The sequence below is a fragment of the Enterococcus haemoperoxidus ATCC BAA-382 genome (genome assembly GCF_000407165.1).
In the GTDB taxonomy this organism is placed as follows: domain Bacteria; phylum Bacillota; class Bacilli; order Lactobacillales; family Enterococcaceae; genus Enterococcus_L; species Enterococcus_L haemoperoxidus.
Window position 1 is genome coordinate 255,135 of sequence record NZ_KE136479.1, and the last position, 57,539, is coordinate 312,673.

Below are 57,539 nucleotides of genomic sequence, written 5' to 3' on the forward strand. Positions count from 1 at the left end.
TTTGTTATTCAGCCAATACTCAAATAATGAGATTAGGATCCCAACAAGAAGCGTACAGACAAGTGCTACAGATCTCCATCCAGTCGCAGGACTGTAAGATAGGCGATGTGCAAAGCTGAAAGTGAATTCATTTTTTTCTGATGTTTTAGCATGGAATAAATTGAAACCCCTTACTAGTATAAAGATTATATAAAGAACCAATCCCAACTTTAACACTATCTTTATATCAAATTTGATATCCTATTTTTATCAAATGAAGGAGAGGAATTTTGATGACGATTATTTCCGGAATTATTGCAGCATTACTGCTAATTTATTTATTCTATGAACTATTTTGGGGGGATCAACAGTGAGCGCTATTTTTATTCAACAAGCTATCTTTTTTATTGTATTGATCGGTTTAGCCGTTCCGCTAGGCTTTTATATTCATAAAGTGATGACAGGTCAAAAAACACTCCTGACCAGAATCATCAATCCAATTGAAAATACAATCTATCGTTTTTTAGGAACACCAGCTCAAAAAGAAATGAATGCAAAACAATATAGTTTTAGCGTATTATTTTTTAGTTTATTTTCTCTGTTATTACTTATGGCAATGATGTTGGGACAACAGTTTTTACCGCTAAATCCAGAAAAACTTCCTGGTACCAGCTTTTCCTTGGCGTTTAACACGGCTGCAAGTTTTGTGACGAATACGAACTGGCAGGCATACGCTGGAGAGGATACATTGTCGATCTTTACGCAAGCTTTCGGGCTGACTGTTCAAAACTTTGTATCAGCGGCGGTCGGAATTGCTGTGTTGTTTGTTTTATTAAGAGGCTTTACGAATCGAACAACAAAATATATTGGGAACTTTTGGCAAGATTTAACAAGAATCACCTTATACGTTTTGTTGCCACTTTCTTTTATTGTTTCATTGATCTTGATTTCTCAAGGTGTCGTTCAAACATTTGCTGGTTCAGTTGAAACGACAAGTTTAGAGTTAGGACAAAAAATCTTCTTACCTTTAGGAACAGTTGCCAGCCAAGTTGCGATCAAACAATTAGGAACTAACGGCGGCGGTTTTTATGGTGGGAACTCTACGTACCCTTTTGAAAATCCCAATTTGATCAGTAATTTTGTGGAAAATATTTCGATTTTACTGATTCCAGCTGCTTTGATCGTCGCATTTGGCTTGTACGTTAAAGAGTGGAAACAAGGCAGAACGATCATGATCGTGTCGCTCGGTTTTTTAATTGCTGCAATGATTGGTGTGACATTAAGCGAATATTATGGTCCACAGTTTAGTCATGTGCTTGGACAAATGAACTTAGAAGGAAAAGAAATGCGTTTTGGTGTTGGTTGGTCTAGTCTTTGGGCGGTTAGTACAACAGCTGCTTCTAATGGTTCGATCAATGCCATGTTAGATAGTTTTATGCCATTAGGTGGATTGATTCCGATGTTTTTGATGCAATTAGGAGAGATTATTTTTGGTGGTACAGGAAGTGGCTTATATGGAATGATTGCTTTTATCTTATTAGCAATATTTATTGCAGGTTTACTAGTTGGACGTACGCCAGAATACCTTGGGAAAAAAATCGAGCCTTTTGATATGAAGATGGTTTGTTTAGTCATTTTAACGCCGCTTCTTTTAACACTGTTAGGTACAATGTTATTCATCTTAAATCCGCAAGCAATGAGTTGGTTGACGAATTCAGGACCGCATGCTTTTTCAGAAGTTCTCTATGGTTTTTCTTCTCTAGCCAATAACAACGGGAGTGCTTTTGCAGGATTGACGGCAGATACAACATTCTTGAATATTCTAGGTGGTATGATCATGATTTTTTCTCGGTTTATTCCAATGCTTGCAATCATTTATCTTGCGGCTAATTTAGGGAAAAAGAAAATCGTAGCAACTGGCTCAGGTACACTTTCAACAACCAATGCAACATTTGTGACAATGCTGATCATTGTGATTTTAGTTATTGGGGCATTAAGCTTCTTACCAGCAATGGCATTGGGGCCAATTGCGGAACATTTCATTACAAAATAAGTAAAAGAAGGGGATTCTTTTGAAAAATACGCAAAATAAGCGCAATGTTTATATGGATGCTTTTAAATCTTCTTTTAAAAAACTTGCGCCAAACATTCAAGTTAAAAATCCAGTGATGCTGGTGGTTTATACAGGAGCGATCTTAACAACGATTCTTTATGTTCTAACATTTTTTGGCCATACAGATGCAAACCCGTTTTTTATTTTAGCGATTGCCATTATTTTATGGCTGACGATTCTATTCGCCAACTTTGCTGAAGCAATTGCTGAAGGGCGAGGAAAGGCTCAAGCTGAAAGTTTAAAACAGGCTAAAAAAGATGTTACAGCACATAAAGTGGATTCTTTAGAGGATGCAAAAAATCAAAAATTCACCCAAATCAAATCGTCTGAACTGAAAAAAGGTGATCTTGTCTATGTGGCTGTTAATGAACAAATCCCGATGGATGGTGATGTGATCGATGGGGCAGCATCTGTAGATGAAAGTGCGATCACAGGGGAATCAGCACCAGTGATTCGTGAATCAGGTGGAGACCGCAGTGCCGTAACGGGAGGAACAACAGTAGTTTCGGATTACCTCGTGATTAAAGTTACCGCTGAAAATGGTGAATCCTTCTTAGATAAAATGATTTCAATGGTGGAAGGAACAGAACGGAAGAAAACACCAAATGAAATCGGCTTACAAATTATTTTGATTATGTTAACGATTATTTTCTTAGTCGTTTCGGCAACATTACTACCATTCACGAAATTCTCAAGCGAATTAGTAGGAACAGGCTCAGCTTTATCTTTAACGGTAATTATTGCTTTACTCGTTTGTTTAGCACCTACTACGATTGGGGCATTGGTCTCTTCTATCGGGATAGCTGGAATGAGTCGTTTGAATAAAGAAAACGTTATTGCCATGAGCGGACGTGCAATCGAAGCTGCCGGTGACGTTGATATTTTGTTATTGGATAAAACAGGAACGATAACTTTAGGAAATCGCCGCGCTAGCGAATTTATCCCAGTGACTGGTATTAAAGAATATGACTTAGCGGATGCAGCGCAACTGTCTTCTTTAGCGGATGAGACAGCTGAGGGACGAAGTATTGTAATCTTAGCGAAAGATAAATTTGATATCCGTGGTCGGGAACTCAATGACGTCGAAGTCGAGTTCATTGAATTTACAGCCAAAACAAGAATGAGCGGTATCAATTATCAAGGAGATGAAATCCGTAAAGGTGCTGCAGATACAATGAAGAATTATGTAGAAGCAAACGGTAGTATATATCCTGAAGAGTGTGACTTGATTGTTCAACGAGTAGCCAATGAAGGTGGAACACCATTAGTAGTGGTTAAAAATAACCAAGTTTTCGGTGTGATCTACTTAAAAGATATCGTGAAGAATGGTGTCAAAGAAAAATTTGATGATATGCGTAAAATGGGTATCAAAACCATTATGATCACTGGAGATAATCCGATGACGGCAGCCGCGATCGCTGCTGAAGCTGGCGTGGATGATTTCTTAGCAGAAGCAACGCCAGAAAATAAAATGAGCTTGATTCGTGAGTATCAAGAAAAAGGACACCTTGTGGCAATGACAGGAGACGGCACTAATGATGCGCCAGCCTTAGCTCAAGCAGATGTAGCCGTGGCAATGAATACAGGTACACAAGCAGCCAAAGAAGCAGGGAATATGATCGATTTAGATTCTAGTCCAACTAAATTAATCAGCATTGTAAAAATTGGTAAACAATTATTGATGACACGCGGTGCTTTAACTACATTTAGTATCGCCAACGATATTGCAAAATACTTTGCGATCATCCCGGTGTTGTTTTTCAGTATTTATCCTGCACTAGATGCGTTGAACATTATGAGATTGACTAGCCCGACTACTGCAATTTTGTCAGCGATCATCTATAATGCGTTTATTATTGTAGCCTTGATTCCATTGGCATTAAAAGGTGTATCATATAAGGAAAAACCAGCTAGTCAGATTTTACGCCACAATTTATTGGTTTATGGATTGGGTGGTGTCGTGGCACCATTTATCGCAATCAAATTGATCGATATTTTCTTGACATTGATTTTGTATTAAGTACGTTGAAATATGTCAAAAAATATAGGATTTACTAGAAAAACGATGGGTCATTACACTTTTAGATTAGGAGAGAAAAATAGTGAAAAAAATTATGATTGCATCATTAAAAAGTATTTTAGTATTCACTTTACTGTGCGGTGTAGTTTATACAGTTGCAGTCACTCTTGTTGGTCAAGTTGTCTTTTCAGCTCAAGCCAACGGTAGTTTAGTCAAAAAACAAGAAGCTGGGAAAACTGTAGTGATTGGATCTAAATTGATTGGTCAATCATTTGTTGGAGACGGATATCTTCATGGACGCCCAAGTGAAGTGAGTCAATTATCACCTGTTTCAAAAGAACAAAAAGAACGAGTTGAAAAACGAGTCGAAAAAATCGCTGCAACAGATATTCCCGTTGATTTAGTGACTGCTTCAGCTAGTGGTGTCGATCCTGAAATTTCAGTTGAAGGGGCGCTTTTTCAAAGCGAACGAATCGCTGCTGCCAGAAATATGAAAAAAGAGGATGTCCATGCTATAATCAAACAAAACATCATCGGCATGAAAATTGGTGGAATCACGTCGCAACGTGTGAATGTTTTAGGTGTTAATCACATGCTAGATGAGTCTGAATAAACGGTGGAATCAAATAAACTCCTTCTTAATGCTGTAAAACACAATGAGGTACGAGTTGATGCTTTCTTTTCAAAGGCTCAGAGCAGATAAACAGTGTTGCACAGTGCTTAATTGGTTCTTGGAGTTAAAATTTTCTGCCTCAACCTAGGAATAAAGGATGGAACGACAAGTGGAAGAAGAACGTTTAGATCCAGAACAACTTTTAGCAAAATGGAAGAAGAACGAACAAAGCCTGAGGTCTGGTAGACTGAAGGTTTTCTTCGGTTATGCGGCAGGTGTGGGGAAAACTTACGCAATGCTCAAAGAAGCGCATGAACAACAAGCAGAAGGAAAAAATGTGTTGATTGGTTATGTGGAGCCACATGCACGTCCAGAAACACAGACCTTAGTGAATGGGTTACCGACTCTATCCACCAAAACATATGAGTATAAAGGGATTCAGATCAATGAATTTGATGTGGATGCGGCACTAAAAGAAAAACCAGATATTATTTTAGTTGATGAATTAGCCCATACAAATGCTATTGGTGCTAGAAATAGAAAAAGATATCAAGATATTGAAGAACTATTGAAAGCTGGCATTGATGTTTATACAACGGTCAATGTGCAACATATCGAAAGTTTGAATGATGTTGTTGAGCAAGTGACAGGTATCCATATTTCAGAAACAGTTCCGGATACATTTTTTGAAACAAGTTCGCTAAAAGTCGTTGATATTGAAACGGATGAGTTATTGGATCGATTGAAGCAAGGAAAGATTTACCATTCTGAAAATGCTAGAAAAGCGATGGCAAACTTCTTTACCTCCGACAATTTAACGTTATTAAGAGGGCTTGCCATTCGTAAAGCTTCAGATCATATCAATACGACAAATCAACAGGAAACGCAAAAAAGTACAGGGATCCATTCCAAATTACTAACGATTATTGATGAAAAAAATCCGGATATGACCAAAAAATGTTTGCGTTGGACTGCTCGTTTAGCTCAAGCTTTAGGGGCAGAATGGATCGCATTAGAAATTTTGGAAGACACATCGGAGCATACCGAATCTGAAAATTCGAAGTTAGCAACAAAATTAGGTGGCGAAGTGGTTACTTTAGAGAGTGACAATCAACGAGAAACGATAATTCAGTATGTGAAAATGCGAGGCGTTACGGATTTAGTCATGGGTAAAATCATCAAACGGTCTCGCTTTCTTCGTTTGTATCGCCCTGATTTAGAAGACGAGCTAGTCGCGTTCATTCCAGATGTAGATATTCATTTAGTTCCTTATCAATCTAGTAAGTACTTATTGAATAAATACGCTACAAAGAAAAAGAATCTGAAAAGCATCTTCACTTGGCAAGATTTTTACATGACATGTGGACTACTTACTGTGGCAACGATTCTTTCTGAGTTTGGCTCTTACTTTCATATTGGTGATCAAAATTTGATCTTGATCTATATTCTTTTTGTGTTGCTAGTTGCTCGATTAACGACTGGGTATCTTTGGGCAGCACTGGCATCGATTGCCAGTGTCTTGATGTTTAACTGGTTTTTTGTTGAACCGTTATATTCGTTAACCGTATATAAACAAGGATATCCAGTTACGTTGATCTTTATGCTGTTAGTCGCGTTATTAGTGAGTAATTTAATGATGCAGATCAAAAAACAAGCATTTTATGCCATGAAACGAGAGCATCAATTAGAAATTCTATATGAGCTGAATAAAAAGTACTTAGTTACCCATGACCAAAAGGAAATTTTAGCAACGACTGCTGAATATCTCTCGAATATGCTAGACCGAGAAGTTGTATTATATGGCGAGGAAGAACTTAAAAATCCGACAGGAGCGCCAATCAAAGGACCACTTAGAAGCTTAGAAGAATTGGCTGTTGCCAATTGGGTCTTTGTTAATCAAAAAGAAGCTGGTTATGGAACAGACACACTGATGGGGGCAAAAGCGCTATACTTACCTGTTTTATCAAATGGTGTAACTTTAGCTGTTATTGGGATTGAAAAAAGCAAAGAAGATCCAATTACAGATGAAATCATTACCTTTATCGAATTGATTTCTACACAACTTTCATTAGCAATCGAGCAAAATAACTTAACCTTAGAACGACAACAAATTTTATTTGAAAACGAAAAAGAGCGGATGCGTGGTAATTTATTACGAGCTATTTCTCACGATCTTAGAACTCCATTAACAGGGATTTCTGGTTCTGTAGAAACAGTTTTAGATGACCACGAAGCAACTAAATTACCGGAAGAAACGAAAAGAAAACTGCTTGTAGGTATCAAAGAGGATGCAGATTGGCTGATTCGTATGGTGGAAAATTTACTGTCGATCACTCGGATCAATGAAGAAACAATGAAAGTTGCCAAAAGCAAAGAGGCAGCTGAAGAAGTTGTTTCATCAGCCATTCAGCGTATCAAAAAAAGTTATCCAGAAAGCGAAATCAGTGTTACACTTCCAGACGAATTTATTCTGGTTCCGATGGATTCGATTTTGATTGAGCAAGTCTTATTCAATTTGATGGAAAATGCAATTCGCCACTCTAATTGTCACTCACCAATCTTTGTGAGCGTTACAGCTACTGCTAAAGAGGTTACATTTGAAGTCGCTGATCAAGGGAAAGGTTTAACTGGGGAGCAAATCAAATTGTTGTTTGATGGCATGAGTAAACAAAATACACCAGTTGATTCTAAAAGTGGTATGGGGATTGGATTGTCTATCGTTAAAACAATCATCATGGCGCATGATGGAACGCTTAATGCAGGAAATCGACCACAAGGTGGGGCGGTCTTTACCTTTACCTTACCGCTAGAGAGAAAGGAGCAAAAGTGATGGCAACGATTTTGATTATTGAAGATGACGATGTAATCGCAGAATTTATGGGTGCTGTTTTAGAAAAAGAGAAACACACAATTCACATAGCTCACTCGGCATTAGAAGGACTATCAACTTTTCGCATGTGGTCCGTGGACCTGATTTTGCTTGATTTAGGTTTGCCAGATCAAGATGGAATTGAAGTATTAAAGAAAATTCGTGAAACATCCCCTGTGCCAGTGATCATTATTTCTGCTCGTGATCATGAAAATAATAAAGTTGAAGCGTTAGATTTAGGGGCAGATGACTATATTACGAAACCCTTTGGCACACCAGAATTGCTTGCTAGAATCAGAACAGCATTAAGACATGCTGTAAATGGAGCCAAGTTAAGTGAAGCAAAGAAAATTATCAATGGTGAATTATGCATTGATATCGAACATCATACAGTGAGTAAAGGCGGACAAGTGATTCATTTAACACCGAACGAATATAAGATCATTCAAGTTCTTGCTGAAAATGTCGGCAAAGTGTTGACCCATACCTATATTTCTCAAAAAGTTTGGGGACCTTATAGCAATGAAAGCCAAACGTTGAGAGTAAATATGTCCAATATTCGTAAAAAAATCGAAGATAATCCAGTCGAACCAGACTATATTTTAACTGAGATCGGGATTGGTTATCGCATGTTGGAGAAATAAAGAAGTACATCATTCTTGAAAAGAGGGGCAAAAATGAAGATATTGACAGCGATTGATTCTATGAAAGGCTCTTTAAGTAGTATTGAAGCGAATCAAATCATTGCGGATATTTTTACGAAAGAAGGTCATCAAGTCCAGCAAGTCGCGATAGCCGATGGCGGCGAAGGAACGGTTGATGCTGTTGTAAAAAATAATAATGGTCAAAAAATTGCTGCGCACGTTCAAGCATTAGATGGAAAAAAGATCATTGCTCATTTTGGTTGGTTTGAAACTGAGAAATTAGCGGTAATCGAATCAGCAGCAGCTTCAGGTATTCAATTTTTAAATGGAACAGTGAGGACACATCCTAAAAATACTTCCTCATATGGTACTGGTCAGTTGATCTTAGCTGCAATTGATCACGGTGCCCAAACAATTATTATTGGTTTGGGCGGAACCGGAACAGTTGATGGCGGTATTGGGTTATTGAATGCATTAGGGATCGAATTTTATGATAAAGATCAGCAAAAATTATCAGCTAAAGGCAGTAATTTGGCCAACATTCACAGTTTCTCAAAAAAACGATTGGACCCTAGAATCGCGAAGATCAACTTTCAAATCGCAGCGGATGTCAAAAGCCCATTAACAGGAGCAACTGGAGCTGTAAAAATGTTTGGGCAACAAAAAGGTATTAGTCAATCAGAGTTAACCGACTATGAATTAGCCATGAAATACTACCAAAGGCTTGTAATCAAAGAGGAACATTCAGTACCTGGAGATGGTGCAGCTGGAGGATTAGGTTTTGCCATCAGAACATTTTTGCATGGGACTTCCCGTTCCGGTTTTGAGTTTATTTCAGAGCAAACAGATTTAGAAAACTTGATCCAACAAGTTGATTTAGTAGTTACTGGTGAAGGGAAAATGGATAAGCAAAGTCTACAAGGAAAAGTACCTGTAGGCATTGGCAGAATAGCTAAGAAATATGGTGTACCTGTTATTGCTTTTGCAGGGACGTTCTCAGGAGATGAGACTCAGTTTCAAGAGGAAGGTATTTCGGTAATCATTCCAATAATCGACCAAATTACGACATTAGAAGAAGCGATGAATGGTGCAAGAGAAAATTTAAGACGTGCTTCAAAGCGTACGATTCGTTTAGTAACATTATTCAATTAATAAAAAAACAAGATTATCTGGTTAGAAAACCAAGTAATCTTGTTTTTTTATTGTAAGCGGATTATTAACTTAAGTCTAATAAATAGATAGGTCTTAAGTACCATGACAATCAGTGTGAATTCCTTCAAAATGAATAAGTGTAGAAGGGAGTAAAATGAAAATAGGGTTGTAAATAATTATATAACGAAAAATAAGTGAATAGAATCAGTGGAGGGGAAAACATGTCTGTAATTGAAGCAAGAAATATAAAGAAAAGTTATGGCCGTAATGAATCGAAATTTGATGCATTAAAAGGTGTTGATCTAAAAATAGAAGAAGGTGAATCCGTTGCGATCATCGGAAAAAGTGGATCGGGTAAATCAACGTTCATGCATATTTTGGCCTTATTAGATAAACCAACTTCTGGAGAAATTTTATTAAATAATCAAGATGTAACGAGCATCGGTAAAAAAGAACTAGACAAAACAAGAAACAAACAATTCGGTTTTGTGTTTCAGCAATTTTTCATGAACTCTAAAGATACAGTATTAAATAATGTCATGTTGCCGCTAAAAATCGGTGGAATTTCAAATGGTAAACGTAAAGAAATGGCACTTGAAGCACTAAAAGCAGTTGAATTAGAGGATAAAGTCAATAATAAAGCCAATAACCTATCAGGTGGCCAAAAACAACGTGTTTGTATTGCACGTGCATTAGTCAATAACCCTAAGATTATTTTTGCGGATGAACCGACAGGAAACTTAGATTCCACAACGGGTGAGAAGATTGAGCAGCTGCTATTTGATTTGAACAAAGAAAAAGGGATCACACTGATTATCGTCACTCATGATTCAGAACTTGCGGCACGTTGTGATCGACAAATCCATGTGCGTGACGGATTAATTGTGGGAGGGGATGAGTAGATGAAATTTAGTGATATTTTAAAATCAGCCAGTTCAAATTTAATGCGCAATAAAGGGCGGACGATTTTAACCATCGTAGCCATTTTTATAGGAGCATTTACCATTTCATTGACAACAGGAGTGAATATTGGTGTTAATGATTACATCGATAAACAAGTGGGAAGCGTCGGTGGACAAAATCAAATCATGATCCAGCCAAAAATGACTGGAGGACCTAGTGAAGATGGTGAACCACAAAAATATGATGAGAACAAAAAAACAAGCTCAATGCAGCAACAAGAAGCGTTAGATAGTAAAGACCTTGATAGAATCAAAGAAATCAAAGGAATCAAAAACGCGGAAGCAATGAAATCCGTTTCAACAAGTTATATTTCTGGAAAGAACAATGAAAAATATGTCTTTTCAGGAATGCCGATGGTGGAAGAATTGAATGTAGATCTTGAAGCAGGTAAAAATCTTGATCAAAATAGTTCAGAATTCCAAATCAATTTAGCACCAGAATATGTGAAATCTTTAGGCTATAAATCAAGTGAAGAAGCAATTGGTAAGACAGTCAAAATCGCAGCACCTTCTACCGCTACTGGAGAAGAAAAAGTAGTGGAAGCGACTATCGTTGGCGTAAGAAATACAAGCTTGATCCAAGGTGGAATGTCTTTATTGAATCGTTCTCTTGTTGATGAAATCTCAAAAATCAACGAAGCAGGTTTACCAGAAACGATGACTGGACAATATGGATTGATCATGGGTGAAATGAGCAAAGATGTGACAAAATCAGAAATTGCAGATGTAAAAGAACGTTTAGATAAAGCAGGCTATATGGGGCAAACGGTTGAAGATCAAATCGGCATGATCCGAAACGTAATCAATGCAATCACAGGCGTCTTAACAATGTTTGGTGCCATTGCATTATTAGCCGCAAGTTTCGGAATCATCAACACATTGTATATGTCAGTACAAGAACGTACAAGAGAAATCGGCTTAATGAAAGCAATGGGACTTAGCAGTGGTAAAGTCTTTACGATTTTCAGTGTGGAAGCGGCGTTGATTGGATTTTTAGGTTCTCTTTTAGGTATTTTAGGAGCTGTCGGTGCAGGTGCGTTGATCAATCAAATCGCAGCTGATTCATTCTTGGAATCATTGACAGGCTTTACCTTGATTCAATTTTCAGCTTCTTCCTCTGCTGTAATCATTTTGGTAATTATGGGAATCGCATTCCTTGCAGGAACATTGCCAGCACGTAGAGCAGCGAAATTAGATCCGATTGAATCATTACGTTATGAATAAGCGTTAAACTATAAGAACAAAGCAATTTTGCTTTGTTCTTATTTTTTGTAAGCATATTTTTTACCTAAATAAAAAATAAGGAGTATACTAAGTTCACATTTTGTTTAAAAGACGGAGGAATCATAAATATGAAAGCAGTAGTTATCAATCAATATGGCAGTAAGGAAGAATTAACTGAACAAGACGTTACTTTACCTGAATTAAAAGGAAACCAAGTACTCGTAAAAGAACATGCAACATCCATCAATCCAATCGACTGGAAATTAAGAGAAGGCTATTTAAAACAAATGTTTGACTGGCCGTTTCCTATTATTTTAGGCTGGGACGTGGCTGGTGTCATAACAGCAGTTGGTAGTGACGTAACTGACTGGAAAGTTGGAGATAAAGTTTTCGCTCGTCCAGAAACAACTCGTTTTGGTACGTATGCAGAAGAAACTATCGTGGATGTTAATCTATTAGCGAAAATCCCTGAAAATGTTTCTTTTGAAGAAGCAGCGGCTGTTCCTTTGGCTGGTTTAACTGCTTTACAAGCACTATTTGACCATGGAAAACTTCAAAAAGGTGAAAAAGTATTGATCCATGCTGGAGCTGGCGGCGTAGGAACTTATGCAATTCAACTAGCAAAACAAGCGGGTGCTTATGTCATCACGACAGCGAGTGAAAAAAATCATGAGCTACTTAAAAAACTAGGGGCAGATGAAGTAATCGATTATCATACAACTAATTTTGCAGATGTTCTAACAGATATTGATCTAGTATTTGATACGATGGGCGGAGACGTTCAAAAAGCAAGCTTCTCTGTTCTAAAACCAAATACTGGACGTTTGATTTCAATCGTTGGTATTGCAGATGAAGAGTTGGCGAAAGAAAAAAATATTAAAGCCGAAAGTATCTGGCTTCAAACAAACGGAAAACAATTACAAGAAATTGCAGATCTAATGGCTTCAGGCAAAGTAATTTCAGTGGTTGGAGAAGTTTTTCCTTTCTCTAGACAAGGTGTTTACGATGCCCATGCATTAAGTGAAACTCACCATGCTGTAGGTAAAATCGTCATCAAAATGGCTGACTAAATAAATAGGAGGCCGAGACAAAAGCGTTTAGCTCCGAGAAATAAGAGGGAATTCACGAAAATTGCTTTTTCAAATTTTTGTGAATTTCAGCTTATTTACGAAGGAGCTGCTTTTTTCTCGCCGTTTATTCGGACTTAGAGCGCGAAACAAAACTGTTCTTTAGTTTTGTCCCACGCTCCTATTCGTTTGTTTTTCCCGCTCTAAAGCGGATCAGTTCTATTAATCCAGGCAATTCTCGTTGGATGTGGTCTTGATTTAAAACATATGTCTTAGTTGTCCCAATTTTGATTTCTTGAATCAGTTGAGCGTCCTTAAGCAATTTTATGTGGTGAGATAAGGTGGATTTTACAATATTGTATTTTTCTGAAGTAATCCGTTTTTCACCATCAAGTAATAAGCAAGTAAGGATATTCAAACGAATGGGATCGCTGACTGCTTGCAACGCTTGAAGAACAGGGTCGTTGTTGTTATCGGTCATTTTATTTTTCATAAACAGATTATAACATAAACATTCTACTTTACATATTGCTTAGGTAGTGATATATTTTTAATGTTCGAAAATAATCGAACGAAAAGAAAGATGAGGGATATTATGGAAAACACATATAAAGAAAATAATTTTGACACGATCATGAAAGGCAGAAGATCGATTCGCAATTACGATCCAACAGTTAAAATTAGTCGTGAAGAGATGGAGCAAATCATCAACGATACTGTTAAAGCACCATCTTCAGTGAATATGCAACCTTGGCGCTTTACAGTTGTCGAAAGTGATGAAGGAAAAGCAGCGTTAGCACCTCTTGTTCGTTTTAATAAATTACAAAATGAAACGTCTGCTGCGATGATCGTGATTTTTGGTGATTTAAATAGCTTTGAACATGCTGAAAAAATTTACGGTACGGCTGTTGAACAAAACCTAATGCCTCCAGAAGTGAAAGAGCGTCAATTAGAAGCATTGAGTCCTTTGTTTGAGCATATGCCCACAGAAGATAAAAAAGAAATGGCCATTATCGACGGAGCCTTAGCTGCAATGAATTTAATGTTAGTTGCTCGTGCTTATGGTTATGATACCAATCCTATCGGCGGCTTTGAACGCGAAAAAATTGCTGAAGCGCTAGACATGGATAAAGAACGTTATTATCCAGTGATGATCGTTTCAATTGGTAAAGCAAATGAAGAGGGGTACCCTTCATATCGATTACCAGCAGCTGATATCACAACGTGGAAATAGGGGGAGAAGACCATGCATATTGTTCCTTTAGTTTTAGCTGTGATCGTTGCAGTTGAACATTATTACATTTTATATTTAGAAATGTTTCAAACGGCATCTCCTGCAGCACAACGTAGCTTTGGTTTGGATAAAGAATTTTTGGATGATCCAAGAGTTCAAACGCTATTCAAAAATCAAGGACTATATAACGGCTTTTTAGCTACAGGAATTTTATGGGGTGCTTTTTTTGCAGCAAATAGTTGGAGTGTGGTAACATTTTTCATCATTTGTGTAGTTGTTGCTGCCGTGTATGGTGGACTGACTTCATCCAAATCAATTTTGATAAAACAAGGGTTGCCAGCAATTATTACGTTAGTAATGTTATTTATTTTTAGATAAAGAGAGAAAAGTTTGAGACAAGAACCTCCTTGTCTTAGGCTTTTTTTAATTTCAAAAAAACTTATAAAAAGTAAGTCAAATCTCTTTACTTACTTTTAGTAAGACGATATACTAAGAAAGTAATCTAAAAACTAATTCGAATCGAAAAGGAGCAATACACATGACAGAATTTATTCAAGCATTAAAAAAACGCCGTTCAATCTACTCTTTAGGAGATAACTTACCACAATCACAAGAAGAAATCACAGCTTTAGTGAAAGAGATCGTTAGAGAAAGTCCAACATCTTTTAACTCACAAACACAACGTGTGGTTTTCTTATTCGGCGACGCACACAAAAAATTATGGTCAATGACAGAAGAAGCATTGAAACCTTTAACACCTGCAGAAGCTTTCCCAAATACACAAGCGAAATTACAAAGTTTTGCAGCAGGATATGGAACATTGCTTTTCTTTGAAGATATGGATATTGTTAAAAACTTACAAGAACAATTTGCCTTATATGCAGATAACTTCCCAGTTTGGTCAGAGCAAGCAAGTGGTTTAACACAAGCAAATGTTTGGACTGCTTTGGCTCAAGAAAACATTGGTGCAAACTTACAACATTACAACCCAGTAATCGATGAAGCAGTTGCGAAAGAATGGTCTATTCCAAGCCAATGGAAATTAAGAGCACAACTTGTTTTCGGTTCAATCGAAGCAGAAGCTGGCGAAAAAGAATACATGGAAGATAGCGCACGTTTCCTAGAATTTAACTAATAACGAGCAAATGGAGGAGAAATGTATGGTGTATACATTACCTAAAGAAACAATCGCAAAACAAGTAAAATTAAAAGTAGAGAATCTGGATGAAATGACAGAATTTTATACACAAATGATTGGACTTGTCTTACTAAAAAAAGAAGAAAATACAGCTTTCTTAGGTGCACAACAGTCTTCTGAAGCAATCCTAATTTTGGAAGAACTTGTTGATCCTGTGGTGAAATACAATACAACAGGCTTGTATCACACAGCGTTTCTCTTACCTACTCGTAAAGATTTAGGCAATACCTTGTTATGGCTGATGCAAAACAAAATTGAAATTGGCGCTGCTGATCATGGTTACAGCGAAGCTATCTATCTAACGGATCCAGAAGGTAATGGTATCGAAATCTATTGGGATAAACCGATGTCTGAATGGGATATTCGAGCAGACGGAGAAATCATTGGTGTGACGGAAGAGTTGGATGGAGATGGCGTTGTCTCAGAAGCGGATGGAACGTGGTTAGGTATGGCACTAGGCTCAAGAATCGGTCATGTACATTTACAAGTCGCGGATTTAGAAGAAACAGAGAAGTTTTATGAACAGCTTGGTTTTTCCTTGAAGTCTAATTTGGGCGGTAGAGCTAAATTTTTTGCGGCAGGGGAATATCATCATCATATTGGGACGAATACTTGGAATAGCCGAAATGCAGACTTGATTGGTGAAAATCAGTTGGGGTTGGCTTGGTATACATTTCAGTTGCCGTCTAAAGAGGTATTTGAGTTGTTTGTTAAGCAGCTTGATGAAGCCGCTGTTGAGTATGTGAATGAAAATGAACAAATTACGATTCAAGATCCAAACGGGATGCAGATTAAGTTTGGGTATTGAGTTGGATAAGTCAACTTCTTAAAGGAGGTTGGCTTTTTTTTTGATTTTGTAAAGTAGTGATTTGTTTGTTTAGGGATAAGGGGGAGATATTAAAAATGACGGTTTTTGGGAAGGAGAATTTTAATGGTTCATGAACTAAAAATTGTGCCTGAATATTTTCAGGACATACGAACTGACTTGCGAAAAAAGTGGGTACGTTTAACTAGGTATTGAAAATACTTCAAAACCCATATATTTATAAATCAATTGGAAAGGATAGAATTATCCTTTCAATGTAACATTATAGTATAGTCAAAAGTGATCTCATACAGCTGCTACGAGATTACTTTTGTGTTGTAAATTTTAAATGAAAATAAGGTCAGAGCTATTTTACTTTGACCCAGAACACTTATAATTTTCTTTTTTCTTTTTCTTTCTCTTTCTTATCAATAACTGATGTTTTTTAGGAAATATTACTTCAAGATCATTGCTTTTATCTAAAAAAACCAAATCATTGTTTTCTTTTTGAATTTGAACGGGTGTGGCATTTTTATTTGCTGGTTCTGGTGTTGGTGCTGGAGAATTGTAGTCGTTATTCATATCATGACCTCCTGTTTTTTTTATATGATTTTATATCACAAATTCTTGTTAAAATAAAGTTATACATTATGATGAATATAATTTAAAGAGGCGTATACAATGATTGTCGTGCATGCTATTATAAATACATAAAATAAATTAACAAAGGAGATGTTTAGTTTTAAAAAAGTTTTGTATGTTTTTACTAGTGTAATGTTTATGTCTGTTGGTGTAGTATTGTTATCAAATGATTCTTATGCAGCGGATATCAGTAACATGAGAGATGGGGAAATCATTGTAAATGATGGTAAAGGGAATGTGATTGAAGGAATTGAAGTAATTCTGGAGTCAGAAGACTACCCACTTCAAAATGAATTGTTACAAAGTCGCGCTGTTGGCCATATGGTTTATCGTAATATTAAAGTCGTTCAAAACAATGGAACAGGTATTTTTGCTGGACCAATGTATTATTCTAAAAAAGAACCAGGATATACAACGCCATTTACAGGAACTTTATATCGAGAAAGTGCTTGGAGTCAAAACAACGGTTCTTGTACTGTCTACTATGCTAGATTTTCTGGAACAGTTGCAGCATACTTAGGCTAATATTCTTACAACTTAGTGGAGGTGTACCATGAAAAATAGATTGTATGTACTTTTTCTTTTGATTAGTTTAACTACACTTTATGGTTGTACACAAAATAATAATAAAGAAACATCAAAATCTATTGATAGTACAACGCCAAGTGGTATGATATTTTTGAGCTCAGAAGAAATTTTTGATGGAGATTCAAGCGAATATTTTACTAAGGACTATACAAATTATAAAGAAATACCAGAAGAGATTTCAGAAAAAGGAAAATCAATGAAACTATACGTTGTAACAAAGTATGAAAATAAAAAAAGATACACTGCTTACTACAAATGATGTTTAAGTGAAAAAAACTAGGTGTTGTTTTAAATAATTAACTGGAGTTTTACAAACTATAATCAAATTTTGAAAAATTGAAGTGAAAAGAGAATCTGACACAAGCACGTTGAGTCAGGTTTTCTTAAATATAAAGTCCTAATGAAAGTTATTATTTCTTTTAACGCTTTAAATATAACTAATAATTAAAAATAGATTTCAATGCTGTTTCTATTCACTTATTATTATTTATAGTACAAATTGTACTGATAATAAATATAAGGAAAATTAATGTATAAAAAATTTATTTTAGAGTTAGCAATTTGTTGTTCAATCAGATTTGGAGCAAACGTAGTTTACGCGAATGAGGTTGTTAGTGAAGTTGATTATGGTATGGATATGACACTTGGTGAAATTGAAGATGTTTTAGTGACATATTTAAGAGAGCGAGGGTTAAACTACTTACTTCATTCTAAAGATTTTTCCGACTATCTATATGATCAATTAACTAGTTCAAGTGAACAGGAGCTAACTAAATTAAACAAAATATGATAATATATTTAGAAACACTTCCTGCGGAAGAAGGGGAAGTCTCAACGATTGAAGAGTCGTCTGATATGACGTTAGCTGATGTTAAAAAAATTGTTGATGAAGAAAACTTAGAGGCTTCACAAACAGCTTCTGAACAAGAAAATAGTGTGCCAATAATTTCACCTTGTAGAGTCTGGTCAAATAACCATGTCACTAATTATGGAGGTGGAGATTGTACAAATTTCGCTTCACAAGCACTTAGAACTAGAGGAGCTAAAGGTGGAGTAACAGGTTATCTAGGTTATATTGACCGGTCAAGTAAAAGAACTAGTCAAGGATTAAAATATTCTGCTGCTTGGATAAATACAGATGTGTTCAGACAATACTGGGAAGTAAAAGGGCGTAGTGTACGAAGATATTCAAAAGCTGTAGTCGAAAATGAGTATAAAGAGTTTTTGACTGTAGGTAGACCTGTAATTTTAACTTTTTATCAAGAGATCTCTGATAGAGTTCTTAAAGACTATTCCGAGGACTATAAAAAAGATTTAATTGTTCTAAGTTCCGATATTAGAACTAAATTATTTTCAGGCTCACTATCGCCATCATCACTTTATAAAGATAGTAAAGAAATCATTTTAGGATTAAACTTAACTTTAAGTAAATGATACGAGAAAGAAGGATTAAAATGAAATTTAAACAAAAAACAATATTGTTTTTGTCTTTGTGCGTAGTTATAGTGAGCGCTTCCGGATGCAAGAATTTAAATAATAAAGTAACAGATAGTACTATTGACAAATCAGACTTAGTCTTACCTCAAGACACACAAAAAGAAGGAGATGTTATTTCTCCTTCTTCGAAATAATACATTTATTATGCAATCATCGAGTAAATATAAGTAGTTAAACTATGCCTGTAAGCGTTCGCGTGTCTTTGAGCTATGGTTTTGTTACCAATAACATGAAAACCGCAGCTTTTACATTTATAGCCATAGGTAACACCAGCTGCAGCCTCCACAGTGTTGTTTTCGGTGGGAATAATTGGTGCAAGCAAAACAAGTGACAAAGCAACAAAATAAAACATACCTTTAAATTTCTTCATAATAATAAACCCCTTTCATTTTTTTATATCGTACCATATGATCGTTTATATATCAATATGTTTATTAAATATTACCTTGTTTTAAAAGACTATAGTATTAGAATAATTCTGACGCAAACTGATTGTGCCAGATTTTTTCAACATAGGTTTCCCAAAAACAGTCATTTTTAGGTCAAGAAGGATAATTCCCATTTATCCTTTAATATTTTAATTTTACCTTCCCAAAACTTACAACATATTCAATGTGTCAATAACTCCCGTTTATGATGTAATTTTAGTGGGAGTGATGACATGAAATACACTTATGGTTATACACGAGTAAGTACAAAGTCTCAAGAACTAAATCGGCAACTTGATATTTTAGAAAAATACAATTGTGATGAGATTTTGACTGAAAAAATTAATGGGACAAAAGCAAGTCGACCGCAACTAGACAAATTAAAAGAATCTGTTCGAGAAGGTGATACTGTAGCGGTAGAAAGTTGGAGCAGACTCGGACGTAGTACCAAAGATCTTTTGGAATTAGTTGATTTCTTTTCTGAGAAGAACGTACAAGTGATCAGTGACAAAGAAAAATTTGATACGTCAACACCACAGGGTAAAGTGATGTTAACTGTATTTCAAGCTTTTGCAGAATTTGAGAGGGACTTGATAGTTGAGCGTACTAGAGAAGGACTTAAAAGTGCAAGAGCAAGAGGACGTGTTGGTGGACGTCCCAAAGTGTCAGATAAAAAAATTCAGCAAGCTATTAGTCTATATGATACAAAACAGTATTCAGGAAAAGAAATACATGAAATGACAGGAATTTCTTCTTCTACTTTGTATAGATACCTTGAAAAAAGAAAATACAGTAATTAGAGAGAGGCTCTAAGAGCGTTTGTGCTATTTACTTTGGGTAGTTTTTTCACAAAATAGAAAGATTGAGGAATAGGAGATTAGACATGTTAAGTAATAAGTTAGGTATTACAAATCAAGTTGAACTTGCAAGAGTTGAAGAAAAAATAAGTAAGTCAAACGCAAAGAAATTATACGATACTGGTGATATAAATAAGTTGGAAGTGGGAACATACAAAGGACTAGCAGATATTCATAGGTATCTATTTTCGGATATATATGAATTTGCAGGGAAAATTAGAACCGCCAATATTGCTAAAGGAAACTTTAGATTTGCACCAGTTATGTATTTAGAAGTTTCTCTACATCAAATTGATCAAATGTCACAATCGACTATTGATGAAATTATCGCAAAATACGTTGAGATGAATATCGCTCATCCTTTCCGCGAGAGGAATGGTCGTAGTACAAGAATATGGTTAGATTTGATCCTTAAGAAAGAACTCAAAAAAGTTGTTGATTGGAACTTGATTAATAAAGAAGATTATCTTTCTGCTATGGAACGTAGCCCTGTAAACGATTTGGAGATAGCTCATTTACTAAAGAAATCTTTGATCTCTTTAGTAAATGATCGAGAAGTATACATGAAAGGTATCGATGTTAGCTATTATTATGAGGGATACACTGAATACAATATAGAAGATTTATGATGAAATAACTCTTTGGTCAGTCAAAAACGATCAGAAAGGATGATTGAATGATAAGGTTGTACCGTGGATAGTAGTAATTGTATTGCTTTTTATATTTATTAAACTGTTATCTGTTAGTTGGTTCTATTATGTTGTGTATGCTCTATTAGGAACATTTACAGTGGGTGTAAAAACATTAGCATTATTGGCAAAAAGAAAAAAGTGATTCCTAAAAACGATTAATAGTAAGAAAAATAATTTGAGAAAAGCTTTATTAGTAATTGATAGTCAAAGTAAAACAAGTAAATCACTGTATGATAAAGAACGATTTTTGAGAAGTGTTTGTCCCAACCTTCTCGTTTGTGCATATCGATAATCAAAAAGAAATTAATCTGTAGTTTGTAAATTAAAAAAATGATTGAATAAATACTGTGACAACAGACATTCAAGGACTCTAAATGAACTAACTGAAATTTGCATTTAAAAGAATCAGTTAATAAGGTGTTGAATGTGTTTTAGACTAAAAGCTTCCAAAAAATAATCTAGGAGGTTTAGAATGAATAAGAAAGCTAAAAAATTGGTCCATGAATTGTATAATACCATAGGCGACAAACAAGGGAAAAGTTATTTAGAACTAAAAGAAGTGTTGTTAAAAGTCTATAAAAAGTTGGACAAAGAAACGAATGATGATTTTTTGATATCTAGGCTTATTAACTATATTTATTTCAAAAATTAATTGGAAAGAGTCCAAATACTGAATGCAGTTATTCTAATTATACCATTATTGTTAATAAGGTTTTTACTATTAGCTATTATTAGTCCGACAGCTATAAAAGAAACAGCAAGATTTGCGCCACTTGTAGGAAGAGAAAGAACATTTTATTACATTTATCAACTGACAACGATTATACTTAACGTATATTCACTATTCTTTCTTGGCTGTGTGTTCATCACCCAGTCACTATGCTTCTTTATGTTTCACTAGAAATAGGTGAACTGATTTGACGTCCATATAATCAGAAAAGGTGAAAGTAGCATAAAATGACTTTAGAAGAAGAACTGAAAGAAATCGCGAAAATTACCAATGGGTTCAAACCAATGGAACACTTAACCAATTCACTTGAAAAAGAGCTGACAGAAAAGGAATTAGAGGATCTAGCATTTAGGTTATACGGGTCTGAAATTTATCAAATAAGAATGGTCGCTGTTTTTCTGTTTGGAAAGCGTGCATCAAAAAATCATGAGGTGCTAAATTTCTTGAAAAAGAATGTTTCAAAAGATGACAATTGGCGAGTGCAAGAAATTTTAGGAATGGCATTTGATCATTTTTGTAAAGAAATAGGCTATGAAGAAGCACTAGTGACGATAAAAGAATGGTTAATCTTTGAAAATAGTAATACTAGAAGAGCTGTTTCTGAAGGGGTGAGAATTTGGACGAATCGTCCTTATTTTAAAGACAATCCTGAAAGTGCTATTCGTTTGCTGGCAACACTTAGAAACGACGATAGTGAATACGTTAGAAAATCATGCGGAAATGCGCTAAGGGATATCAGTAAAAAATACCCTGAAAAAATTATGGAAGAATTATCGTTATGGCAAGGTAGTAAGGAAGAGCTTCAAATAAAAAAAATTATTTTCAAAAATAAACATTTAGGACGTTTTCTTAATAACAATAAAAAGGACTGAATCATCTTGTTAACAACTGAACATATCTCTTTTCAACACGAAGAACAAGTAATCCTAAAAGACATTACCACATCATTCGAAAAAGGTAGCCATACAACGATTACCGGACCATCCGGCAGTGGGAAAAGTACCTTTCTTAAATTACTGGCTTCTTTATTAACCCCTACCAAAGGAGCCATTATGTTTAATGGCCAAAATATTGCAGATTTAACACCAGAAAAGTATCGCAAGCAAGTTTCCTACTGCTTTCAACAACCTTCATTATTTGGTGAAACTGTGCGAGATAATTTTATGTTCCCATACGAGGTACGTAAAATAGCGTTTCAAGAAAGTGATGTATTAAACTTATTAAATGAAGTCAAACTACCTGAAAGCTATTTGGATAAAAAAATCAACGAATTATCAGGTGGGGAAAAACAGCGTATAGCCTTAATCCGTAATGTGATTTTTCTCCCTGAAGTGTTACTGTTAGATGAGGTAACGGCAGGTTTAGATGAAGAAAGCAAAGCAATCGTCAATCAATGGTTGTTAAAATTGAATCAGGAAAAAAATGTAACATTGATTCGTGTCACGCATGATCCTGAAGAAATTGCTCAAGCCTCGATCGTCAAAAAAATCATAGCGGGTAGCTTGGAGGGCGCAAAATGAATCTAGCTGTCAATGATCTGTCACTTTTATTTGCTGGAATGCTAGTTGTAGTAGCATTACTGATCAGTTATAAAGAAAAATTAGGCTTTACCAAAGATATTATAATCAGTGTTTGCCGGGCAATTGTTCAACTTGTTTTAGTTGGGTACCTTCTTAAATATGTCTTTCAAATCGATAATGCGATTTTAACCGTAGTCATGGCTGGAATCATTATTGTCAATGCTGCGTTGAATGCAGGGAAACGTAGTAATCATCTGAAAAATGGTTTTTGGATCTCTTTGTTAGCTATCTTTTGTAGTACAGGAGTCACGATCGGTGTTCTGGTTTTATCAGGTGCGATTCGGTTTATTCCTTCGCAGATCATTCCTATTAGTGGCATGATTGCGAGTAATTCAATGATTGCGATTGGTTTATGTTATCGGAATATGGATAGTTTATTTCATGATCAAAGGCAAGCAGTGCTTGAAAAATTAGCATTAGGTGCAGATATCAAGTTAGCTTCTCGCTCGATTGTTAGAGCAAGTATCAGAACTGGAATGTCGCCAACCATTGATTCTGCTAAAACGGTTGGGATCGTTAGTTTACCTGGGATGATGTCAGGACTGATTTTTGCTGGAGTTGATCCAGTTCATGCAATCAAGTATCAAATCATGGTGACCTTTATGTTGCTTTCGGCTACAAGCATTGGTTCAGTTATTGCAACTTATTTAGCGTATAAAGAGTATTATAATGATAGAAAACAATTGATTATATAATTGGCTTGTTAAAAGATAAGATGAATTTTGTCTTGTCTTTTTTTATATACTTTATTTTATAAAAGTATAGACATTTAAAAAAGTTCGCTTTATAATAGTAGTGAATAGGATGCGCGAAAAGTATTTTGAGGAAAGTAGGGACAGTCATGCAAAGAACATTTAAAGAAGATTTCTGGTGGGGCGCTGCGACATCAGGCCCGCAAAGTGAAGGGCGTTTTAATAAAAAACATGCGAATATGTTTGATTATTGGTATGAGATCGAACCAACCGATTTTTATGATCAAGTTGGTCCAGATGTGACGTCTAATTTTTATAATAGTTTCAAAGAAGATATTGCATTGATGAAAGAAATTGGCTTGAATAGTGTTCGTACTTCGATTCAATGGAGTCGTTTGATTGATGATTTGGAGCTTGGAACGGTCAATGAAGATGCGGTTCGTTTTTATAATGAAGTGATTGATGCGTTTTTAGAAGCTGAGATTCGTCCTGTGATGAATTTACATCACTTTGATTTACCTGTAGAACTGTACCATAAATACGGTGGATGGGAATCAAAACATGTCGTTGATTTGTATGTAAAATTTGCGGAAAAATGTTTTGAACTTTTCGGTGATCGCGTGAAGGATTGGTTTACTCATAATGAGCCGATTGTGGTTGTTGAAGGAGAATACTTACATCAATTCCATTATCCAAAAATCGTGGATGGTAAAAAAGCAGTACAAGTTGCATATAATCTGAATTTAGCTTCTGCCAAAGCAATTCAAGCGTTCAGAAGAATGGGGCTGCAAAATGAAGGTGGTAGAATTGGAATCATTCTAAATTTAACCCCAACTTATCCTGCATCTGATTCACCCGAAGATGTAGCTGCGGCCAATATTGCTGAGTTATTTAATAATCGAATGTTTTTAGATACCGCAGTACATGGAGAATTTCCACAAGAGTTAGTTGATTTATTTATCAAAGATGGTGTTCTTTGGGAAAGTACACCAGAAGAATTAGTGATAATCAAAGAAAATACAATTGATGTTTTGGGAGTTAATTTCTATCATCCTAACCGTGTACAAGCACCGGATATTGCACCAAATAGTGTGGGAGCTTGGCTTCCAAATCGTTATTTTGATGAGTATAATATGCCAGGACGTCGAATGAATATCGATCGAGGCTGGGAAATTTATCCTAAAGCATTATATGATATTGCCATCAATATTCGTGATAACTACAATAATATTCCGTGGTTTGTCTCTGAAAATGGAATGGGAATTTCTGGCGAGGAACGTTTTATGAATGAAGTAGGTGTTGTTCAAGATGAGTATCGTATTGATTTTATTCGAGAACATTTAGAATGGGTTCATCAAGGAATCGAAGAGGGTTCTAATTGTTTTGGTTATCATTTATGGACACCGATCGATTGTTGGTCGTGGGCAAATGCCTATAAGAATCGCTATGGTTTCATCTCTACTAATATTCATACGCAAATCAAAACAATCAAAAAATCAGGTCATTGGTTTAAAACGGTTGCCCAAACAAATACAGTAACAGATAAATAAAAAAAGAATGTGACGCAAAATGGATTATCCGTTTTGTGTCACATTCTTTTTTTTAACTAGGCATAATCAACATTTAAAATAGAATAACTTCTTTGATCGTACCGATTTCGGCTATATGAAAACTCGATGGGACGACCATTTTTTGAATAGACAACTTGCTGTACTTCAAGTACAGGATCATCTTTTTTGCAATTTAAATAGTGTTGATCGTATTCATCAGATTTATCTGCTTGAATATTTCGATAGGCTCCTGCAAAATCGAGAGATAACTGTTCTTTAATATACGTATAAATAGAGTCTTTCAAAATATCTGTTGTGAGGCCAGGGACTAAATCACAAGGCATAAACGTATGTTCCAAAATAAAGGGCTCATCTTCAAGAATCCTAAGACGAATGATCTTGTAAACAGGCTGTTCTTTAGAAATAGCTAAACGTTCTTGGACTTCTTTAGAAGGAAATTCGACTTCAAATAAGATCACTTGGCTTTTTAAGTTTTTATGGCGATCATGCATTTGTTTGCTAAGCCCATCATATTCATTAGCTGGTGAAGTATCTTTGTCCCAAAAAGAGCGATTCAATACTTTGGTGCCTGAACCTCGTTGAGAGTATAAAAGTCCTTCCATGACTAAAATACCGATTGCTTTTTTAACTGTCATTCGGCTTACATTAAATTCTTTTACCAAATCTGTTTGGTTAGGAATCAAGGTATCTGTTTTATAAATATTATTCTTTATTCGTTCACGCAAAGTATCTGCGATTTCTTCATATTTTGGCTTCATATCGTTACAACCTCCTCTTGTGTATTGTAACTGATTATGAATGTATAGACAATTAAAGAAAAAAAGTGCAATTAAATCGCACTTTCTTTTTCTTTATCTAATAAACGTAAGAATGGATACCAGATCAGACCGACAAGGAGTAGATCGATAAGTTGTAAGATACCGCCTAAGATCGAATTTGTTGCTAGCATGCCACTAAAGAAAATTGGAACAGTCCAAGGGACAGATACACCAGTTGGAGGTGGAATAATGCCTGCCGTCATTACAAGATAATTAAGCACTGTAACGATCAGTGGAGCTAGTACCCAAGGAATTAGGATAGTCGCATTTAAAACGATTGGTAAACCAAAAATTACGGGTTCATTTACGTTGAAAATTCCAGGCGCTAAACTTAAACGACCAATATCTCGGTATTGTTTTTTCTTCATGACAAAGGCCATGATCAAAATAACTGCAAGAGTCATACCAGAACCACCCAAGCCAACAGTGAAAGTTTCCATAAAGGGTTTTGTAATGATATGGGGTAATTTTTCTCCTGCTTTATAAGCATCTAAGTTTTCTAACATTAAAGTGTTCCAAATAGGATCCATTACAGAATTAACAATGATTTGTCCGTGTAAACCGAAGAACCATAAAAATTGGACAAAGAATAAAGCAATTAAAGTTGCCGGTAAGCTGCTGCCTAAGCCGACTAACGGTTTTTGGATAACTTCATAAATGACATCATGAAGATTAGTTTTGAACAAACCAGTAACGATTGCATTGATAAACAGAAAAACAGATAACGTTAATATAGCAGGAATCAAGGCAGCAAATGATTTAGCGACAGCAGGTGGTACACCATCGGGCATTTTAATTTGCCAACCCTTTTTAGTGATTCTACAATAAATTTCACCAGCAAGAAAGGCTGCAATCATCCCAATAAACATCCCTTTAGCGCCTAAACGATCTAAAGATAGGACACCAGATACTTCTGTACCATCTTCAAGTGTCATCATAAATGGAGTTAGAAGTAGAAAACTAGCAAATGAAACTGCTCCGCCAAAAATGCCTTCAACGTCATAAGATTTAGATAAATAATAGCCAATACCGAACGTAACAAAGACTGCCATAATGCTCATTGTCGCATTTTGACCGTTACCAAATAAAGAGGATAAAGTTCCTTTGGTAGTGTCACTAAAAAAAGGTAAGTTGTTGATAACGACAATGATTGATCCGAACATGGTTAAGGGAAAAGACAACATAAAAGCATCTCTTAAAACAGAAAGATAACGATTTTGTCCAAGTTTATTGGCAAGTGGCATGATCTTTTCTCCAAGAGAATCCATAAAACTATTCATACTAATCAGTCCTTTATAGTTTATTTGTAATCGATTACAAAAGTAATATACCACTTTATTTATTAAATGTCTATACTTTTATCTTTAATGAATATATATATGTATGCGGATGAAAAAAGAGCAAACCTCAAGGGTTTGCTCTTTTCTTGATTTATTTAGATAAAATCGGAATGCTTCAATTTCTAAATACTAGCGCCGCCACCACCGGAAGAACCGCCTCCACCAGAGAAGCCACCTCCACCGCCGAAGCCGCCGCCACCACTTGAAGAGCCACCGCCAAAACCGCCACCCCAATACCAAGGACCACCGCCGCGACCACCTCGGCCGCCACGTCCCCCAAATAATATGAGAGGCAGGATAATAAGGAGAACGAAGAAAACACTGAAGAATCCTTCGCCATCAGAGCTGTCTTCTGAGGCAAATTGATCTATTTCATCATCTGACAAAGCATTTTTATCAACAGGATAGTCATAATGTTTATCGATTAAAGTAGTGACTGCATTAAATGTATACTGTAGTCCCTTATTGATCGAAGTATCATTAGATGATTTCAGATCATCTTTAGCATGTTGCAGAATATTTCCAGCAACGCTATCGGTAATGACATCTTCCAAACCATAACCAACTTCAATCCGGACATTTCGTTCGCCATCATTGACTGCGTAAAGAATCAAAACGCCGTTATCTTCTTTTTGATTACCGATTTGCCATTTTTTAAATAAATCGGGCGCATAACTATCAATACTGTCACCATCAGTCGAATCAATCACAGCCAAAACAACTTGTGGAGCTTCTGTTTTTTCTTTATAAAGCTTGCCTTTTTGATCAACTAAATTTTTAGTTGTTTCATCCAGAATTCCTGGTTGGTCCAGGTAAAAATGATCGGGTGAAGCAGGTAAGTTTTCAGCAAAAGCAGGTAGTTGAAAGCCAAGGAAACAGGTGACAAGGAAAAATAATAGGCTAGGGAATAAACCTCGTCTAAAACGTTTCATCGATCATCACTTCCCACTAGAAGTGCTAGTAGAATTATCAAAATTCACGGAAGGTACAGTGCTAGCTGTTGGATCAGCTTTAAAGTAATCCTTCTTACCTAGACCCATCATATTTGCAAAGATATTTTTAGGGAAAGAAACCACTTGTTCATTGTATTCTTTCACGACTTCATTGTAACGTTTACGTTCAACTGAAATACGGTTTTCAGTGCCTTCTAATTGTGTCATTAATGTTTGCACATTATCATTTGATTTTAGCTCAGGATAATTTTCATTGATGACATTGATCAACGTTCCAACAGATTGATCCAACTCTTGGCTAGCTTTGATTTTATCTGAGTCATTGTTAGCAGAACCATAAGCCTCACGAGCTTTAGCAATATCACCAAAGACTTTTTGTTCTTGCTGCATGCTTCCCTTTACGCTGTTGACTAAGTTTGGCACGAGATCTGCTCTACGCTGCATCACGTTTTCTACTTGACTCCATTGAGACTCTACTGATTGTTCTTTTTTCGCTAATCCGTTGTATTGACTGACCCCGAAAACGCCTAGTAAAACAATGACGATTACAGCGATCAAGCCAAATCTTGTTTTGTTGTTTTTCATGTCTTTTCCTCCTAAAATTAAAAAACTAAGTGAGCTCGTGAAACGAGCCTTTTAAAGTTGATGTAATGATATTGTAATGTTTTTGCAATGTTTTGACATCCAACTTAAGACCTATTTTTTATAAACAGATGGTTTTATATTGTTAATTATAAGGAGTTTTAAGCGATAAGCCAAAGAAACCGACTTTTTATGAAAACTTGTTTAGTGTAAAAACGTATCATTTGTCAGCTCTAGTATTTTGTATTAGGGTAAAAGAGTAAGCTGGTAGTTCTTTTTTATTGCCAACAAATTCATAGGAGGAATCAAGATGACAGAAAAAATCGAAAATCCGTTAACAAGATTCTACGATGGGAAATTTGAAAAACAATCACAAGAAGCACCCGCATTACAACAAAAAATGACACCTGTACCTGATTGTGGAGAAACTTCATATAAAGGGTCTGGCAAATTGGAAGGGCGTAAGGCACTAATTACAGGTGGAGATTCTGGAATCGGTCGTGCTGCAGCCATTGCATATGCAAGAGAAGGAGCAGATGTGGCAATCAATTACTTACCTTTTGAAGAAGAAGATGCGAAGGAAGTTAAATCATTGATTGAAGCAGAAGGACGTAAAGCTGTGTTAATACCAGGTGATCTAAAAGAAGAATCATTTACACGCAAACTTGTTCATGAAGCTGCTAAAGAGTTAGATGGTTTGGATATTTTAGTCCTAAATGCAGGTATGCAGCAAGCTGTGGAGAACATCAAAGACTTATCCACACAACAAATAATGGATACGTATACGACAAATATCATATCAATGTATTGGACAGTGCAAGAAGCGTTAGATTATTTGCCAAAAGGCGGTAGTATTATCACAACGACTTCGATTCAAAGTGCTGAACCAAGTGCAAATTTATTAGATTATGCCGCGACAAAAGGGGCGATCACTTCGTTTAGTAAAGGCTTATCCGCACAATTAGCTTCTTCAGGGATTCGTGTAAACACCGTTGCACCGGGACCTATTTGGACAGCCTTACAAATTTGTGGTGGACAACCACCAGAAAAAATTCCAGAATTTGGACAGCAAGAATCAATTGGCAGAGCGGGACAACCTGCTGAATTGGCTGCTGTGTACGTGTTCTTAGCTTCAAATGAGGCCAGTTATGTTACTGGACAAGTTTATTCGATCACTGGTGGTAGTTTCTTTGCCTAACTAATTTCTTTATGTAAGGAGATGAATGATAATGCCTTGGGATTTAAAAGATTATCCAAGTTCGTTTAAAAACTTTGAGCCTTTATTAAAAAAGAAAGCCATTGAGATTGCGAATGCATTAGTCAGTGAAGGGTATCCAGATGATAGAGCGATCCCGATTGCGATTTCACAATCGAAAAAGTGGCTTGACGAAGCGACCGATACTGAAAAAGCTGCTTTTAAGAAGATGGCTGATCCTAAAAAGACAGACAAACACAGCGATAAAAAAATCAATACAGATTTGTTAGATAATGATGTGTTGGTTTTTTATAAAGAAAATCGGTGGTATGTTCAGACGAAAAATGCTGAAAAAGCGGTTGATTCATTTGATACTAAAGAACAAGCGATAGAAAGAGCAAAAGAAATCGCTGAAAATAAAGACTCAAAGGTTATTGCGTATAAAAAAGACGAAGAACCTAATACTTGATCATGTGATAGTAGATTTTTAGATAAAAATAACAAAATAGCTATGGAGTTCGTTAACAATTGACTTCCATAGTTATTTTGTTATTTTTTTAATTGAGTCCAATCATTTTGAAAACTCAAAAATAGATTAGACCCAACGTTTCTTTAATTTGTAGCGTTTACATTATATAGTGAATACAGGAGGAGCAAGATGATTGATTATCGAATGAGTTATCTTATCGACATTTCGCACAGTGTAGGGCGCTCCATTCAAGAACTGAGCGAAATTACAGGATTACCTACTGAAACCGTGATTGATCAGTTAGGAAAAATTGATGAGCAGCTGCAGAAATTTTCCTACGAACCGATTTATTGGGAAAAAGACAAACTCTATTTTCCAAAGCAAGTAGCTGATAAATGGTTGGAACTTCATTTTGGCAAGTTGGAAATAGAAATCTTCTATTCAGAGTATGAAAGACAAGCGCTGCTTTATCTGTTGACGTTTACTGCAGACGAGGATTTATCTGTGTTTCATTATCAAGAATTTTTTCAAGTCAGTAAAAATACGATTTTAGCGGATATCAAAAAGTTACGGAAACACTTAGCTATACAGCAAATCAGTTTAGACTATTCACGAAAAAATGGGTTTTATTTATCGGGGAACGAAGAGCAGATTCGGATTCAAGCACATCAGATGATTGCCAAAGTCGTCACATCAGTTTCAGGGAAATGGGGCTTAAAAAAAGGCTTGGTCAAGTATACAAGAACGTTTGAAGCAGACGTTCGTACGTATCTTTTTGACACGATCAAAGCAAGTGAGTTGGTTATTGTACCCAGCCGAATTGAAGAAACAATTTATTTTATGGCGTATGTTTTAAGGCGGGCGAAATCACATTCAATTAAGTTGGATAGACAAGCAAAAGAGAGGTTAAAAGAGCTGAATGCGTTTCATGGAAGTCAGTTGTTTTTAGCTAAATTTTCGAACATCTTAGATTCTGAAAGTGAAGAATTCTATTTCACAGTCATTTTTATGACGATCACACAAGGAGAAATCCGTGATACAGCGCTAGAATTTTTACTAGAATGTGGGAGCCAAATCATTCATGAGATGGAACGTTTGGCGGTCATCGAATTTAAAGCCTATCGAAAATTACTACTCGATCTTTTTTATCATTTAGTGCCAGCTTTTTTTAGAATCAAGTATCATTTTTCGCTGACCAATGTGTTGATAGAAGAAATCAAAGAACAATATGGTGAGCTATTCGCCTTAACCAAAATAGCGCTACACCCTTTAGAGAGGCTGACAGGTCAAGCGATCCCTGACGAAGAAGTGGGGTATTTTACGATTCTATTTGGTGGTGAAATCGGGAATCAGCGGGAGTTAAATCGGGTGATCCGTTATAAAGCATTGGTTTTATGTCCAAGTGGAATCAGTTCTAGCCTAATCATGCAATCAGAGTTGAAGGAGCTTTTTCCAACGATTGACTTCAGTTTAACAACAACCGTTGATCAATTAGAAAGTATTGCTGAATCTGAATACGATGTGATTTTTTCGAGTGTTCCATTAGATACGCCAAAGAAAACGTATTTGATCAATCCAATCATGACGCAGTTAGAAAAAAATAACTTGATCCGACATGTGCAAGAAGAGTTATTGATACCAGGAATCGTTGTCCCTTCTATCGACGAAATTATTGAAACGTTATTACCGTATATCGAGTTAAAAAAGGGTGTTACCAAAGAAAAAATATACAGAATTTTAAATCGAAAAATGATCAAAAAACTAAAAGTGAAAGAAGATGAGAAGCCAATGCTATCGGAGTTGCTAACGACAGAAATGATTCAGTTGACGGATAAAAAATTAACGTGGGAAGAAGCGATTGCTTATGCGGCCCAACCTCTAAAAGAGCAGGGGAAGATTACAGAGAATTATATTGAAGCGATGATTAAAAAGGTGAACGATTATGGCGCCTTTATTCATATTGGGAAAGGAATCGCCTTGCCTCATGCAAGACCTGAAGATGGGGTCAAACAATTAGGAATGTCCCTTTTAAAAGTGGAAGAACCGGTGTTGCTTTTAGATGATCCGAAGCATGAAATAACGATTTTTATCTGTTTAGCGGCTGTTGATAATGAGATGCATTTAAAAGCATTGGCAAGTTTAACGAAGATTTTATCCAATAAAGAGAATTTAGAAAGACTATTAGTAGCAAAGGATCAAGCAACAATTATTCAGTTATTAAAGGAAGGAGAATCATTATGAAAATGGCAGCAGTTTGTGGATCTGGATTAGGATCTAGTTTTATGGTAGAAATGAATATCAACAGTGTGTTGAACGAATTAGGGGTAACAGGAGTTGAGGTGGCCCATTATGATATGGGAAGTGCCACACCGGATTTGGCAGATGTCTTTTTTGTCGGTGGGGATTTAGCAGATAGTGCGCAGCATTTAGGAAATGTAGTTATTTTAGACAGTATTATCGATATGGACGAATTGAGAGAAAAAGTGAAAGCCGTTTGTAGCAAAGAAGGGTTACTTTAAAGTCTAAAGAAGGTGGGAGAAAAAGATGAATAGCGTTTTAAATATATTGATCGATATTGCAAGTACCCCAGCAATTTTGGTGGCGTTGATCGCAGTGCTTGGGTTGGGTTTGCAGAAAAAGCCAATTTCAGATGTTGTCCGTGGCGGAATCAAAACGTTTGTTGGATTTTTAGTGGTAACAGCTGGAGCTGGCGTGATCGAAGGGTCACTGGCACCGTTTGGCGAAATGTTCCAACATGCCTTTAATATGCAAGGTGTAGTACCGAATAATGAAGCGATCGTTGCCTTGGCTTTGACAAAATATGGCACATATACAGCACTTATTATGTTAGCAGGAATGGCGTTTAATATTTTGATTGCGCGCATTACGAAATTTAAATATATTTATTTGACCGGTCACGCAACCCTTTACATGGCGTGTATGATTGCCGTCATTATGAGCGTGACGAAAATGAGCGCTGTACCGTTAGTTTTAGTAGGCGGATTGGCACTAGGATTAGCAAATACAATTTTCCCAGCAATTGCTCAACCGTTTACCAAACAAATTACCAAAAATGATTCAGTGGCTTTAGGTCATACAGGAAACTTTGGCTATGCTCTTAGTGGGTTTATTGGTAAATATGTGGGCAATAAAGAAAAATCAACGGAAGATATCAATTTTCCAAAGGGCTTGTCGTTTTTACGTGATTCAACCGTTAGTATTACATTGACGATGGGTATTGTGTATACGATTGTGGCGTTGTTTGCAGGAAATGAGTTTATTTCTGAAAACCTTAGCAATGGGACCAATTATATTATTTATGCCTTACAACAAGCAGGGATGTTTGCAGCAGGTGTCTTTGTGATTTTAGCTGGTGTTCGTTTGATCTTAGCTGAAATTGTACCAGCGTTTAAAGGAATCTCAGAAAAATTAGTGCCGAATTCTATTCCAGCTTTGGACTGTCCAATTGTTTTTCCTTATGCGCCAAATGCTGTGTTGATTGGGTTCTTAACTAGTTTTGTTGGCGGAATCGTAAGCTTGTTTATAATGATCGCAACTGGTACGACTGTAATCATTCCAGGTGTGGTGCCGCATTTCTTCTGTGGCGCGACGGCCGGTGTTTTCGGAAATGCTACAGGCGGTGTACGTGGCGCTGTTGTCGGTTCATTTATTCATGGCGTGATTATCAGTTTTATGCCGATTTTATTGATGCCAGTTATGGGTGATCTAGGCTTTCAAGGATCAACATTCTCTGATACAGATTATGGCGTGACTGGGATTTTTCTTGGAAAACTAGCCGATATGGGCGGTCAAATCGCGATCGTTTCAGGCGTTTTGGCAGTTTTAGCTTTATTATTGGCATTAACCATATTTGGAAAGAAAAAAGCAACTGAAACGAAGGAGGTCGCATAATGGATACACAGAAGTTTGCGGATCAGATTCGTTTTTATACGATGAAGGAATTAGACAATCTAGGCTTTGGTCATTTTGGTGGAAGCTTATCTATTGTAGAAACATTAGCGGTTCTATATGGAAACGTCATGAATGTATCGCCAGAAAAGAAAGATGATCCAGACCGTGATTATTTTGTTCTGTCGAAAGGACATGCTGGACCTGCACTATATGCTACCTTATTTTTAAAAGGTTATTTTGATGAAGGATTTCTTTACAGTCTAAATCAAAATGGAACCAATCTCCCTTCACATCCTGATCGAATCAAAACACCTGGTGTAGATATGACGACAGGTTCACTTGGGCAAGGGATTTCCGCTGCAACAGGTATTGCAAAAGGCAATCAATTGTTAGGTAAAAGTAATTATACCTATGCGATCGTTGGAGATGGAGAATTAAATGAGGGTCAATGCTGGGAAGCGTTTCAGTTTGCAGCTCATCAAAAGTTAGATCATTTGATTGTGTTGATCGATGATAACAAGAAGCAGTTAGATGGTTATACCACAGATATTTGTGATCCATTTGATTTTGTTGAAAAAATGCAGGCGTTTGGTTTTAGCAGTTGGCGGGTAGATGGCAGTGATGTTGATGCCATTGAAGCTGCAATCGATCAAGCAAAACAGGTAAAGGGAAAACCAACAGCAATCGTTTTAGATACTGTAAAAGGACAAGGCGTTCCTTATTTGGAGGAGTTAGTAGATAATCACCATATACGTCCAGATGAAGCAGCCAAAGCAGCAATCAAAGAAGCCATTGTAACATTGGCTGAAAAAATCGAGGTGAATCCACAATGAAGAACTTAGAAATGCGGCAAGTTTATACAGAAACCATCTTAGCTTTAGCAGAAAAAGATCAGAAAGTTGTCGCTTTAGAAGCAGACCTAGCTAGTTCGATGGGAACGAGTAAATTGAAAGAACAGCTGGGGAAACACTATATCAATGTGGGAATTATGGAAGCAGAAGAAATGGGCGCAGCTGCTGGTTTGGCGGTCACTGGCTTCACACCATTTATCCATACCTTTGCGCCATTTGCGACTAGACGCTCTTTCGATCAAGTGTTTCTTTCGTTAGGGTATGCCAAAAATCATGCTGTCATCGTTGGGACAGATCCAGGTGTTACAGCTGAAATGAATGGCGGAACGCATATGCCGTTTGAAGATGTTGCGTTGATGCGGGTGATTCCAGGAAATAATATTTATGAAGTGTCAGATCCGTATCAGTTTAAAGCGATTTTAGAGTATGCGCATACAGCAAAAGGGTTGTTCTACATTCGGACGATACGTAAACAAGCAACATCACTTTATACTGGAGAAGAAGATTTCTCTAAAGGATACGTTAAACTGAAAGAAGGTACAGCTGGGACAATTTTTGCGAGTGGGATCATGGTAGAAGAAGCACTTCAGGCAGCGGTCGATTTAGAGGAACAAGGGATTTCAGTACAAGTGATCGATTTGTTTAGAATCAAGCCGATGAATGAAGAAATCGTGATTGAAGCAGCTAAAATGGGTCCTGTCGTAACCGCAGAAAATCATAATGTGATCGGTGGTTTAGGAAGTGCTGTAGCGGAAATCGTTGCTGAAAATCATCCGGTAAAAATGAAACGAATCGGAGTTAAAGAGCAATTTGGTCAAGTGGGGAAAATGGAATATTTGAAAGAGGTTTATGGATTGAAAGCTGTTGATATTTCGAAGGCGATGTCTGAGTTGAATAGATGAATAGAATGGCTAAGAGAAAAAAATAACGTTTTTTCTTAGCCATATTTTTTTGTGTTATGATAAATGAAACAATGTCAGGATAGGAGAAAGAGATGAAAAAAAACCAACCATCGAAATTTGACTGGTATCATAACCAATGGGGCAAACCCACTCATGATGATCGTTTACTTTTTATCTTGTTGACAGTAGGCACCTTCCAAGCTGGATTAAGTTGGAAAGCAGCAGCAGGTAAGCTGGATGTGTTTTTGAGAAACTTCCACAATATGGACATTCAAAAGGTGGCTGGTATGATGCCAGACGATGTGGAGAAAATCATGCAAGATCCCGAAATGATCCGCAATCCGAGAAAAATCAATGCGACGATTCAAAATGCTCAAGCAATTTTAGGCGTACAAAAAGAATATGGAAGTTTTGCCGAGTATATGTGGGATTTTGTTGGTGGTGTGCCTCGCTTGAACGTATATGAAGAAGCATATGAGGTTCCAAATGTCACACCGTTATCTAAAAATGTAGCTAAAGACATGAAGAAACACGGTTTTACCTTTGTCGGACCTGTTGTGACGTATATGTTTATGAAAGCCAGTGGCATGATTCAAGATGAAGTGTTGAATCATGAGTCATGATAAGAAAGAGGTTTAACAGTAGTGTTTAATTCTGAGAACCAAGTAGGTACTGTCAACATTAAATCATACTTCGTTGTTATGTTTTACAGCAATAAGAAGGAATTCACGAAGATTGCCAAGTATCACAGTGAGCTTGTGAACTGCTGATAATTGGTACCTACTTGGTGATTTCTTTAATTTTTTATGAATTTCAAGTTATTTCAGAAAGAGTTACTTCTGCTCCTACCGTATAGTTAGATGTGGCGAAGACGTGAGACGCAGAGTTATTTATGTCCTAGTAAATTTCTATTGTGGTAAGTAGTAATTATTAATGATTCATTTCATTTATAAGCTTTTTTAATTGCGACTTATTGATTAGATAGTCCTTGTCTTGTTTGATCAAATAACCTTCCTCCGTCATTTTTTTTAAGACATGTTTATAGTGCCTATAGCTAACACCAAGGTATTCTGCAATTTCGACGTGTTTTTCATGGTAAATCCCATTAATTTGGGCTTGTAAAATAATCTCTGCCAGCCGATACTTTAATTCATAGGATTGATTTCTAGAAAAATGCTCTACTCGAATAAGGAGCTTTTCTCCGATATATTGGGCTATCTTCTTGAAAAAAATCCCCTCTGATTTTTGAATCTCCCTCATTGGTATAGCCAAACAAACTGTATTCCCTATTGCTAATACATCTTTAGGTATCTTCTCCGCTCCAACTACTGTTAAATCTCCAATAAAATCTCCAACTGTTAAAAATTGAAGTAAGTTTTTCTTCCCATTTTCGTGAGTAACATAGATTTTTGCTCTACCTTGTAGTAAAAAGAAAAGCTGGTCTAACGGTTGCGTTGCTTGCGTAATATATTCATTATTTTTATATTCTCTGATTTTAGCCATGTCTAGCATCTGATTTGAAAAATAGCATTTAATGCTTTCTAAATCAGCTGTGCTTAATCCTTGATAAACTTGTAAACTAGTTTGTTTCATTTTTTCACCTCAATAATAGGAGATATCTCCTATTATCATAGCACACTTCTCGTTTATACTAAAAAGGTAAGGAATCAAGATTAAAGGAGTGTTTCTCATGAATAACATCATTAAAACGTTTATATTTTATGTCTTCAGTGCTTTTGGTATCAGTCTAACCATTAAAGCCAGTATTGGGGTAAGTAGCTTCAATTCCATGAATGTCGCATTAGCTGAAGTCCTTTCTATTAAAGTTGGCACTATTACAACTGCGACTAATTTAGGCTTTCTTTTATTGTGCCTGTTTCTTTCTAAGAAAAATATCTTGAAAGACTATCTACTCATGTTCAGTGCGCTTATTTGCTTTGGCATTGTTATTAATTTTTTCCTCTACGATATTCTTGCTAGCTTTACCATTAGTACTTACTTCTTAAATGTTAGTCTCTTTATTTTAGGAACGGTTATTGCTGGTTTTGGAACTGGACAGGTGTTAGCGATTGGTGTTCTTAAATTTCCCATCGAAAAATTTTGCGAATTAATGGCTGCTAGAACCGTTCATTCATTTGCATGGTATCGTTATGGACTTGATATTTTCTTCGTGCTTACTTCACTCACACTATCATTTTTATTTCATTTTCCGATTTTAATTAGAGAAGGGACCTTACTAAGTTTGTTGCTATTATCTGGCATTATTGCTTGGTCAAAAAACTTAAGCTTAAATAACAAAAAAGAGTTGGGACCAGAAGCGTAGCGCCACCCCCAAAAAAGTTAGAGCGAATAGAAAATCAATTGGTGGGCTGAAGTCGTCAGTATACTGTATTTAGTCCAGCCAATTTTTCTTAACTCGATAACTAATTCATCTAAATATCTTTATTATATAGTAAGTAGTCTTGATCAAAGTGAACTAGTTTTTTTGAAAAAGATGAAGCACATTTTTCATGTTTAGTTGAGATTGTTCGAAAAAAGCTTGATCGTTTTCTTTGATTTCATAATCACTATGAAGTTCATCAAAAATAGGAGTTGATAGTAGGAACAATGTCAAAAAGCTCATTCATTGTCCTAATAAGCGCTTGGAACATCAGTCGTTATCAAAGGTTTCATATAATAGGAATAGCGTTGTAGATAAGGTTCCAAAATTCTGATAAACCACACCGAATATCTCTGAGCAAGCTTCTATCTCTCTAGTGGTTCTTACTTTCTTAGTATCAAGAAAATGAAACATAAAATGCAATGCTTCATGCCATGATTTTAGCTCACACAAAGTAGCTTTTACTGCCAAAATCTCCTGATAAGTGATTGTGTTAGATTCCTGTGATTGTCCCATGTTTACATTCTCCTAGTCTAAATAGGAACAAATATTATTATTCAGAGGAGCATAGGGAACTTTTGACTACTATTTCTGATACTCAATAATTTGCTTATATAGTAAAAAAAGTAAGGGGAAACTAAATTGTATTTATGCAATTTAGTTTCCCTTACTTTTATATCCAAACCTCCTACAACTCTTCACCATTACTCTTGATCACTTGCTGATACCAATCAAACGATTTCTTCTTAGACCGCTCTAACGTCCCTTGCCCTTCATTATCCTTATCCACATAGATAAAACCATACCGTTTCTTCATCTCACCAGTTCCCGCAGAAACCAAATCAATAAAGCCCCAAGGCGTATAACCAATCAACGGAATCCCATCAAATTCAACAGCTTCTTTCATCATCTCAATATGAGCTTTCAAATAATCAATGCGATATTGATCATTGATCGTGCCATCTGCTTCAATTTCATCAATGGCACCAAAGCCATTTTCCACAATAAACAACGGCAATTCATAACGCTCATTAAACCAGTTCATGGCATAACGCAAGCCTAACGGATCAATTTGCCAACCCCAGTCAGAGGCTTCTACATAAGGGTTCTTCACTAAATCTTTCGACTCATCATAATCAAAAGCAGGGTCTTTCTCATGATCTTTAATCGCAAACGACATATAGTAGCTAAAACCAATATAATCCACACACCCTTGGGTTAAATCAGTCAAATCTTGTTCTGTAATATCCAAATCAAAGCCTTTACGAGCTAAATAATTTTCCATAAAGCTTGGATAATGACCGCGAACATGAACATCCGTAAACCAGTAACGTTTTTGCATCGCACTGACCGACATCATCATATCTTTGGGATCACATGAATACGGATAGATTGGACACATGGCAATCATACAACCAATTTGAAAATCAGGATTGATCTCATGACCGATCTTGACTGCCTGAGCACTGGCTACTAGTTCATAGTGAGCCGCTTGATACATGATTTTTTCACGATCTTCGCCTTCTTGGTATTTGATACCAGAGTTGGTGAATGGTGCAAAGTCTTCCGCATAATTCGCTTGGTTATTGATTTCATTGAAGGTCATCCAATACCTAACTTTATCTTTATAACGATCAAAACAAACACGGGCAAACTTCGCAAAGAAATCGATCATTTTACGATTACGCCAGCCGCCATATTCGGTGACTAAATGATAAGGCATTTCAAAATGAGATAAAGTGATTACAGGCTCGATCCCATATTTTAAACATTCATCAAACAAATCATCATAAAACTGCAATCCTGCTTCATTTGGTTCTACTTCGTCACCATTGGGGAAAATCCGCGTCCAAGCAATCGATGTTCGGAAACAATTTAAACCAAGTTCTGCGAATAATTTTACATCTTCTTTATAATGATGGTAAAAATCGATGGCTTCATGATTCGGGTAATTTTCACCTTGCAACACACCATCTGTTATTCTTCTAGGAACACCGTGAGCGCCAACCGTCATCACATCAGCAACACTAACACCTTTACCACCTTGGTTCCAACCACCTTCTAATTGATGAGCAGCAACTGCGCCGCCCCAAAGGAAATTTTCTCTTAAAATTGACATGTGATCTACTCCTTACAACTTTACTATTTTTTGACGAAATACTTTATTATCCCTGCACAGCTAGGAGGAATCATTTGAACGGAATCAGCTGGGCAGAGATGTTTAAGTCGGTTTTGAACGGATTTCTTTAAGCTTCTGCTTCAATTTCTTCTAAGACTTCTTCAGTGATCGGTTGATTTGTTTCTTGTGCATAATTAATTGCATCCATTTTTCTAGCAAACGGTAAGTAGATGAAGAAACCTAACGTTAAGACAAATGCTTGTAGTAGCGCTGCTTGCCAGCCACCAACCAATAATCCGGAAATAATAGGAGGTGTTGTCCAAGGGACTTGAACCGCTGTAAATAATGGGACTAAACCAGTATAGAGCGCAAAATACGTGATAACAGATGAAACAACAGGTGTTAAGATAAACGGAATAGCCATGATAGGATTCATCACGATCGGTGTCGCAAAAGTAATTGGTTCATTAATATTGAATACTGCAGGACCAATCGATAAACGACCTAATTGTTTGAACTGCGCAGATTTAGCAAAGAACACCATATAAACGACTAAGCCAAGTGTCATACCAGCACCAGTCACCGTTAAAAATTGATCTAAAAATTGTTGTGTTACGATATGACCACCGTTGGCAACAGTCAATTCTTTACCCGCTTTTAAAATATCTGTGTTTTCTAAAGAGTTCGCTTGTAAGATCGGTCCCATGATTCCGCCAACAATCGTTGAGCCATGAACACCAAAGAACCAGAATAGGGGAACTAAGAAACCAAGAACTAAGGCACCGCCTAATGAATCTGTTACACCTTGAAGTGGAGATTGTAAAACATCGTAAATGAAATCGAAGAACGTTGTGTTAAAGACTTTATCAAAGAAAATATAAACAAACATTGCGCCAGTAATTAAAGCTGCCGCTGGAATCAAGGCTGTAAAGGAGTTCGCAACATTTTCAGGAACGGCTTCAGGTAATTTGATCCGAATATCATGACGTAAGAACCAGCTGTATACCCAACCAACAATTAACCCAACGATAATTGCTGTGATCATTCCTTTACCGGCAGTCCAATCTTTATTGATAACATTGCCGATTGTTACACCGCTGTCTAAATCAGTAACACCAGGTGCCATAAATAATATAAAGACAACGAGTGAAATCATTCCAGCAGGTAATCCTTCAAAGCCTTCTGTTTTAACATAAGAATAAGCAATCCCAATAACAGCAAAGATAGACATGATCGCAAAAGAGGCACCATACGCCTGATTAAAGTAAACAACTAAACCACTGTCAGTGATCCATTTTGCCACAGATTCAATTGGTAAATTGGCTAATAATAGAAAAATCGAACCGACGATCGTAAATGGCATCGTGTATAACATACCATTTCTTAATGCTGTAATCGCTTTAGTATTAACGAATTTTAACACGGGTGGTAGAACTTTTTCATTGATCCATTCATTCATTCTAAACCTCTCCTTTGGCTAACTAAAGTAACGGAAAATAAGTGCTTGTAGTAGTATTTCAATAGAACGGCCGCTAAGATTTTTTTCTAATGAATACGTTTACAATTTTACTATAAAAGAATTTTTGCGTATTTTAAATAGGGTAAGCTTGTTCAGAAACATGTACCGTGTAAAAAAACAAATCAATCAAAATACGACCTTGAAATAAATCAAACAGCAATTTACTTCAAGGTCGTATTTTTATTTACTAACTGCAGGTAGTTTTAAGATGATTTTTTTATTTTCAAAATCAAGTAGTTGAATATTGTTTGTTCCACCGATCTCATATTCAGGTGATTGGTAAAGCTCGCCATAACTTGCGCCGATAAAGTTATCAATATCTGCCAAAGTTTCCCAAGGACCTGTGAATACGGCGTAATCGCCAGTTTGTAGTGTAAAGGTACGATTTCCTTCGCTATCTTCAACAAAATATTTGTACGTACCATTGCTTTCATCAGGGTCATTGATAATGATTGCTCGGATACTTTTTTTTTCAGTAGGCAAAATCTCTAGTTTTTGGTTATTCACTTCAGCAAAATCTTCTGGTGTTTTAGGAATAGCAAATTTGTACTGTTTTCCAGTGATTACTTCGTTGTCCAAATGCTCGATGTTAAAAGACATGAATCGTCACGCTCCTCTTTTATAATAGGTCAGATGTACTTTCATTATTTAACTATGTTTGGCTCCAGATACTTGGTACACCGTCTCAAAAACCATAGCAACTCTTAAGTGTTTTGTCAAAATTTCGGTATTATAATTTGTTTAAATCATTTACTCGGGTTGTTGTTTTTTTGCTCCTCTATTTTAGCAAACTCTTTACCCGCTTGATGGGCAAGTAGTTCGATCAAGGCAATAACTGGAATTTGTGTAGTGATATTGATGTACGAATCAGTGTAAATAGATCGTTCGTCAGGCATGTAATAGGAAATGTTGTAGTCAGCTAAACGAGCAATCGTTGAATGTTCATCATTGGTAATACTTAAAATTTTAGCACCAGACCGTTTAAAATCAGTCGTCTGTTTGATAACTTCAGTGGTTTCACCAGAAACAGAGAGAATGATTGCTAACGTATTCTCAAACCCCCTTTGAGGAATTGGTGTAAATGGGTCACCGATACTGTAGGCGTTGATGCCCATATTAGCAAAATAACGACTACCATAGGTGCCTAAAATGCCGCTTGTTCCAATCCCTGAAAAAACAATATGGCGAGCAGAGGAAATTAAGGTGATCGCTGGTTTCAATGTTTCATAATAGGTTTGTTGATTAAGACGTTTTAAAAAAGAATCAACATGGATTGTGGCATCATAGTATTGTTCAAAGGAATGTTCTTGTTGTTGTTCTTCCTTTTTTATAGCATATTTCAATTCTGAAAAACCATCGAATCCCATTTTGGAACAAAAACGTAGAATCGTTGAAGTGGACACATGACAATTTGTAGAAAGTTGACGAATCGTTAATTTTGGAATGTTGCTCATATGTTCTAAGATATAATGATAAACAAGCATTTCCAGCTCATTTAACGACTGGACTTTTTCTAAATCAAACAAAAAGATCCCTCCTGCACAAAGATTGTGGTTCCTTCATTTTATTTATAAGAAACAAAAAAAGTGTTCAACCTATATTGTACAGGAAACGTTGTTATTTCGCTTGTTATTACTATCTTTTATCAATAGAAACAAAACAGCTTAGTAGAACTAATGTTCCTAAGTATTTTCAGTAAGTTCTTTTCTTCTATGGAATCGTTGATAAAGTAAATACGCAATCAAGGAAAACAGCAACGGTCCAATCAATAATGTTAGACTTTGCAATAGATTTCCTTTGGAAAGAGGCTGATAGAGCTGGAAGCCAATCGCTAAAGCAATACTTATAATAACACTGCCACTAATAACTGTTGCACGGCTCGTTGATTGAATCAAAACGGATGTGGGATTGTCTGTTAATTGTTTTTTCTTAAACGATGGATAAGCAAGTGCCACTAATAAATAAGGAATAGCTCGTGAAATATTTGTCATCAACGTCAGTTGGTTATATAAAAAGACCACATACTGACTTCCAAGACTAATGCCTAAAATAAATAAACTGATCAGGCTGCCTTGAATCAACAAAGCATAAATCGGCATGTCATGTTTATTTTTGTGTTTCAAACGAGGATGCCAGTAATGCTTAGGTGTCCCTTCTACTAGTGTGCGAATCGGCAGATAAAAAATAGTCGATAATAAACTGATATAAGAAAGCAATAACGTCAAAGCCGTAAAACGAGTAAATAGTTGAGCTAGAATCTGAGAGTGAGTAGATGACAATGAAAGAGCGTGACCGCAAGCGTAACCCAAATGTTCCATTAATTCATACATTAAATTCCCTAAATGCACTGTATTATTGGCTTTTAAATTGTTTAAATTCGTTCCACCGCTCCATAAAAGAATGCCTAAAAAATAACAAATAACTACTAAAAAACTGCTGTAAATCAATAATTTAGGAAACTGCTTCTTTTGTTTTCCTGTTTTATCCACTAAGCTTGCAATTGTATCTAAACCACCAAATGCTGTAATGGCAAAAATCAGAAAAGATAATTGTCCGCCCAAGGGTTGTCCTGATGTTGAATCTGTTTGAATCCCTTTGAAACTAGCGGTAAGATTAGGTAAAATGTCTGAACGATTAGTAATCCATAACAACAAATTTCCGCCGAGGCTTGCAACGATTAAAATAGTCATCATGATTCCGCTTAAATACAACGAGGAAGCAATTCCTTTGAATCCTTTACTAACAAAAAACAGCGTTATGATAACTGCAAAAATAGATAAAAGTCCAATTAAAACAGATGTTGAAAAATAAGGGATAGAACTGGTTTTTTTAGTAAAATCTTTACCAAAAAGTAAAATTGATGACGGAATCCAAATCTTCATAAACAAGCTGATCATCCAAATAAAATAACTGCAGTACCATAAAAAAGCGGCAATAAAAGCAATTTTTTCAGAGAGGTGACCGGCTAACCATTGATACAATCCGCCAATATGATTTTTATAAACGCCTGTAAATTCTGCTATAATGATAGCGTAGGGAATAAAATAGAACAAAGCGGCTCCAACAAAATACGGGAAAGCCTTGATGCCCATTAAGAAAAACGCTGTTGTCATACTAGAAAAAGAAAAAACAGTCATGGTAATAATCATAACCAAATGCTTAGGACTAAAAGTAGTAGTTGTTTTCATATAAAAATCCTTCTAAAATTAAGATGATGTTGGCTTAAGAATAAGAGAAGATTTAGAAGAAAACAAGCTTTTTGTCAAAAATTAGGGAATAGGAGTAGTCAAATGACGGATCAAATTCAGCAAAGAATCGATCAAATAAAAGAGGAACTTCAAGTCGATTTTGTTGCGTTAGCTCTATCCACAGTTAATGAGATGACAAAAGTACGAGTGATCCGCTGGAAGTACGTGGCTGGAAATACCAATCATTATTATCAGCGTATTCGTCTGCAAGTCGGTAAAGGAATTGGTGGAATAGTTTGGCGAACCGGTAGAGCGTACCAAGCAACAGATTTACAAAAGCAGCCGGAAAAATTAGTGGAACTACCAATCACACGGATGGAAAAATTGGAAAGTATTGCAGCCTTTCCTGCATTAGAGCAGGGGGAAGTAAAAGGTGTTCTTCTAGTTGGCTATCGAGAAAAAACGATTATTACAGAGGATTTTTTGACAGTTGCAAAAGACAAAACGGATGAACTGGTAGTTTATTTATAGGTGAAAAAATGGAAATGATTATAGTGAAAAAAGTATTTGAAAAAGCAAAAGATGCCTTGTTTTTGATTGAAGAAAACAAATGCATCCAGCAAAATAAAGCAGCAATTAAATTAGAAAATGATTACCTGTTTCCTTTAGAAAAAGTTCTGGAAATCGCTAGAGGAGAAGGTTGTATGCTTCATTCTACGATGGAAAAGTGTTTAGATTGTGAAGTGAGAGCCGATTGGGATCAAGCTGCGTTTCCTTTGATTTTGGGAGATTCCAAAGGTAGACAGGAGCAATTCAGTGGTAGTTATACAGTGATCGATCAGAAAAATGCCTTGTTGAGTATTCGTCGTCTAGCCGTTCAGGATCGTCTGCAGCAAGTGATTCAAAATAAACGCTTGATCGAATACGTCAATCAAGCACATGAAAATGAGCGCCGAGCACTTTCTCAAGAACTGCATGACGGATTAGCTCAAAGCATTTATAGTTTGATGTTGGAGACCAGACAGTTAAAATGGAGCAATCAATCAGACAACTTAGCAACTAAATTACAAAAAATCGACGAGGATTTTGTTGCGTTGCTTGGCGAGGTGAAACAACTTGCTATTGATTTACGGCCGACAGCTTTAGATGATTTAGGCTTGATTCCAGCAATCGAAACCTTATTACATCGCTTGACAGAAACAACTGGGGTAGCGATTCATTTTATTCCGATGATCGAAAATAAACGTTTTCCTGATAGTGTGGAAACGATCACTTATCGTGTGTTGCAAGAAAGTGTGATGAATAGTGTTAAGCATGCTTCTGTGGATGAATTGTGGGTAACATTGAGTGAACAAGCCGCTCATTTGATACTGACTGTTCGGGATCATGGAAAAGGCTTTGATCTTCAAAAGGTGAATGAATATAGTCAGGGATTAGGTCTTTTAAATATGCAGGAAAGAGCAGAATCAATCGGTGGTCATTTAATCGTTCATTCGGAAAAATCAGAAGGAACAACAGTGACATTACGGTTGCCTATTCAATGGGAGGAAGTCAAATGAACATCATAATAGCAGATGATCATGCAGTAGTCAGAAGTGGTCTTCGTTTATTACTGGAAAGCCAACAGGATATCACCGTTGTAGGGGATGCGGCAGATGGCACCGAGGCTTTTTTACTCCTTGAAAAATATCCAGTAGATGTTGTCTTGATGGACATGCGGATGCCGCCAGGAGAAAATGGTTTGCAAACAACACGTCGTATCAAAGAGCATTTTGCCGATGTAAAGACGATTATTTTAAGTATGCATGATGAAGAAGAATATGTTCGCACAGCATTAGAATACGGCGCAAAAGGTTACATTCTTAAAAGTTCACAGGATATTGTCTTATTAGAAGCAATCAAGCAAGTAGCTGCTGGAAACATTGCAATCGACCCCTTATTTGGTCCGCATAATAAAGATTATTGGCTAAAAAAAGTTGATAAAGAGGAAAAGGATGAAAAATACAAACGCCTATCAAAAAGAGAACGTGAAGTTTTACCGCTCGTTTCTCTAGGATATAGTAATAAAGAAATCGCGGAACGCTTATTTATTTCCGTTAAAACAGTGGAAGTCCATAAATCCCATGTAATGAAAAAATTAGAATTTGAAACGTTTAGCGAATTACTGCAATATAGTATGAAACATCAATTAATCGACTTATGAGGTGAGAAAAAATGATCGGAATTCTTTATGTCTTTCATGGCAGTCAGAAAGCTGAAAAAAATCAAGCAGCAATGGATTTTATTAATCAATTAAAAACAAAACTCGATCCAACGATCTACCAAGCAACAGCTTTTTTGGAAAATCATTCTGATACAATCCCGAAGGTTGCCGAAGAAATGATCAAAAACAATGTGACGCAAATAATTGTTGTTCCTGTATTATTATTTGCAGCGAAACATGCTTTAGTTGATATCCCAGCTGAAGTTGAGAGAGTAAAAGAGCAATATCCAACTGTTCAATTCAAGCAAACAGAAACCTTCGGCAGTAAAAATGGTAGCCGTCAAGTATTGTTGGAACGATTCCAAGAAGTAGCAGCGGCGTATCCAGATGAGCAACTAGTGGGAATGTTAGTCGCTCATGGAACCAAGCAAACGGATGAACCACAACAAGTATTAACTGAGATTGCAGCCGAAATCCAACAACAAGTCGGTTTTTCCATTATCCCAACAAGTTTGAAAGGGCAGGAAGACTACTTAGAAGATATCAAAAAACAAGTATCAACGGATCAAAAAATAGTGATTGTTCCTTTCTTTTTATTCGATGGACATTTGATTACGATCATGAAAAATAAACTTAACGAAGCATTTCCCAAAACGGATTTTATCATGACAAGAACACTGGAATTTGACCCGCGGATTTTAACCGATTTACAAGGAATTGTGAAAGAGGCTATGACATGTATCCAGTAATGCTTGATTTAACGGGGAAGAAAATCGTGATCATCGGCGGTGGCCGAATCGCATTACGAAAAACCATCGCGATTTTAAGGGCTAAAGGACAGGTGACGCTTGTTGCACCAACTTTTTTAGAGGAATTCAATGAATTAGAAAATATAAAGCGGATTAAAGCAACCTATATGGCTGAGTATATCAAAGAAGCCCATCTAATTTTTGCTTGCACTGATTCCAAAGCCATCAATCAGGAAATCGTCGACGATGCATCTGAATCTCAATGGGTCAATGACTGTAGTCAGAAAGAGAACAGTGATTTTTATAATATGAGTACGATCGAATCTCAAGATTATTTGATTGCGTTATCTTCTTATGGAAAACAGCCAAAAGCCACAAAAAAATTAAGACAATGGTTGATCAGAGTTCTTGAAAAAAGATGAGCAGCTTTGGTATGTACTAAGCTACTTTGCTTATTTTAGCGAAGTAGCTTTTTTGTTGACATTGTTCTTTGGTGCAATGTTAAGATGCAGTTAGATCAATAAAAAAAGGAGTTGAGAGGATGTACAAAATGAAGGATGTAACCAGCGAAATGACTATTCCACTTTCGACGATCAGATATTATGAACGTCAAGGAATTGTTATAGGAAAACGGCAAGAAAATGGCTATCGAATTTTTGATGAAGCAGATAAAATTTTATTAGAGTACTTAATCGTTATGAAGCACGTAGGTTTTTCCATAGAAGAAATGAAAGAATTATTAAATTTTTTGAAGTTTCCAGAAAACGATGAATGCAGTGAACGCTCTGAACAGCTTTTGACTAAAAAAGAAGCTGAAATCAAACAAAAGATCAAACATGAAAAAATGGTTTTAACATTGATCAAAGAATTGAAACCTAAGATCATTGCAAAAGAATATGAACAGTATGAACCAGAAATCAACAAAAAAATCAGCGATATTTATCAAGAAATCAAGCAGTCGAAGTTAGGAGAGAAGTGATGAAAACAACCATTATTTATGCTCATCCATGGGAAGGTAGTTTTAATCATGCCATTTTGAGCAATTTAATAACACGTTTAAAAAACGAGCAAAAAGAATATCAATTAATTGATTTAAATAAAGACCAGTTTAATCCTGTTTTTTCGGAAAAAGATCTCGCCTTATTTTCCAAAGGGGACACAACAGATCCTCTTGTTAAACAGTATCAAAAAATGCTGGGAGAAACGAGCGAGCTATACATTATTGCTCCGACATGGTGGTATGAATTTCCTGCAATCATCAAAGGTTTTTTCGACAAAGTGATGTTGAAAAATAGTGCGTATGATGACTCAGGACTAAGTTTAAAAGGGTTGTTTACTAATATAAAAGAAACGACGATACTCAATACAGGAACAGCGCCCAAGTGGTATCTAACAGTTGTAAAAGGAAATTATGTTAAGTCTGTTTTTATTAAAGGAACACTGAAAGATGTTGGGATTAAAAATGTGAAATGGAAATACATTGATGTAAAGACTGCATCAAAAAACAAAAGAGAACAATTTCTAGCCAATGTTTAAACATTGATCATAGTGAAAATAGCAATCAATTGTCTTAACTAAGAGGAGGAATTTACTTAGTTTAGGACAGTTGATTTTTTTGTTGGAAAAGCAGCATAGCCATCAATTCAAAAAGTATTGGTAAAATAGCCAAGTTATTAGGTAATTCCCTAATAGCCACCATCTGTCATTCTTGCTATTCTAAAAAAGACAAAGCATCGACTAAATTGCTCAAAAAATCACAAAGGAGTGTTTACATAAAATGAAAGAAAAGCTTGTCTTAATTGGAAATGGAATGGCTGGCGTTCGTACGATTGAAGAAATCTTAGATCGTGATCCCGAACGTTATCAAATCACGATCATCGGAGAAGAAAAATACCCAAATTACAACCGGATCATGCTCAGTAATGTTTTACAAAAGAAGATGTCTGTTTCAGAAATCATTACGAATCCAATCGAATGGTATGAAGAAAATCAAATTAAACTAATCAATCATGATCCAGCAGTCAAAATGGATACAGACAATAAAAAAATCATTACACAATCTGGTAAAGAAATTTTCTATGATAAATGCATTCTTGCCACAGGATCTAGAGCGTTTATCTTACCAATTGAAGGCGCTCAACTACCTGGTGTTGTCGGTTTTAGAACAATCGATGACACAGAAAATATGCTTGAAGCCTCTCAAAAATACCAAAAAGCAGTGGTAATTGGTGGCGGATTGCTTGGGCTAGAAGCCGCCAAAGGATTGTTAGATCAAGGAATGGATGTAACAGTTATTCATTTAGAAAAATGGCTGATGGAAACTCAATTAGATGAAAAAGCAGGTAAAATGCTGCAAGCCGATTTAGAAAAACAAGGATTAAAATTTCTAATGGAAAAAGCGACACAAAAAATCCTCGGCGAGACTCGTGTTACTGGTTTAGCTTTTAGTGACGGAACTACAATTGAAACGGATATGGTCGTAATGTCGATCGGGATTCGCTCAGAAACAACACTAGCAAGAACAACAACGATCGAAGTGAACCGTGGAATCGTTGTGGATGACTTTATGAAAACCACTGTTCCAGACGTTTTTGCAGTAGGGGAATGTGCGGAGCATAATGGCAATGTGTATGGGTTAGTTGCGCCCTTATTTGAACAAGGAAAAGTCTTAGCGGATGTGTTGACAGGTAAAGAGGCGAAACCTTATCAAGGTAGTACCACTTTTACTTCGTTAAAAGTATCTGGCTGTGATTTGTATTCAGCTGGGAATATCAGAGAAACAGAAGGGATCAACAGTATTGAAGCTTTTGATGGCATCAATTATACGTATAAAAAGATTTTTGTGAGAGAAAATCAAGTGGTCGGTGTTGTTCTTTATGGCGATACAAGTGAAGGAAATCGGTATTATAATATTTTGAAGAAAAATGAAAGTATTGAAGAATATACGCCTGTCTCTTTACTGCATATGGTTGGTGAAGAAGCGAGTGCGGACGTTAGTGAATGGCCGGATGATGAAGTGATCTGTGGCTGTAACGGTATCGATAAAGGAACCATCATGACGGCAATCAATGAAAAAGACTTGACCTCAGTGGCAGATGTCACGAAACATACTAAAGCAGGCGGTTCTTGCGGAAAATGTAAATCAGTGATCGGAGATGTTTTAGCTTATGCATTAGGTGGAGAAGTAGTGTCTGCACCAACAGGAATTTGTGGTTGTACGGATTTATCCAGAGATCAAATCGTCACACAAATCTATGCGAAAAAATTGACCTCATCAGATGAAGTTTACCGAGAATTGAATTTTACCAATCCAGAAGGGTGTCCTAAGTGTCGACCAGCTGTCAATTTCTATTTAAACGTGGCTTGGCCTAAAGAACATGCGGATGAAAAAGAATCACGTTATGTCAATGAACGTTTATATGCGAATATCCAAAATGACGGTACATTTTCAGTGATTCCAAGAATGCGTGGTGGGAAAACAAATCCACAACAATTGTTACTAATTGCCAAAGTTGCTGAAAAATACGATGTACCGATGGTTAAAGTTACAGGTAGTCAAAGAATTGGGCTATACGGAGTAAAAAAAGAAGACTTGCCAAAAATCTGGGAAGAATTAGACATGAAATCAGCAGGTGCATACGCAAAAGCTGTTCGCTCTGTTAAAACGTGTGTCGGTGCGAACTTCTGTCGTTTTGGTACCCAAGACTCAATGGGGCTTGGGATTAAGTTGGAACAGCGTTATGAATTTATCGATACACCGCACAAATTTAAAATGGGTGTTTCTGCTTGCCCGAGAAGCTGTGTAGAAAGTGGTGTGAAAGATTTTGGTATCATCGGAGTGGATAATGGATTTCAAATTTATGTTGGCGGTAATGGCGGAACGGAAATCAAAGAAGCTGTACTGTTAACAACGGTTGAAACAGAACAAGAAGTGATCGATATTTGTGGGGCAATGCTGCAATATTACCGCGAAACAGGTATTTATGCTGAACGAACTGCACCATGGATCGAACGTATGGGATTTGATGTTGTGAAGGAAGTCTTATTAGATCCCGAAAAACGTCAAGAGCTGTTGTCTGCTTTAGATGAGGCTGTCATAGGACGTCGTGGAAATCCTTGGGACGAAGTTGTAGAGGATAACAATACACGCCAAGAATTATACACAGTAGGGAGAGTATAAAATGGAGAAAATTTTTGTTGGGCAATTAGATGAGTTAGCACCTAGAATGGGCAAAGAAGTGATCGTTTGGGGACAGAAAATCGCTGTTTTTCGTTTAAGCGATGATCGTGTCAAAGCGATTGAAAATATTTGTCCACATAAACAAGGTCCATTAGCTGAAGGAACAGTTTCTGGTGAGTATGTTTTTTGTCCTCTTCATGACTATAAAATCAATTTAAATGATGGGCAAGTTCAAGAACCAGATGAAGGTTGTGTCCGTGCATATGAAACGATTGTCGAAAATGACCTCGTTTATGTCATGGTGTAGTTTATGGGAAACGTTTATTTTGTCGGTGCTGGTTCGGGAGACCCTGAACTATTGACGCTTAAAGGAAAAAGAGTGCTGGAATCAGCGGATGTGATTATTTATGATCGCCTAGTTCATCCAGTGTTGTTATATTTAGCGAAGGATTCAGCACGTTTTATTTACAGTGGAAAGTACCCAAAAAATCATGTGTTGAAACAAAAAAACATTAATCAATTATTGTTAGAAGAAGGGCGTAAAAATCAGATTGTAGTCAGATTAAAAGGTGGAGATCCTGGTATTTTTGGTCGAGTAGGGGAAGAAATCTCCATACTTCAAAGCGAAGGAATCGGCTACGAGATTATTCCCGGGGTTACCGCTGCGTCCGTTGCTAGTAGCTATAGCGGTATTCCCTTAACTCATCGGGCGTACAGTAGTAAAGTGACGTTAGCAACTGCTCATCGTCAAGCTGGCGAAATAATTGATTTTAAAGATCTGACAGATAACGGTACGATGTGTTTATATATGGGCGTTGAAAAAGTGCAGAGTACGCAGAAGAAACTTTTAGAGCAAGATGTTTCGCCACAATTACCGGTGGCAATCGTGGAGTGGGGTAGTTTAGGTCGTCAGCGTACAGTCGCTGCAACGGTTCAAACACTGGTCAAAGCAATCGAAGAACATCAAATTCAAAACCCTTCTCTGATCATTTTAGGAGATGTTGTTTCTTGTCGAAACGGTGCAGATTGGTTTGAACAATTACCGTTATTTGGACACAAAATATTGTTGATCGATACAGAAAAAATCGATTTTGAAATAATCATTTCTTACACACAAAAAGGTGCGGATGTATACGCGATTCAAGTTGGTAAAAATCGTGATCAGCGTTTTGATGAAGTGCATCAGCAGTATTTAAGGGATCACTATTTTGATGAGATAATCTACTTGAATGAAGAATTAACAACAATGTATAAAAAGCAGTGGGATATTTTAAATAAAAAATTTGTTTAGGTGATTTTATGGGTTAGATTCTCGAGAAAAAGATAAAAATTAAATGTGCCAAAGAACGTCATAGTTAATTTTTGCTATTTTTCAGTTGAGACTTATCAAACCCACGGAGCTTTTAAGTAAAGGAGATAAATCTATGAGTTCACTTCAACCACCAGAAATAGTCGATGTGACAATTGACAAAGGGGTTCAGAAAGCGCGCGCTAGCTTTTTGACGTTAGCGGTATTAGGATTTTTAGCAGGTGTTTTTATTGCTGTTGCAGGTATTGCGATGATTCGGGCGATGGGGACAATGCCTAAAGAGTGGGGATCACTTGTTAATGTGATCGGTGCAGCTGTTTTTCCATTTGGATTGATATGTTTATTGCTTGCCGGAGGAGAATTGGTCACAGGGAATATGATGGTTGTTTCGATGGCGTTGTTTGCTAGAAAAATTACTGGAAAAGAATGGTTTCGCAATATTATGATCGTGACGATCTTCAACTTGATTGGTTCTTTATTTGTTGCTTATTTCTTTGGATATTTGAGTGGGGCGTTGCAAGGAGATTTTGCTGAACGGGCGATTCAGGTGTCCCTTGGTCGAACCAAAGATACTTTTTTACAAGGGTTTCTTTCAGGTATTGCCTGTAATTTCTTGGTCAGTACAGCAGTTTATTTAAACTTTGCAGCGAAAGATTTTATTGGTAAGATCGTTGGGATTTTCTTGCCGATCATGGGCTTTGTGATTTGTGGGTTCCAACACGTAGTTGCTAATATGTTTTTGATTCCGATGGGGATTCTTTTAGGAGGCAATACGTGGTCAGCTTTTGGTCAAAATATGGTTAGTGTATATCTAGGCAATATTATTGGCGGCGGCTTTTTTGTAGCTGGGCTTTATTTCTTAGCGTATAAAGTTGGTACAGGGCAGTTGTCAAAAAAATAAAATTCAGTATGATTAGAAGATAAGTAAAGAAAAAAGGAAGTAAGTTGAATGAAAACTGTTCGTGTCGGTACCAGAAATAGTCCTTTAGCGATGAAACAAACAAAGATCGTATTAGATTTATTAAAAGAAGTTCAGGGAGAGTTTCCAGTAGAGATTATCCCAATGACGACTAAAGGAGATCAAATGCTTTCAGTCAGTTTGTCCAAAATCGGAGGAAAGGGATTATTTATCAATGAAGTAGAGCAGGCTTTATTGAAAGGCACGATCGATTTTGCAGTCCATAGTTTAAAAGATATGCCAGCAAAAGTCGCAGATGGATTGACATTAGCCGCGATTCCAGAGAGAACGGATCCTGCTGATTGTTTGATTTTTAGAGAAGTGAGTTCACTAGACGCGTTGCCAATAGGTGCGAGAATCGGAACAAGTAGCTTGCGTCGTGAATTTCACATGAAGAATTTGCGAGCAGATCTTCAAGTCGAATCAATTCGCGGAAATGTCGGCACTCGTTTAAAACGGATGGAAGAACAGGGATTAGATGGTATCGTTCTAGCTGTTGCTGGTTTAAAACGATTGAATTGGTTTGATGTGCCTACTCATCCCTATGTCGTTTTGACAAGCGAGCAATGCATTCCGGCGGTAGGACAAGGTGCGTTAGCTGTAGAATGTCGTAGTCAAGATCAAGAAATGAATGACTTTTTAAGCCCGATTGATGATTTGTTAACAAGAAAATTAGTTATGGAAGAACGAGCTTTTTTAGCAATGCTGAATGGTAATTGTGATATTCCGATTGGTGCCTATGCTGTTCAAGAACAAAATGGTTATCGTTTTTCAGGTTTTTTAGGGGATAAAAAGCTACAGCAGTCATTTACTAAAACTATTGTTGTTCAAGAATTATCAGGTGTTGGAGCGCAAATAGCAGCAGAATTATTAGATGAAATGAATCAGGGATCATTATGAAAAAAATTCTTCTAACACGTCTGCCAGAAGATAATTGCGAGGATTGTTTATATTTTCAAAAAAGAGGATTTGAGACGGTCGAAATCCCTTTGCTTACCTTAAAAAAAAGAGCAGTAGAACATTCATTTGAATCATTGGTAAAGCAGAGTGAATGGGTCTTTTTAACAAGTCAACATGCTGCGGCATTCTTTTTTCAGCAACTAAGAAAAAAAGAGTTTGAAACGAAAAAATTCGCTGTTATTGGTGAGAAGACTGCTCAAATTCTTTTAACAAATAATGTAGTTGTAACGTTTCAAGCGCCTTATCCAACAAAAAAACACTTATTTGAAGCTTTTGCAGCCTGTTATTTAGAACCGACAACGATTCTTTATCCAAAAAGTAATTTAGCAGATAACGCTGGTGAAGCTGGATTAGTAGCAGAGGGACATCAATTGTTTTCACCAATCCTTTACGACAATTATTTTCCAAAAAAAAATCAACAATTACTAAAGGAAGCATTATTGACCCAAAAAATAACGGCAGTTTACCTAGCAAGTCCGTCTTTATGGCATCGATTTTTAGCTGTTTATAGAAAAACTGATTTAAAAGAAATGCCTAAATTATATTGTCTAGGGCAAACCACAAGACAGGCGATTATAAAAGATGGTTTCACCGCAACGTTAAGAAATGAAGCATAGTTGAATGAGGTTGGGACCAAAGTGTTTAACTCAGAGAACCAAGTAGGTATTGTGCAACATCAGTTCATTATATTCACTGTGTTTTACAAGAATTTTAGCCTCTTTCCACTAGGCTTTTTTTTATTGGACAAACTAGTTGACGAAAGTTATAAAACAGGTACAATGAATAGTTCGAAGGCTATACCTATTTTAAACTAGATGGAGGTTTATTATGAGCAGAGAAGTAATTTTATACATTGCGGCAAGTGTTGATGGGTATATTGCGGAAACAGATGGCAGCATTGACTTTTTAGGCGGCGGAATTGAATTAGTGGAAGAAGATACTAGCTATCAAGAATTGATGGGGAAAATCGATACAGTAGTGATGGGGCGAACAACCTATGATCAAGTAGTCAATGAATTATCCCCAGATCAATATCCTTATGAAGAGCAAATGTCGTATATCATTACGAGTCATCCAGATGAAAATACTGAAAAATTGATTTTTACAAGTAAAGGACCTGCAGAATTGATTCAAGAATTAAAAGAACAAGAGGGAGAAGCAATTTGGGTTGTGGGTGGCGCAAGTATTATTGCTCCATTAACGGAAGCAAAGCTGATCGATACGTATATCCTTACAACGATACCGACGATTTTAGGGAAAGGGATTCGTTTGTTTAATGAATTCAATGGACCAGTGAATTTAAAAGTTGAACAAGTCTACGTGAAAAATGACATGGTCTATACAACCTATTCCAATCGAAACCAGTAGAAATTCCTATAAACTATACTAAGTTTAAGAACAACAGCCGTAAAACAGTAGCTTAATATGAACCAACCGAGCGTGGGACAAAACGAAAGATCAGTTTTGTTTCACGCTCTAAATCCGAACAAATGGCGAGAAAAGAACAGATAAAATCTTCCCTTTGACAAGTTGGAAAAAAAGAGCTATTATTAATCTACCAGTTGACTACACATGTAGTTCTTGGAGCTATGTAAAGAAATCAATAAAAAGGAGACTTTTTATGTCAGATAATAAAAAAGTATTAAATATCACTGATGCAGAATGGGAAGTCATGCGTGTTGCCTGGGCCACTAAAGAAACAACTAGTAAAGAAGTGACGGATATTCTTAATGAAAAAACTGAATGGAAGAGCACCACTGTGAAAACGTTACTGAGTCGTTTAGTTGATAAGGGT

General features: G+C 36.4%; 64 protein-coding genes (1 of these 64 only partly in view). 50 read left to right on the forward strand and 14 right to left on the reverse strand.

Features of this window, described 5'->3' with window-relative positions:
- Positions 1-272: 272 nt before the first annotated feature.
- The 10 genes from kdpF to I583_RS01235 all read left to right on the forward strand — a co-directional run bounded on the left by kdpF (position 273) and on the right by I583_RS01235 (position 12,646).
- Positions 273-353, forward strand: coding sequence for a K(+)-transporting ATPase subunit F (gene kdpF, locus I583_RS17105; protein ID WP_069635352.1), 81 nt, complete (start codon positions 273-275; stop codon positions 351-353).
- Entirely contained in the window at positions 350-2,032 is a 1,683-nt protein-coding gene (kdpA, locus tag I583_RS01195; protein ID WP_010762720.1) for a potassium-transporting ATPase subunit KdpA, read from the forward strand. Before kdpF ends, kdpA begins: the two co-directional genes overlap by 4 nt.
- Before the next feature lie 19 nt (positions 2,033-2,051).
- Positions 2,052-4,112 (forward strand): potassium-transporting ATPase subunit KdpB, encoded by a 2,061-nt coding sequence (gene kdpB, locus I583_RS01200; RefSeq protein ID WP_010762721.1) that lies wholly within the window; start codon positions 2,052-2,054, stop codon positions 4,110-4,112.
- Between the two features lie 82 nt (positions 4,113-4,194).
- The gene (locus tag I583_RS01205) at positions 4,195-4,725 is read left to right on the forward strand and encodes a potassium-transporting ATPase subunit C (protein ID WP_010762722.1); all 531 of its coding nucleotides are present in this window, start codon (positions 4,195-4,197) and stop codon (positions 4,723-4,725) included.
- 157 nt (positions 4,726-4,882) lie between these two features.
- Entirely contained in the window at positions 4,883-7,555 is a 2,673-nt protein-coding gene (locus tag I583_RS01210; RefSeq protein WP_010762723.1) for a sensor histidine kinase, read from the forward strand.
- Positions 7,555-8,238 carry a response regulator transcription factor gene (locus I583_RS01215; RefSeq protein WP_010762724.1) on the forward strand — a complete coding sequence of 228 codons (684 nt, stop codon included), beginning with the start codon at positions 7,555-7,557 and terminating at the stop codon, positions 8,236-8,238. The genes I583_RS01210 and I583_RS01215 overlap by 1 nt, the downstream gene beginning before the upstream one ends.
- A gap of 33 nt (positions 8,239-8,271) precedes the next feature.
- Positions 8,272-9,390 (forward strand): glycerate kinase, encoded by a 1,119-nt coding sequence (locus tag I583_RS01220; RefSeq protein WP_010762725.1) that lies wholly within the window; start codon positions 8,272-8,274, stop codon positions 9,388-9,390.
- 221 nt (positions 9,391-9,611) lie between these two features.
- The gene (locus I583_RS01225; RefSeq protein WP_010762726.1) at positions 9,612-10,292 is read left to right on the forward strand and encodes an ABC transporter ATP-binding protein; all 681 of its coding nucleotides are present in this window, start codon (positions 9,612-9,614) and stop codon (positions 10,290-10,292) included.
- Positions 10,293-11,576 (forward strand): ABC transporter permease, encoded by a 1,284-nt coding sequence (locus I583_RS01230; RefSeq protein ID WP_010762727.1) that lies wholly within the window; start codon positions 10,293-10,295, stop codon positions 11,574-11,576. It begins immediately after the preceding gene.
- Between the two features lie 128 nt (positions 11,577-11,704).
- Positions 11,705-12,646, forward strand: coding sequence for an NADP-dependent oxidoreductase (locus tag I583_RS01235; RefSeq protein WP_010762728.1), 942 nt, complete (start codon positions 11,705-11,707; stop codon positions 12,644-12,646).
- Positions 12,647-12,824: 178 nt separating this feature from the next.
- Here I583_RS01235 and I583_RS01240 read toward each other — a convergent pair whose 3' ends face one another.
- Positions 12,825-13,124 (reverse strand): ArsR/SmtB family transcription factor, encoded by a 300-nt coding sequence (locus I583_RS01240; protein WP_244264856.1) that lies wholly within the window; start codon positions 13,122-13,124, stop codon positions 12,825-12,827.
- A gap of 114 nt (positions 13,125-13,238) precedes the next feature.
- Here I583_RS01240 and I583_RS01245 point away from each other — a divergent pair, with 114 nt between their 5' ends.
- The 4 genes from I583_RS01245 to I583_RS01260 all read left to right on the forward strand — a co-directional run bounded on the left by I583_RS01245 (position 13,239) and on the right by I583_RS01260 (position 15,883).
- Positions 13,239-13,877 carry a nitroreductase family protein gene (locus I583_RS01245; protein WP_010762730.1) on the forward strand — a complete coding sequence of 213 codons (639 nt, stop codon included), beginning with the start codon at positions 13,239-13,241 and terminating at the stop codon, positions 13,875-13,877.
- A 12-nt stretch (positions 13,878-13,889) separates the two neighbouring features.
- Positions 13,890-14,255 carry a DUF1304 domain-containing protein gene (locus I583_RS01250; RefSeq protein ID WP_010762731.1) on the forward strand — a complete coding sequence of 122 codons (366 nt, stop codon included), beginning with the start codon at positions 13,890-13,892 and terminating at the stop codon, positions 14,253-14,255.
- A gap of 160 nt (positions 14,256-14,415) precedes the next feature.
- Complete coding sequence (locus tag I583_RS01255; protein ID WP_010762732.1) at positions 14,416-15,012, forward strand: nitroreductase family protein; 597 nt, start codon at positions 14,416-14,418, stop codon at positions 15,010-15,012.
- A 25-nt stretch (positions 15,013-15,037) separates the two neighbouring features.
- Positions 15,038-15,883: a VOC family protein gene (locus tag I583_RS01260; RefSeq protein ID WP_010762733.1), complete on the forward strand. Its 846-nt coding sequence runs from the start codon at positions 15,038-15,040 to the stop codon at positions 15,881-15,883.
- A 369-nt stretch (positions 15,884-16,252) separates the two neighbouring features.
- Here I583_RS01260 and I583_RS01265 read toward each other — a convergent pair whose 3' ends face one another.
- The gene (locus I583_RS01265) at positions 16,253-16,462 is read right to left on the reverse strand and encodes a hypothetical protein (RefSeq protein WP_010762734.1); all 210 of its coding nucleotides are present in this window, start codon (positions 16,460-16,462) and stop codon (positions 16,253-16,255) included.
- Between the two features lie 198 nt (positions 16,463-16,660).
- Between I583_RS01265 and I583_RS01270 the strand changes: the two genes are divergently transcribed.
- The 5 genes from I583_RS01270 (at position 16,661) to I583_RS16715 (ending at position 18,741) form a co-directional block, all read left to right on the forward strand.
- Complete coding sequence (locus tag I583_RS01270; protein WP_143140005.1) at positions 16,661-17,047, forward strand: hypothetical protein; 387 nt, start codon at positions 16,661-16,663, stop codon at positions 17,045-17,047.
- Positions 17,048-17,075: 28 nt separating this feature from the next.
- Entirely contained in the window at positions 17,076-17,369 is a 294-nt protein-coding gene (locus I583_RS01275; RefSeq protein WP_010762736.1) for a hypothetical protein, read from the forward strand.
- Positions 17,370-17,639: 270 nt separating this feature from the next.
- The gene (locus I583_RS01280) at positions 17,640-17,900 is read left to right on the forward strand and encodes a hypothetical protein (RefSeq protein ID WP_010762737.1); all 261 of its coding nucleotides are present in this window, start codon (positions 17,640-17,642) and stop codon (positions 17,898-17,900) included.
- A gap of 65 nt (positions 17,901-17,965) precedes the next feature.
- Positions 17,966-18,544 carry an amidase domain-containing protein gene (locus I583_RS01285; protein WP_167584558.1) on the forward strand — a complete coding sequence of 193 codons (579 nt, stop codon included), beginning with the start codon at positions 17,966-17,968 and terminating at the stop codon, positions 18,542-18,544.
- A gap of 20 nt (positions 18,545-18,564) precedes the next feature.
- Positions 18,565-18,741: a hypothetical protein gene (locus I583_RS16715; RefSeq protein ID WP_010762739.1), complete on the forward strand. Its 177-nt coding sequence runs from the start codon at positions 18,565-18,567 to the stop codon at positions 18,739-18,741.
- 8 nt (positions 18,742-18,749) lie between these two features.
- Here I583_RS16715 and I583_RS01290 read toward each other — a convergent pair whose 3' ends face one another.
- On the reverse strand, positions 18,750-18,977 hold the full coding sequence (locus I583_RS01290; RefSeq protein ID WP_010762740.1) for a hypothetical protein: 228 nt from the start codon (positions 18,975-18,977) through the stop codon (positions 18,750-18,752).
- 291 nt (positions 18,978-19,268) lie between these two features.
- Between I583_RS01290 and I583_RS01295 the strand changes: the two genes are divergently transcribed.
- From I583_RS01295 to I583_RS01325, 7 genes are all read left to right on the forward strand, one after another.
- Entirely contained in the window at positions 19,269-19,835 is a 567-nt protein-coding gene (locus I583_RS01295; RefSeq protein ID WP_010762741.1) for a recombinase family protein, read from the forward strand.
- An 83-nt stretch (positions 19,836-19,918) separates the two neighbouring features.
- Entirely contained in the window at positions 19,919-20,521 is a 603-nt protein-coding gene (gene fic / locus I583_RS01300; protein WP_010762742.1) for a protein adenylyltransferase Fic, read from the forward strand.
- Between the two features lie 535 nt (positions 20,522-21,056).
- The gene (locus tag I583_RS01305) at positions 21,057-21,236 is read left to right on the forward strand and encodes a bacteriocin immunity protein (protein ID WP_010762743.1); all 180 of its coding nucleotides are present in this window, start codon (positions 21,057-21,059) and stop codon (positions 21,234-21,236) included.
- A 305-nt stretch (positions 21,237-21,541) separates the two neighbouring features.
- On the forward strand, positions 21,542-22,186 hold the full coding sequence (locus tag I583_RS01310; protein ID WP_010762744.1) for a DNA alkylation repair protein: 645 nt from the start codon (positions 21,542-21,544) through the stop codon (positions 22,184-22,186).
- A 6-nt stretch (positions 22,187-22,192) separates the two neighbouring features.
- The gene (locus I583_RS01315) at positions 22,193-22,834 is read left to right on the forward strand and encodes an ABC transporter ATP-binding protein (RefSeq protein WP_010762745.1); all 642 of its coding nucleotides are present in this window, start codon (positions 22,193-22,195) and stop codon (positions 22,832-22,834) included.
- The gene (locus I583_RS01320; RefSeq protein ID WP_010762746.1) at positions 22,831-23,589 is read left to right on the forward strand and encodes an ABC transporter permease; all 759 of its coding nucleotides are present in this window, start codon (positions 22,831-22,833) and stop codon (positions 23,587-23,589) included. The genes I583_RS01315 and I583_RS01320 overlap by 4 nt, the downstream gene beginning before the upstream one ends.
- A 146-nt stretch (positions 23,590-23,735) precedes the next feature.
- Complete coding sequence (locus I583_RS01325) at positions 23,736-25,136, forward strand: glycoside hydrolase family 1 protein (protein ID WP_010762747.1); 1,401 nt, start codon at positions 23,736-23,738, stop codon at positions 25,134-25,136.
- Positions 25,137-25,192: 56 nt separating this feature from the next.
- Here the strand turns inward: I583_RS01325 and I583_RS01330 are convergent, their stop codons facing one another.
- From I583_RS01330 to I583_RS01345, 4 genes are all read right to left on the reverse strand, one after another.
- Positions 25,193-25,915 carry a GntR family transcriptional regulator gene (locus tag I583_RS01330; RefSeq protein ID WP_010762748.1) on the reverse strand — a complete coding sequence of 241 codons (723 nt, stop codon included), beginning with the start codon at positions 25,913-25,915 and terminating at the stop codon, positions 25,193-25,195.
- Positions 25,916-25,986: 71 nt separating this feature from the next.
- On the reverse strand, positions 25,987-27,255 hold the full coding sequence (gene celB, locus I583_RS01335) for a PTS cellobiose transporter subunit IIC (RefSeq protein ID WP_010762749.1): 1,269 nt from the start codon (positions 27,253-27,255) through the stop codon (positions 25,987-25,989).
- A 182-nt stretch (positions 27,256-27,437) separates the two neighbouring features.
- Positions 27,438-28,247: a TPM domain-containing protein gene (locus tag I583_RS01340; RefSeq protein ID WP_010762750.1), complete on the reverse strand. Its 810-nt coding sequence runs from the start codon at positions 28,245-28,247 to the stop codon at positions 27,438-27,440.
- A gap of 6 nt (positions 28,248-28,253) precedes the next feature.
- Positions 28,254-28,853: a LemA family protein gene (locus I583_RS01345; protein WP_010762751.1), complete on the reverse strand. Its 600-nt coding sequence runs from the start codon at positions 28,851-28,853 to the stop codon at positions 28,254-28,256.
- A 307-nt stretch (positions 28,854-29,160) separates the two neighbouring features.
- Between I583_RS01345 and I583_RS01350 the strand changes: the two genes are divergently transcribed.
- From I583_RS01350 to I583_RS01385, 8 genes are all read left to right on the forward strand, one after another.
- Positions 29,161-30,048, forward strand: coding sequence for an SDR family oxidoreductase (locus I583_RS01350; RefSeq protein ID WP_010762752.1), 888 nt, complete (start codon positions 29,161-29,163; stop codon positions 30,046-30,048).
- Between the two features lie 31 nt (positions 30,049-30,079).
- Positions 30,080-30,514: a DUF2188 domain-containing protein gene (locus I583_RS01355; protein ID WP_010762753.1), complete on the forward strand. Its 435-nt coding sequence runs from the start codon at positions 30,080-30,082 to the stop codon at positions 30,512-30,514.
- Between the two features lie 189 nt (positions 30,515-30,703).
- Positions 30,704-32,755 (forward strand): BglG family transcription antiterminator, encoded by a 2,052-nt coding sequence (locus I583_RS01360; RefSeq protein ID WP_010762754.1) that lies wholly within the window; start codon positions 30,704-30,706, stop codon positions 32,753-32,755.
- Complete coding sequence (locus tag I583_RS01365) at positions 32,752-33,033, forward strand: PTS sugar transporter subunit IIB (RefSeq protein WP_010762755.1); 282 nt, start codon at positions 32,752-32,754, stop codon at positions 33,031-33,033. The genes I583_RS01360 and I583_RS01365 overlap by 4 nt, the downstream gene beginning before the upstream one ends.
- A 25-nt stretch (positions 33,034-33,058) precedes the next feature.
- Positions 33,059-34,426 carry a PTS ascorbate transporter subunit IIC gene (locus I583_RS01370; RefSeq protein ID WP_010762756.1) on the forward strand — a complete coding sequence of 456 codons (1,368 nt, stop codon included), beginning with the start codon at positions 33,059-33,061 and terminating at the stop codon, positions 34,424-34,426.
- Complete coding sequence (locus I583_RS01375; RefSeq protein WP_010762757.1) at positions 34,426-35,259, forward strand: transketolase; 834 nt, start codon at positions 34,426-34,428, stop codon at positions 35,257-35,259. Before I583_RS01370 ends, I583_RS01375 begins: the two co-directional genes overlap by 1 nt.
- The gene (locus I583_RS01380; protein WP_010762758.1) at positions 35,256-36,179 is read left to right on the forward strand and encodes a transketolase family protein; all 924 of its coding nucleotides are present in this window, start codon (positions 35,256-35,258) and stop codon (positions 36,177-36,179) included. The genes I583_RS01375 and I583_RS01380 overlap by 4 nt, the downstream gene beginning before the upstream one ends.
- Before the next feature lie 92 nt (positions 36,180-36,271).
- Complete coding sequence (locus I583_RS01385; protein ID WP_010762759.1) at positions 36,272-36,802, forward strand: DNA-3-methyladenine glycosylase I; 531 nt, start codon at positions 36,272-36,274, stop codon at positions 36,800-36,802.
- Between the two features lie 307 nt (positions 36,803-37,109).
- Here the strand turns inward: I583_RS01385 and yeiL are convergent, their stop codons facing one another.
- On the reverse strand, positions 37,110-37,772 hold the full coding sequence (gene yeiL / locus I583_RS01390; protein ID WP_010762760.1) for a transcriptional regulator YeiL: 663 nt from the start codon (positions 37,770-37,772) through the stop codon (positions 37,110-37,112).
- 97 nt (positions 37,773-37,869) lie between these two features.
- Between yeiL and I583_RS01395 the strand changes: the two genes are divergently transcribed.
- Complete coding sequence (locus I583_RS01395; RefSeq protein WP_010762761.1) at positions 37,870-38,502, forward strand: DUF6198 family protein; 633 nt, start codon at positions 37,870-37,872, stop codon at positions 38,500-38,502.
- Between the two features lie 327 nt (positions 38,503-38,829).
- On the opposite strand, the gene I583_RS01400 is transcribed toward I583_RS01395, so the two are convergent.
- From I583_RS01400 to yjeM, 6 genes are all read right to left on the reverse strand, one after another.
- Positions 38,830-39,075 (reverse strand): hypothetical protein, encoded by a 246-nt coding sequence (locus I583_RS01400; protein ID WP_010762762.1) that lies wholly within the window; start codon positions 39,073-39,075, stop codon positions 38,830-38,832.
- A 172-nt stretch (positions 39,076-39,247) separates the two neighbouring features.
- The gene (locus I583_RS01405) at positions 39,248-40,678 is read right to left on the reverse strand and encodes a 6-phospho-beta-glucosidase (RefSeq protein WP_010762763.1); all 1,431 of its coding nucleotides are present in this window, start codon (positions 40,676-40,678) and stop codon (positions 39,248-39,250) included.
- A 127-nt stretch (positions 40,679-40,805) separates the two neighbouring features.
- Positions 40,806-42,137: a PTS sugar transporter subunit IIC gene (locus tag I583_RS01410; RefSeq protein WP_010762764.1), complete on the reverse strand. Its 1,332-nt coding sequence runs from the start codon at positions 42,135-42,137 to the stop codon at positions 40,806-40,808.
- A gap of 240 nt (positions 42,138-42,377) precedes the next feature.
- Positions 42,378-42,797: an effector binding domain-containing protein gene (locus tag I583_RS01415; RefSeq protein WP_010762765.1), complete on the reverse strand. Its 420-nt coding sequence runs from the start codon at positions 42,795-42,797 to the stop codon at positions 42,378-42,380.
- A gap of 146 nt (positions 42,798-42,943) precedes the next feature.
- The gene (locus I583_RS01420; RefSeq protein ID WP_010762766.1) at positions 42,944-43,723 is read right to left on the reverse strand and encodes a MurR/RpiR family transcriptional regulator; all 780 of its coding nucleotides are present in this window, start codon (positions 43,721-43,723) and stop codon (positions 42,944-42,946) included.
- A gap of 156 nt (positions 43,724-43,879) precedes the next feature.
- On the reverse strand, positions 43,880-45,385 hold the full coding sequence (gene yjeM, locus I583_RS01425; RefSeq protein ID WP_010762767.1) for a glutamate/gamma-aminobutyrate family transporter YjeM: 1,506 nt from the start codon (positions 45,383-45,385) through the stop codon (positions 43,880-43,882).
- Between the two features lie 102 nt (positions 45,386-45,487).
- Between yjeM and I583_RS01430 the strand changes: the two genes are divergently transcribed.
- The 15 genes from I583_RS01430 to I583_RS01505 form a co-directional block, all read left to right on the forward strand.
- On the forward strand, positions 45,488-45,916 hold the full coding sequence (locus tag I583_RS01430) for a GAF domain-containing protein (protein WP_010762768.1): 429 nt from the start codon (positions 45,488-45,490) through the stop codon (positions 45,914-45,916).
- A gap of 14 nt (positions 45,917-45,930) precedes the next feature.
- The gene (locus tag I583_RS01435; protein WP_244264857.1) at positions 45,931-46,944 is read left to right on the forward strand and encodes a sensor histidine kinase; all 1,014 of its coding nucleotides are present in this window, start codon (positions 45,931-45,933) and stop codon (positions 46,942-46,944) included.
- The gene (locus I583_RS01440) at positions 46,941-47,588 is read left to right on the forward strand and encodes a response regulator transcription factor (protein ID WP_010762770.1); all 648 of its coding nucleotides are present in this window, start codon (positions 46,941-46,943) and stop codon (positions 47,586-47,588) included. Before I583_RS01435 ends, I583_RS01440 begins: the two co-directional genes overlap by 4 nt.
- An 11-nt stretch (positions 47,589-47,599) precedes the next feature.
- Positions 47,600-48,337, forward strand: coding sequence for a sirohydrochlorin chelatase (locus I583_RS01445; RefSeq protein ID WP_010762771.1), 738 nt, complete (start codon positions 47,600-47,602; stop codon positions 48,335-48,337).
- Positions 48,325-48,759 carry a precorrin-2 dehydrogenase/sirohydrochlorin ferrochelatase family protein gene (locus I583_RS01450; protein WP_010762772.1) on the forward strand — a complete coding sequence of 145 codons (435 nt, stop codon included), beginning with the start codon at positions 48,325-48,327 and terminating at the stop codon, positions 48,757-48,759. The genes I583_RS01445 and I583_RS01450 overlap by 13 nt, the downstream gene beginning before the upstream one ends.
- Before the next feature lie 119 nt (positions 48,760-48,878).
- Positions 48,879-49,316 (forward strand): MerR family transcriptional regulator, encoded by a 438-nt coding sequence (locus I583_RS01455; RefSeq protein ID WP_010762773.1) that lies wholly within the window; start codon positions 48,879-48,881, stop codon positions 49,314-49,316.
- Positions 49,316-49,873: an NAD(P)H-dependent oxidoreductase gene (locus tag I583_RS01460; RefSeq protein WP_010762774.1), complete on the forward strand. Its 558-nt coding sequence runs from the start codon at positions 49,316-49,318 to the stop codon at positions 49,871-49,873. The genes I583_RS01455 and I583_RS01460 overlap by 1 nt, the downstream gene beginning before the upstream one ends.
- Positions 49,874-50,114: 241 nt before the next feature.
- Complete coding sequence (gene nirB / locus I583_RS01465; RefSeq protein WP_010762775.1) at positions 50,115-52,517, forward strand: nitrite reductase large subunit NirB; 2,403 nt, start codon at positions 50,115-50,117, stop codon at positions 52,515-52,517.
- A gap of 1 nt (position 52,518) precedes the next feature.
- Positions 52,519-52,824 (forward strand): nitrite reductase small subunit NirD, encoded by a 306-nt coding sequence (gene nirD, locus I583_RS01470; protein WP_010762776.1) that lies wholly within the window; start codon positions 52,519-52,521, stop codon positions 52,822-52,824.
- Between the two features lie 3 nt (positions 52,825-52,827).
- The gene (gene cobA, locus I583_RS01475; protein ID WP_010762777.1) at positions 52,828-53,808 is read left to right on the forward strand and encodes a uroporphyrinogen-III C-methyltransferase; all 981 of its coding nucleotides are present in this window, start codon (positions 52,828-52,830) and stop codon (positions 53,806-53,808) included.
- A gap of 133 nt (positions 53,809-53,941) precedes the next feature.
- Positions 53,942-54,727: a formate/nitrite transporter family protein gene (locus tag I583_RS01480; protein WP_010762778.1), complete on the forward strand. Its 786-nt coding sequence runs from the start codon at positions 53,942-53,944 to the stop codon at positions 54,725-54,727.
- A 48-nt stretch (positions 54,728-54,775) separates the two neighbouring features.
- The gene (gene hemC, locus I583_RS01485; RefSeq protein WP_010762779.1) at positions 54,776-55,684 is read left to right on the forward strand and encodes a hydroxymethylbilane synthase; all 909 of its coding nucleotides are present in this window, start codon (positions 54,776-54,778) and stop codon (positions 55,682-55,684) included.
- Complete coding sequence (locus I583_RS01490; RefSeq protein ID WP_010762780.1) at positions 55,681-56,361, forward strand: uroporphyrinogen-III synthase; 681 nt, start codon at positions 55,681-55,683, stop codon at positions 56,359-56,361. The genes hemC and I583_RS01490 overlap by 4 nt, the downstream gene beginning before the upstream one ends.
- Before the next feature lie 211 nt (positions 56,362-56,572).
- On the forward strand, positions 56,573-57,112 hold the full coding sequence (locus I583_RS01500) for a dihydrofolate reductase family protein (protein ID WP_010762781.1): 540 nt from the start codon (positions 56,573-56,575) through the stop codon (positions 57,110-57,112).
- A 253-nt stretch (positions 57,113-57,365) separates the two neighbouring features.
- Positions 57,366-57,539: the 5' portion of a CopY/TcrY family copper transport repressor gene (locus I583_RS01505; protein WP_010762782.1), read on the forward strand. Its footprint extends 273 nt past the window's final position; only the first 174 of its 447 coding nucleotides appear in the window; its start codon is at positions 57,366-57,368; the stop codon falls past the right edge of the window.

Coding starts and splice junctions, on each gene's coding strand:
- I583_RS01400 (WP_010762762.1), bottom strand. CDS start 39,075: ATGGGACAATCACAGGAATCTAACACAATCACTTATCAGGAGATTTTG.
- I583_RS01410 (WP_010762764.1), bottom strand. CDS start 42,137: ATGAATGAATGGATCAATGAAAAAGTTCTACCACCCGTGTTAAAATTC.
- I583_RS01355 (WP_010762753.1), top strand. CDS start 30,080: ATGCCTTGGGATTTAAAAGATTATCCAAGTTCGTTTAAAAACTTTGAG.
- I583_RS01395 (WP_010762761.1), top strand. CDS start 37,870: ATGAATAACATCATTAAAACGTTTATATTTTATGTCTTCAGTGCTTTT.
- I583_RS01275 (WP_010762736.1), top strand. CDS start 17,076: ATGAAAAATAGATTGTATGTACTTTTTCTTTTGATTAGTTTAACTACA.
- yjeM (WP_010762767.1), bottom strand. CDS start 45,385: ATGAAAACAACTACTACTTTTAGTCCTAAGCATTTGGTTATGATTATT.
- I583_RS01310 (WP_010762744.1), top strand. CDS start 21,542: ATGACTTTAGAAGAAGAACTGAAAGAAATCGCGAAAATTACCAATGGG.
- I583_RS01350 (WP_010762752.1), top strand. CDS start 29,161: ATGACAGAAAAAATCGAAAATCCGTTAACAAGATTCTACGATGGGAAA.
- I583_RS01415 (WP_010762765.1), bottom strand. CDS start 42,797: ATGTCTTTTAACATCGAGCATTTGGACAACGAAGTAATCACTGGAAAA.
- celB (WP_010762749.1), bottom strand. CDS start 27,255: ATGAATAGTTTTATGGATTCTCTTGGAGAAAAGATCATGCCACTTGCC.
- I583_RS01500 (WP_010762781.1), top strand. CDS start 56,573: ATGAGCAGAGAAGTAATTTTATACATTGCGGCAAGTGTTGATGGGTAT.
- I583_RS01325 (WP_010762747.1), top strand. CDS start 23,736: ATGCAAAGAACATTTAAAGAAGATTTCTGGTGGGGCGCTGCGACATCA.
- I583_RS01385 (WP_010762759.1), top strand. CDS start 36,272: ATGAAAAAAAACCAACCATCGAAATTTGACTGGTATCATAACCAATGG.
- I583_RS01210 (WP_010762723.1), top strand. CDS start 4,883: ATGGAACGACAAGTGGAAGAAGAACGTTTAGATCCAGAACAACTTTTA.
- I583_RS01215 (WP_010762724.1), top strand. CDS start 7,555: ATGGCAACGATTTTGATTATTGAAGATGACGATGTAATCGCAGAATTT.
- I583_RS01440 (WP_010762770.1), top strand. CDS start 46,941: ATGAACATCATAATAGCAGATGATCATGCAGTAGTCAGAAGTGGTCTT.
- I583_RS01295 (WP_010762741.1), top strand. CDS start 19,269: ATGAAATACACTTATGGTTATACACGAGTAAGTACAAAGTCTCAAGAA.
- I583_RS01220 (WP_010762725.1), top strand. CDS start 8,272: ATGAAGATATTGACAGCGATTGATTCTATGAAAGGCTCTTTAAGTAGT.
- hemC (WP_010762779.1), top strand. CDS start 54,776: ATGAAAACTGTTCGTGTCGGTACCAGAAATAGTCCTTTAGCGATGAAA.
- yeiL (WP_010762760.1), bottom strand. CDS start 37,772: ATGAAACAAACTAGTTTACAAGTTTATCAAGGATTAAGCACAGCTGAT.
- I583_RS01430 (WP_010762768.1), top strand. CDS start 45,488: ATGACGGATCAAATTCAGCAAAGAATCGATCAAATAAAAGAGGAACTT.
- I583_RS01435 (WP_244264857.1), top strand. CDS start 45,931: ATGATTATAGTGAAAAAAGTATTTGAAAAAGCAAAAGATGCCTTGTTT.
- I583_RS01280 (WP_010762737.1), top strand. CDS start 17,640: ATGTATAAAAAATTTATTTTAGAGTTAGCAATTTGTTGTTCAATCAGA.
- I583_RS01480 (WP_010762778.1), top strand. CDS start 53,942: ATGAGTTCACTTCAACCACCAGAAATAGTCGATGTGACAATTGACAAA.
- I583_RS01375 (WP_010762757.1), top strand. CDS start 34,426: ATGGATACACAGAAGTTTGCGGATCAGATTCGTTTTTATACGATGAAG.
- I583_RS01265 (WP_010762734.1), bottom strand. CDS start 16,462: ATGAATAACGACTACAATTCTCCAGCACCAACACCAGAACCAGCAAAT.
- I583_RS01225 (WP_010762726.1), top strand. CDS start 9,612: ATGTCTGTAATTGAAGCAAGAAATATAAAGAAAAGTTATGGCCGTAAT.
- I583_RS01450 (WP_010762772.1), top strand. CDS start 48,325: ATGTATCCAGTAATGCTTGATTTAACGGGGAAGAAAATCGTGATCATC.
- I583_RS01305 (WP_010762743.1), top strand. CDS start 21,057: ATGAATAAGAAAGCTAAAAAATTGGTCCATGAATTGTATAATACCATA.
- kdpF (WP_069635352.1), top strand. CDS start 273: ATGACGATTATTTCCGGAATTATTGCAGCATTACTGCTAATTTATTTA.
- I583_RS01320 (WP_010762746.1), top strand. CDS start 22,831: ATGAATCTAGCTGTCAATGATCTGTCACTTTTATTTGCTGGAATGCTA.
- I583_RS16715 (WP_010762739.1), top strand. CDS start 18,565: ATGAAATTTAAACAAAAAACAATATTGTTTTTGTCTTTGTGCGTAGTT.
- I583_RS01240 (WP_244264856.1), bottom strand. CDS start 13,124: ATGACCGATAACAACAACGACCCTGTTCTTCAAGCGTTGCAAGCAGTC.
- I583_RS01455 (WP_010762773.1), top strand. CDS start 48,879: ATGTACAAAATGAAGGATGTAACCAGCGAAATGACTATTCCACTTTCG.
- I583_RS01405 (WP_010762763.1), bottom strand. CDS start 40,678: ATGTCAATTTTAAGAGAAAATTTCCTTTGGGGCGGCGCAGTTGCTGCT.
- I583_RS01255 (WP_010762732.1), top strand. CDS start 14,416: ATGACAGAATTTATTCAAGCATTAAAAAAACGCCGTTCAATCTACTCT.
- I583_RS01345 (WP_010762751.1), bottom strand. CDS start 28,853: ATGAAAAACAACAAAACAAGATTTGGCTTGATCGCTGTAATCGTCATT.
- I583_RS01290 (WP_010762740.1), bottom strand. CDS start 18,977: ATGAAGAAATTTAAAGGTATGTTTTATTTTGTTGCTTTGTCACTTGTT.
- I583_RS01245 (WP_010762730.1), top strand. CDS start 13,239: ATGGAAAACACATATAAAGAAAATAATTTTGACACGATCATGAAAGGC.
- nirD (WP_010762776.1), top strand. CDS start 52,519: ATGGAGAAAATTTTTGTTGGGCAATTAGATGAGTTAGCACCTAGAATG.
- I583_RS01340 (WP_010762750.1), bottom strand. CDS start 28,247: ATGAAACGTTTTAGACGAGGTTTATTCCCTAGCCTATTATTTTTCCTT.
- I583_RS01365 (WP_010762755.1), top strand. CDS start 32,752: ATGAAAATGGCAGCAGTTTGTGGATCTGGATTAGGATCTAGTTTTATG.
- I583_RS01230 (WP_010762727.1), top strand. CDS start 10,293: ATGAAATTTAGTGATATTTTAAAATCAGCCAGTTCAAATTTAATGCGC.
- fic (WP_010762742.1), top strand. CDS start 19,919: ATGTTAAGTAATAAGTTAGGTATTACAAATCAAGTTGAACTTGCAAGA.
- I583_RS01460 (WP_010762774.1), top strand. CDS start 49,316: ATGAAAACAACCATTATTTATGCTCATCCATGGGAAGGTAGTTTTAAT.
- cobA (WP_010762777.1), top strand. CDS start 52,828: ATGGGAAACGTTTATTTTGTCGGTGCTGGTTCGGGAGACCCTGAACTA.
- I583_RS01360 (WP_010762754.1), top strand. CDS start 30,704: ATGATTGATTATCGAATGAGTTATCTTATCGACATTTCGCACAGTGTA.
- I583_RS01490 (WP_010762780.1), top strand. CDS start 55,681: ATGAAAAAAATTCTTCTAACACGTCTGCCAGAAGATAATTGCGAGGAT.
- I583_RS01330 (WP_010762748.1), bottom strand. CDS start 25,915: ATGAAGCCAAAATATGAAGAAATCGCAGATACTTTGCGTGAACGAATA.
- I583_RS01285 (WP_167584558.1), top strand. CDS start 17,966: ATGACGTTAGCTGATGTTAAAAAAATTGTTGATGAAGAAAACTTAGAG.
- I583_RS01260 (WP_010762733.1), top strand. CDS start 15,038: ATGGTGTATACATTACCTAAAGAAACAATCGCAAAACAAGTAAAATTA.
- nirB (WP_010762775.1), top strand. CDS start 50,115: ATGAAAGAAAAGCTTGTCTTAATTGGAAATGGAATGGCTGGCGTTCGT.
- I583_RS01370 (WP_010762756.1), top strand. CDS start 33,059: ATGAATAGCGTTTTAAATATATTGATCGATATTGCAAGTACCCCAGCA.
- I583_RS01445 (WP_010762771.1), top strand. CDS start 47,600: ATGATCGGAATTCTTTATGTCTTTCATGGCAGTCAGAAAGCTGAAAAA.
- I583_RS01235 (WP_010762728.1), top strand. CDS start 11,705: ATGAAAGCAGTAGTTATCAATCAATATGGCAGTAAGGAAGAATTAACT.
- I583_RS01380 (WP_010762758.1), top strand. CDS start 35,256: ATGAAGAACTTAGAAATGCGGCAAGTTTATACAGAAACCATCTTAGCT.
- I583_RS01270 (WP_143140005.1), top strand. CDS start 16,661: ATGTCTGTTGGTGTAGTATTGTTATCAAATGATTCTTATGCAGCGGAT.
- I583_RS01250 (WP_010762731.1), top strand. CDS start 13,890: ATGCATATTGTTCCTTTAGTTTTAGCTGTGATCGTTGCAGTTGAACAT.